Origin of the sequence: Saccharopolyspora spinosa NRRL 18395 (assembly GCF_000194155.1) — a bacterium.
Classification (GTDB): Bacteria; Actinomycetota; Actinomycetes; order Mycobacteriales; family Pseudonocardiaceae; genus Saccharopolyspora; species Saccharopolyspora spinosa.
The window spans coordinates 3,177,985-3,235,655 of the sequence record NZ_GL877878.1 but is presented as its reverse complement, the minus strand read 5'-3'; the positions used below and the strand labels follow the sequence as shown (position 1 = coordinate 3,235,655).

Annotated in this window: 40 protein-coding genes, 2 pseudogenes and 1 riboswitch (1 of these 43 running past the window's edge); of the genes and pseudogenes, 25 read left to right on the top strand and 17 right to left on the bottom strand. The window is 67.8% G+C overall.

All coding sequences use genetic code 11. From position 1 onward, the window contains the following. Both SSPN_RS0116070 and SSPN_RS44055 read right to left on the bottom strand, forming a co-directional pair. Nucleotides 1-823, bottom strand: partial view of a cyclase family protein gene (locus SSPN_RS0116070; RefSeq protein ID WP_010696176.1) — the 5' portion only. It extends 152 nt beyond the left edge of the window; the window shows 823 of its 975 coding nt (coding positions 1-823); it begins with the start codon at nt 821-823; its stop codon lies beyond the left edge, outside the window. A 15-nt stretch (nt 824-838) separates the two neighbouring features. After that, nucleotides 839-1,708: a carbon-nitrogen hydrolase family protein gene (locus SSPN_RS44055; RefSeq protein ID WP_010696174.1), complete on the bottom strand. Its 870-nt coding sequence runs from the start codon at nt 1,706-1,708 to the stop codon at nt 839-841. A 183-nt stretch (nt 1,709-1,891) separates the two neighbouring features. Between SSPN_RS44055 and SSPN_RS0116060 the strand changes: the two genes are divergently transcribed. The 6 genes from SSPN_RS0116060 (at nt 1,892) to SSPN_RS0116030 (ending at nt 11,724) form a co-directional block, all read left to right on the top strand. Then, complete coding sequence (locus tag SSPN_RS0116060) at nt 1,892-2,638, top strand: SDR family NAD(P)-dependent oxidoreductase (protein ID WP_010696172.1); 747 nt, start codon at nt 1,892-1,894, stop codon at nt 2,636-2,638. A 31-nt stretch (nt 2,639-2,669) separates the two neighbouring features. Continuing rightward, on the top strand, nt 2,670-3,692 hold the full coding sequence (locus SSPN_RS0116055; RefSeq protein ID WP_010696170.1) for an ABC transporter permease: 1,023 nt from the start codon (nt 2,670-2,672) through the stop codon (nt 3,690-3,692). Between the two features lie 50 nt (nt 3,693-3,742). Then, complete coding sequence (locus SSPN_RS44050) at nt 3,743-4,894, top strand: substrate-binding domain-containing protein (protein ID WP_010696169.1); 1,152 nt, start codon at nt 3,743-3,745, stop codon at nt 4,892-4,894. Nucleotides 4,895-4,955: 61 nt separating this feature from the next. Then, complete coding sequence (locus SSPN_RS0116045; RefSeq protein ID WP_010696168.1) at nt 4,956-7,457, top strand: ATP-binding cassette domain-containing protein; 2,502 nt, start codon at nt 4,956-4,958, stop codon at nt 7,455-7,457. A 1,336-nt stretch (nt 7,458-8,793) separates the two neighbouring features. After that, a complete protein-coding gene (locus SSPN_RS0116040) occupies nt 8,794-9,402 on the top strand; it encodes a hypothetical protein (protein WP_187764576.1) in 609 nt (202 codons plus the stop codon). 951 nt (nt 9,403-10,353) lie between these two features. Continuing rightward, a complete protein-coding gene (locus SSPN_RS0116030) occupies nt 10,354-11,724 on the top strand; it encodes a wax ester/triacylglycerol synthase family O-acyltransferase (protein WP_083821735.1) in 1,371 nt (456 codons plus the stop codon). A 110-nt stretch (nt 11,725-11,834) separates the two neighbouring features. Here SSPN_RS0116030 and SSPN_RS44045 read toward each other — a convergent pair whose 3' ends face one another. Then, nucleotides 11,835-13,097 (bottom strand): patatin-like phospholipase family protein, encoded by a 1,263-nt coding sequence (locus SSPN_RS44045; RefSeq protein WP_158309571.1) that lies wholly within the window; start codon nt 13,095-13,097, stop codon nt 11,835-11,837. Nucleotides 13,098-13,254: 157 nt separating this feature from the next. Here SSPN_RS44045 and SSPN_RS0116020 point away from each other — a divergent pair, with 157 nt between their 5' ends. Next, nucleotides 13,255-14,235 (top strand): patatin-like phospholipase family protein, encoded by a 981-nt coding sequence (locus SSPN_RS0116020; RefSeq protein WP_101376593.1) that lies wholly within the window; start codon nt 13,255-13,257, stop codon nt 14,233-14,235. A 217-nt stretch (nt 14,236-14,452) separates the two neighbouring features. Here SSPN_RS0116020 and SSPN_RS0116015 read toward each other — a convergent pair whose 3' ends face one another. Both SSPN_RS0116015 and SSPN_RS0116010 read right to left on the bottom strand, forming a co-directional pair. Next, entirely contained in the window at nt 14,453-15,202 is a 750-nt protein-coding gene (locus SSPN_RS0116015; protein WP_010696163.1) for a CbtA family protein, read from the bottom strand. 11 nt (nt 15,203-15,213) lie between these two features. Next, the gene (locus tag SSPN_RS0116010) at nt 15,214-15,408 is read right to left on the bottom strand and encodes a CbtB domain-containing protein (RefSeq protein WP_010696162.1); all 195 of its coding nucleotides are present in this window, start codon (nt 15,406-15,408) and stop codon (nt 15,214-15,216) included. Nucleotides 15,409-15,438: 30 nt separating this feature from the next. Further along, nucleotides 15,439-15,612, bottom strand: a riboswitch (cobalamin riboswitch). 1,379 nt (nt 15,613-16,991) lie between these two features. On the opposite strand from SSPN_RS0116010, the gene SSPN_RS0116000 reads away from it, so the two are divergent. The 5 genes from SSPN_RS0116000 to kdgD all read left to right on the top strand — a co-directional run bounded on the left by SSPN_RS0116000 (nt 16,992) and on the right by kdgD (nt 23,164). Continuing rightward, on the top strand, nt 16,992-17,879 hold the full coding sequence (locus tag SSPN_RS0116000; RefSeq protein WP_010696160.1) for a LysR family transcriptional regulator: 888 nt from the start codon (nt 16,992-16,994) through the stop codon (nt 17,877-17,879). A 141-nt stretch (nt 17,880-18,020) separates the two neighbouring features. Next, on the top strand, nt 18,021-19,664 hold the full coding sequence (locus SSPN_RS0115995; protein WP_010696159.1) for a hypothetical protein: 1,644 nt from the start codon (nt 18,021-18,023) through the stop codon (nt 19,662-19,664). Nucleotides 19,665-19,700: 36 nt separating this feature from the next. After that, the gene (locus SSPN_RS0115990; RefSeq protein WP_010696158.1) at nt 19,701-20,879 is read left to right on the top strand and encodes a pyridoxal-phosphate-dependent aminotransferase family protein; all 1,179 of its coding nucleotides are present in this window, start codon (nt 19,701-19,703) and stop codon (nt 20,877-20,879) included. A gap of 22 nt (nt 20,880-20,901) precedes the next feature. Continuing rightward, the gene (locus SSPN_RS0115985; RefSeq protein ID WP_010696157.1) at nt 20,902-22,224 is read left to right on the top strand and encodes an MFS transporter; all 1,323 of its coding nucleotides are present in this window, start codon (nt 20,902-20,904) and stop codon (nt 22,222-22,224) included. A 25-nt stretch (nt 22,225-22,249) separates the two neighbouring features. Continuing rightward, the gene (gene kdgD / locus SSPN_RS0115980) at nt 22,250-23,164 is read left to right on the top strand and encodes a 5-dehydro-4-deoxyglucarate dehydratase (protein ID WP_029535385.1); all 915 of its coding nucleotides are present in this window, start codon (nt 22,250-22,252) and stop codon (nt 23,162-23,164) included. Between the two features lie 365 nt (nt 23,165-23,529). Here kdgD and SSPN_RS0115975 read toward each other — a convergent pair whose 3' ends face one another. After that, nucleotides 23,530-24,753, bottom strand: coding sequence for a PucR family transcriptional regulator (locus SSPN_RS0115975; protein ID WP_010696155.1), 1,224 nt, complete (start codon nt 24,751-24,753; stop codon nt 23,530-23,532). 223 nt (nt 24,754-24,976) lie between these two features. Here SSPN_RS0115975 and SSPN_RS61620 point away from each other — a divergent pair, with 223 nt between their 5' ends. From SSPN_RS61620 to SSPN_RS0115955, 3 genes are all read left to right on the top strand, one after another. Beyond that, nucleotides 24,977-25,546 (top strand): DPP IV N-terminal domain-containing protein, encoded by a 570-nt coding sequence (locus SSPN_RS61620; RefSeq protein ID WP_010696154.1) that lies wholly within the window; start codon nt 24,977-24,979, stop codon nt 25,544-25,546. A gap of 151 nt (nt 25,547-25,697) precedes the next feature. Beyond that, the gene (locus tag SSPN_RS61615) at nt 25,698-25,880 is read left to right on the top strand and encodes a DPP IV N-terminal domain-containing protein (RefSeq protein WP_010696153.1); all 183 of its coding nucleotides are present in this window, start codon (nt 25,698-25,700) and stop codon (nt 25,878-25,880) included. A 791-nt stretch (nt 25,881-26,671) separates the two neighbouring features. Beyond that, the gene (locus SSPN_RS0115955; RefSeq protein WP_101376597.1) at nt 26,672-27,058 is read left to right on the top strand and encodes a hypothetical protein; all 387 of its coding nucleotides are present in this window, start codon (nt 26,672-26,674) and stop codon (nt 27,056-27,058) included. Between the two features lie 666 nt (nt 27,059-27,724). On the opposite strand, the gene SSPN_RS0115950 is transcribed toward SSPN_RS0115955, so the two are convergent. Genes SSPN_RS0115950 through SSPN_RS44035 form a run of 3 tightly spaced genes read right to left on the bottom strand, consistent with a single transcriptional unit; the run spans nt 27,725 to nt 30,488 of the window. Next, the gene (locus tag SSPN_RS0115950; protein ID WP_337466333.1) at nt 27,725-29,149 is read right to left on the bottom strand and encodes an NAD(P)/FAD-dependent oxidoreductase; all 1,425 of its coding nucleotides are present in this window, start codon (nt 29,147-29,149) and stop codon (nt 27,725-27,727) included. A gap of 30 nt (nt 29,150-29,179) precedes the next feature. Then, the gene (locus tag SSPN_RS48930) at nt 29,180-29,380 is read right to left on the bottom strand and encodes a hypothetical protein (RefSeq protein WP_010696149.1); all 201 of its coding nucleotides are present in this window, start codon (nt 29,378-29,380) and stop codon (nt 29,180-29,182) included. A gap of 4 nt (nt 29,381-29,384) precedes the next feature. Next, nucleotides 29,385-30,488 (bottom strand): MFS transporter, encoded by a 1,104-nt coding sequence (locus tag SSPN_RS44035; protein WP_010696148.1) that lies wholly within the window; start codon nt 30,486-30,488, stop codon nt 29,385-29,387. 829 nt (nt 30,489-31,317) lie between these two features. Between SSPN_RS44035 and SSPN_RS48925 the strand changes: the two genes are divergently transcribed. Beyond that, nucleotides 31,318-32,469 carry a helix-turn-helix transcriptional regulator gene (locus SSPN_RS48925; protein WP_148271974.1) on the top strand — a complete coding sequence of 384 codons (1,152 nt, stop codon included), beginning with the start codon at nt 31,318-31,320 and terminating at the stop codon, nt 32,467-32,469. A gap of 37 nt (nt 32,470-32,506) precedes the next feature. On the opposite strand, the gene SSPN_RS0115930 is transcribed toward SSPN_RS48925, so the two are convergent. From SSPN_RS0115930 to SSPN_RS0115900, 7 genes are all read right to left on the bottom strand, one after another. Continuing rightward, nucleotides 32,507-35,596: an amidohydrolase family protein gene (locus SSPN_RS0115930; protein ID WP_010696145.1), complete on the bottom strand. Its 3,090-nt coding sequence runs from the start codon at nt 35,594-35,596 to the stop codon at nt 32,507-32,509. Nucleotides 35,597-35,603: 7 nt separating this feature from the next. After that, the gene (locus tag SSPN_RS0115925; RefSeq protein ID WP_010696144.1) at nt 35,604-36,470 is read right to left on the bottom strand and encodes a N5-glutamine methyltransferase family protein; all 867 of its coding nucleotides are present in this window, start codon (nt 36,468-36,470) and stop codon (nt 35,604-35,606) included. Further along, on the bottom strand, nt 36,467-37,711 hold the full coding sequence (locus tag SSPN_RS0115920; RefSeq protein ID WP_010696143.1) for an aminotransferase class I/II-fold pyridoxal phosphate-dependent enzyme: 1,245 nt from the start codon (nt 37,709-37,711) through the stop codon (nt 36,467-36,469). The genes SSPN_RS0115925 and SSPN_RS0115920 overlap by 4 nt, the downstream gene beginning before the upstream one ends. 271 nt (nt 37,712-37,982) lie before the next feature. Then, on the bottom strand, nt 37,983-38,864 hold the full coding sequence (locus SSPN_RS0115915) for a prephenate dehydrogenase (RefSeq protein ID WP_010696142.1): 882 nt from the start codon (nt 38,862-38,864) through the stop codon (nt 37,983-37,985). Further along, entirely contained in the window at nt 38,861-40,951 is a 2,091-nt protein-coding gene (gene pabB, locus SSPN_RS0115910; RefSeq protein WP_010696141.1) for an aminodeoxychorismate synthase component I, read from the bottom strand. The genes SSPN_RS0115915 and pabB overlap by 4 nt, the downstream gene beginning before the upstream one ends. Nucleotides 40,952-40,981: 30 nt before the next feature. After that, on the bottom strand, nt 40,982-41,281 hold the full coding sequence (locus tag SSPN_RS0115905; protein WP_010696140.1) for a chorismate mutase family protein: 300 nt from the start codon (nt 41,279-41,281) through the stop codon (nt 40,982-40,984). Further along, the gene (locus SSPN_RS0115900) at nt 41,282-42,652 is read right to left on the bottom strand and encodes a phenylacetate--CoA ligase family protein (RefSeq protein WP_029535384.1); all 1,371 of its coding nucleotides are present in this window, start codon (nt 42,650-42,652) and stop codon (nt 41,282-41,284) included. A gap of 209 nt (nt 42,653-42,861) precedes the next feature. On the opposite strand from SSPN_RS0115900, the gene SSPN_RS0115895 reads away from it, so the two are divergent. Both SSPN_RS0115895 and SSPN_RS0115890 read left to right on the top strand, forming a co-directional pair. Then, entirely contained in the window at nt 42,862-44,550 is a 1,689-nt protein-coding gene (locus tag SSPN_RS0115895) for a class I adenylate-forming enzyme family protein (RefSeq protein ID WP_203218534.1), read from the top strand. A 2-nt stretch (nt 44,551-44,552) separates the two neighbouring features. Continuing rightward, nucleotides 44,553-45,548: an ATP-grasp domain-containing protein gene (locus tag SSPN_RS0115890; RefSeq protein ID WP_010696137.1), complete on the top strand. Its 996-nt coding sequence runs from the start codon at nt 44,553-44,555 to the stop codon at nt 45,546-45,548. A 16-nt stretch (nt 45,549-45,564) separates the two neighbouring features. On the opposite strand, the gene SSPN_RS0115885 is transcribed toward SSPN_RS0115890, so the two are convergent. Next, nucleotides 45,565-46,149 carry a GNAT family N-acetyltransferase gene (locus tag SSPN_RS0115885; RefSeq protein WP_010696136.1) on the bottom strand — a complete coding sequence of 195 codons (585 nt, stop codon included), beginning with the start codon at nt 46,147-46,149 and terminating at the stop codon, nt 45,565-45,567. A 147-nt stretch (nt 46,150-46,296) separates the two neighbouring features. On the opposite strand from SSPN_RS0115885, the gene SSPN_RS44025 reads away from it, so the two are divergent. The 7 genes and pseudogenes from SSPN_RS44025 (at nt 46,297) to aroF (ending at nt 56,415) form a co-directional block, all read left to right on the top strand. Beyond that, nucleotides 46,297-47,532 carry an MFS transporter gene (locus SSPN_RS44025; RefSeq protein WP_044572965.1) on the top strand — a complete coding sequence of 412 codons (1,236 nt, stop codon included), beginning with the start codon at nt 46,297-46,299 and terminating at the stop codon, nt 47,530-47,532. A gap of 205 nt (nt 47,533-47,737) precedes the next feature. Beyond that, nucleotides 47,738-49,627 (top strand): annotated as a pseudogene (locus SSPN_RS59790) (amino acid adenylation domain-containing protein); the annotation flags it as partial. 260 nt (nt 49,628-49,887) lie between these two features. Beyond that, a pseudogene (locus tag SSPN_RS62655) lies at nt 49,888-49,989 on the top strand (acyl carrier protein); the annotation flags it as partial. Nucleotides 49,990-49,992: 3 nt separating this feature from the next. After that, on the top strand, nt 49,993-50,862 hold the full coding sequence (locus SSPN_RS53745; protein ID WP_237710560.1) for a thioesterase II family protein: 870 nt from the start codon (nt 49,993-49,995) through the stop codon (nt 50,860-50,862). Further along, nucleotides 50,859-52,367, top strand: a complete 1,509-nt coding sequence (locus SSPN_RS0115870; protein ID WP_010696133.1) for an argininosuccinate lyase — start codon at nt 50,859-50,861, stop codon at nt 52,365-52,367. Before SSPN_RS53745 ends, SSPN_RS0115870 begins: the two co-directional genes overlap by 4 nt. Beyond that, nucleotides 52,364-53,299, top strand: coding sequence for a GHMP family kinase ATP-binding protein (locus tag SSPN_RS0115865; RefSeq protein WP_010696132.1), 936 nt, complete (start codon nt 52,364-52,366; stop codon nt 53,297-53,299). The genes SSPN_RS0115870 and SSPN_RS0115865 overlap by 4 nt, the downstream gene beginning before the upstream one ends. Then, on the top strand, nt 53,299-56,415 hold the full coding sequence (aroF, locus tag SSPN_RS44015; RefSeq protein WP_010696131.1) for a 3-deoxy-7-phosphoheptulonate synthase: 3,117 nt from the start codon (nt 53,299-53,301) through the stop codon (nt 56,413-56,415). Before SSPN_RS0115865 ends, aroF begins: the two co-directional genes overlap by 1 nt. The last annotated feature ends 1,256 nt before the right edge of the window (nt 56,416-57,671 follow it).

Genomic DNA, 57,671 nt, shown 5'->3' with positions numbered 1-57,671 from the left:
CGAGAAGATAGGTATGGACCACTTGCCAGTTCTCGGGATCGTCGGCCGGCATCTGCTCGAGCGCGGAGTTGTCGCCGCCGATCAACGCAGCCCCGGCCCTGGCCAGGAACCGTGCGCCGTCCAGGTTCAGGCCCGGACTGTTGTCGATATAGCGCACCGGATCCGGCCATTGGGTCATCCGTCCGGTCCTGACCAGTGCGATGTCCCCGGGCAAGAACGTGGTGCCCTGCCGTTTCAGCGCAGCGCGCAGGTCGTCGGCACCGATCCCGTAATTGGCGGGGAGCACATCCACCCCGTGCAGTCCGGCCACGTCGAAGAGCACGCCGCGGCCGATTAGGGGCGGGATCTTGTCAGCGCCGCACTTGGTCCAATGCCGCGAGCTCAGATGCTGCGCCGCGGAGAACCTGTTCCATATTTCGCCGTGGTAGCCGAAATGATTGAGCGTGTCGATATGCGTTCCGGTATGGGTGTACATCGACACCGCGTCGCCGGAATAGGACACCAGCCGGTTTTGCGCATCCCCGGCCCCGGTCAGGTCGTCGAGGATCGTGCCCTCGGGCGTGTGGGTCATCCACTGCTGGAAGGCCGGGTCGCCGGCCTTGACCCACGACGGCATGCCCACGAACATGTCGACGGACAGGTCGATCGCGGCACCGCCATCCGCCCGCCGGATCACCTCACGCGCCGATTCCGGCGACAGCAGATTGAGCATGCCGATCTCGTCATCGGCGCCGAACGGGCTCTTGGTCACCTTCCGGAATTCGGCGGCGTACGCAGCGATCTTGCGGCGCGTCGCCTCGGTGATCAGCTCAGGTCCACACACGACCAATCTCCTTTCCTACCGTGCTTCGCGGGTCGACGACTCGACGGGACGCGTGATCTCCGCGTACTGAGCGGGTTTGCGCTCCGCGAAGATTCCGAGCTCGTATTCGCCGGGAATCATCACGAGCTTCTTCCGGCGCGCCTGGGCGAGGTCCACCTCGGTGCTGAAGACTCCGTGATCATTTCCGGCGTTGATCAACACTTCTCCGGCGGGCGAAACCACCTGGCTCTGGCCTAGGAAAGCCGTGCCGTTCTCGTCGCCGGCTCGGTCGGCGACCGCGAGGTAGACGAGATTCTCCAGCGCGCGGACCCGGGTGACGTGCTCGGCGAGAAACACCGCGTCCTGCGGCCAGGCGGTCGGCATCGCGATGACGTCCGCCCCCTGCAGGGCGAGCACCCGCGCCGATTCGGGAAAGCGAAGGTCGAAGCAGATCATCACGCCGATGCGCCCGATCGGGGTCGTCACGACGCGGGGGGCCTCACCGCGACCGGGCTCGACGAAGCGGTCGGCGCCGAGGTAGGGCAGGTGCTGCTTGCGATAGGTCCCGAGCACGCCGTCGGGGCCAAGCGTCACCGCACAGTTGTAGAGCGCGTCGCCGTCGGTTTCGAGAAACCCGACCACCGCGACGGTCGACGCGCGGCGGCATGCCCGCACGAGGTGCTCGATCCGCTGGTCACCCAGGCCGATGGCGACCTGTTCGGCCTCAGCGCGCGAGGCGAACATGTAACCGCTGAGCGTGCATTCCGGAAACACGACGAGATCGTTGCCCGCCGCCCCCGCCAGTTCGATCGCGTCGATCGTGGCGCCGAGGTTGACGTCGAGCTTCGGTCCCGCCGAAGGTAGTTGGGCAACCGCGATCCGTACCGCTCCGTCTGTCCGATTCAAGCCCAGAACACCACCCTTCTCGCTCCGCTCCGGCCGATATTGGCATGTCGCATGCTGCATATCAATGCTTGACATGCTACATGCAGCGTGTCACTCTCATCGGCATTCTGGACGTCATTGACGCAGGTCAGGGATCTGTCGGCTGGACAAATTCGCCGAACGACGGGATCGAGGGACATACCAATGAGTAACGCGGCCGTGGTCACTGGCGCCGGCAGCGGGATCGGGGCCGCCGTTGCGCGCTCCGTCGCCTCCACCGGTAAACCCGTCCTGCTGGTGGATCGGATCGCGGACGGCATCGAACGACTGGCGGCCGAGCTGCGATCTGAAGGGCGGCAGGCACGCGCCGAACTTGCCGACGTCACCGACGAGGCCGCGGTCGAAGGCGCTGTCGGCGCGGCGCTCGACGAGTGGGGCGGGATCGACGGCCTGGTCAACTGCGCCGCCACGATGATCTCGCGCCCGCTCACCGAGACCACGCTCGCGGACTGGACGCGGGTGCTCAGCGTGAACGCGACGGGAACCTTTCTCACCTGCAAACATGTCGTCCGGACACTAGTCAGGCAGGGATCGGGCGGCTCCATCGTCAACCTTTCGTCGATCTCGGGGAGAGTGGGGCTGCGCAACCAGCCCGCATACTGCGCGTCCAAGGGCGCGGTGCTCCAGTTGAGCCGTCAGATCGCCGCCGACTACGCGCGCCAGAAAGTCCGCTGCAACGTGGTGAGCCCGGGTTCGGTGCGGACCGACCAGCTGCGCACTTACCTTGCCGCGCAACGAGATCCGGCGGCAGCCGAACGGGAGCTCGTCGAATCCCATCCGCTAAGGCGGATCGCGGACGTCGCCGAGATCGCCTCGGTCATCGTGTTCCTGCTGAGGAGCTTCGTCACCGGCGCCGATGTGCCCGTCGATGGCGGCTACACCGCTGTGTGACCGTCTTCCGGCCCAACAGAAAGGATTAGCGATGTCCCTCGGCCTACACGAATCCGTGCAACGGGCCGCGCAGGCCCGGCGGCCACGACTGAGGCTGCCCCGCGGTCCGTTCGTGCCGGTGTGGGCGATGACCGCGGTGCTGTTCGCGATCAGCCCGCTGATCGCGCCTGGCAGCCTTTCCGGGGCCGCGTTGAGCTCGATGCTTCCCTTCGCCGCGATCCTGGTCCTCGCCGCGCTCGGGCAAGCCTTCGTGATCACTCAGCGCGGCATCGATCTCTCCGTGCCGGGCGCGATGGCGCTGGCGGCCCTGTTCGCCACCAAGGTGCCCGAGCTGACCGGACTTCCGCTCGCCGTCTCGGCGGTACTCGGACTGCTCGCCGGGGCGGCCGGCGGACTGGTCATCGGCGTGCTGGTGGTGCGGTTCGGGATCGCCGCGTTCGTGGCAACCCTGGCCATGAACACGATCCTCATCGGTGTCGTGCTAGAGATATCGAAGGGATTTCCGGCGTCCGCGAACCCGGCCGTCAGCGCGTTCGCGACCGGTTCCCTGTGGACGGTGCCCAACCTGCTGATCGTCGCCGTGATCCTGGTCGCCATCACCCAGTGGCTCCGGCGGCGCTCGGTGCTCGGGCGGCGCTTCGTGAGCGTGGGCGCCAACCCGGCCGCCGCACGGTTGCTCGGCATGCGAGCCGAGGGGTACCAGGTCTCCGCCTATGCCGTAGGCGGGCTCTTGTACGCGTTGGCGGGACTTCTGCTGGCGGCGTACCTGCGTACGCCCGACATCCTGCTCGGCAACACCTACCAGCTGTCATCCATCGCCGCGGTCGTCCTCGGGGGAAGCCTGCTGACCGGCGGCATGAGCAGCGCGGTCGCCACCGGCGTGGCGGCACTGTTCCTGACCCAGCTCAACCAGGTCGTGCTCGCCGCCGGTGCCGCGACCTCGATTCAACTGCTCGTGCAAGCGGCCGTGCTCGCCCTGGCCGTTGTCTTGCGCCGCGTGCCGCTGAGCGCGATCCCCCGTCGGTTGAGCGGGAACCGGGCTAAGTCTCGGTAGTAGGCAGGCATTTCCCCACCACATCCAGTAACCCTCACAATGGAGTGACAATGGTCAACAAGCGACGCCCTGTGCTGGCAGGCGGGTCGATCGTCGTCGCGGCACTCATCGCCGTCACCGGATGCGCGAGCCCGAAGGGCGGTTCCACCTCGAACGTCAACGAGGTGTACAGCGACAAAGGCAAGATCGGTGAAGTCTCCCAACTCAAATCGATCAACGAGTTCTGCGGCACCAAACCGCTGAAGGTCGCGCTGGCCGACGGTACGGGGGACAACGCCTGGCGCAAGACGGCACGGGCCGAGTTCGAGGATGAGGCGAGCAAGTGCCCGAACCTCACCGTCATGCCGTATTCCGACGCCCAGAACAATCCGCAAAAGGCGATCAGCGACATCAAGGCGCTCGTCGCGCAGGGCGCAGACGCCATCGTCGTGTTCCCCGACGCGGGCCAAGCGCTCCTGCCAACGCTGCGGGAGGCGTTCCAGAACGGCGTAGCGATCGTGCCGTGGACCGCCAACCCGGGTGGCACCGCCGGTACTGACTACACCACGTTCGTCGGCCACAACACGATCAACGACGGGCACACCTGGGCCAGCTGGACCTGCGAGCACCTGGGAGAAGCCGGTGGAAACGTCCTGTTCCTGGGCGGCACGCCGGGCAACACTCAAAGCACTACGGAGATCAAGGGCGTCCAGGACGAGTTCGCGAGCAACCCGGCATGCAAGAACGCCAAGTTGCTGAACGAACCGGGCAAACCGATCGACACGAACTGGAACCCGGCCCAGACGCAGCGGGTCGTCGCGGGCCTGCTGACCAAGTACGACAAGATCGACGCGATTATCTCGGACTCGGGCGACGGCTCGGTCGGTGGCGTTCGCGCCTTCGAATCGGCCGGCCGCAAGCTTCCGCTGTGGACGGCGAACGACAACAACGGCCTGGCGTGCGAATGGCAGAAGGCCAGGGCACAGCAGCCCGACTTCAACCTCGTGACCGTCTCGAGCCGGACCTGGCTCGTCCGCCTCGCGCTGCGTAAAGCGGTCGCCGCGAAGGAGGGCATCAAGAACGACGAGCCGGACATCATCAACATCCCGATCTACGAAGACAGTTTCGGCGACAAGAAGCCGAAGTGCGAGTCGGCGCTGCCGACCAGCGCCATCCTCTCGGCCGAACTCGCGCCCGAGAAGCTCAAGAGCATCTACAACTGATCGATCTGTGCGCTGGTCCGCGGTCGGCGGCCGCGGACCAGCACCGGAAGGGACTCACACGATGGATGAATCGAGCGCCCGCCTGGTGATGCGCGGTGTGACCAAACGTTTTCCCGGTGTACTCGCCCTGGACGGGGTCGACTTCGAGGCCCAGGCGGGTGAGATCCACGCGCTCGTCGGCGGCAATGGCGCGGGCAAGTCGACCCTCATGGCAGTCGCTTCGGGCGCGGAGAAACCGGACAGTGGGCATATCGCGATCGCGGGCCGACCGCTGGCCGAGATCTCCCCGGTGGCCGCGCGCGAGCAGGGTCTAGCGATCGCCTTTCAGCACCCGACACTGCTCCCGGACCTCACGGTGACGGAGAACCTCATGCTGGCGGTGCCAGCGGCGAAGCGTCCGCGGTTCGGCGAGGCGACGAGGTGGGCGACGGAGAAGTTGCGGGCGATGGGCATGCCGATCGATGCCACCGTCCCGGTTCGCGCGCTCACCCTCGCCGAGAAGCAGGCGGTCGAGATCTGCGGCGCACTCGCGTGCGACCCGAGCGTCGTCATCTTCGACGAGCCGACCGAACCGTTCATGTCCGCCGAGACCGAGCGGCTGTTCGAGCGGATTCGTGACCTCGCCGCCCGCGGTGTCGCCGTCGTGTACATCAGCCATCGGCTGCCCGACGTATTCGCCCTCGCCGACCGCATCACGGTGCTACGCGACGGCCAGATACGCGGCACCTTCAACCGGGCCGAGGTGAGTGAACAGGAGGTCATCACGCGTGTCGCCGGGCGCGAGGTCACCTCGCTGTTCCCCGATCGCGCCGCCGATCCGGGCGAACCGGTCCTGCAGGTGCGGGACCTGACATCCGATCGGCTGGGCGGGGTGAGCGTCTCCCTGGCCCGGCGGGAGGTCCTCGGTCTTGCCGGCGTCGAGGGCAACGGGCAGCGCGAATTCATCAGGGCACTGGGCGGTGCCGCGCCGAGCCGAGGGCGGGTGCTGATCGAAGGCCGACCGGTCGACGTGTCGAGCCCTCGCCGGGCGCGCGAGTCGGGTGTCGTGCTCATGCCCCAGGAACGTCATGTCGAAGGTGTCGCGACCATTCACTCCGTCCGCGAGAACCTGGCCGTCGCGGCGACCGACCGGACGTCGCGCGCCGGAATCATCGCTCTCCAGCGCGAAGATCAGCTCGTCGAAAGGGAAGTAGTCGAGCTCGGCGTCAAGCTCGCGTCCCCGGACGTCGCCGTCGGGACGCTTTCGGGAGGCAACCAGCAAAAGGTGGTGCTGGGTCGTTCGCTGCTGTCCGATCCCAAGGTCCTGCTGTGCGATGAACCCACCCAGGGCATCGACGTCGGCGTCCGCTCGGACATTTACCACCGGCTGCGGGACACGGCGGACAGCGGCGTGCCCGTCGTCGTGCTCAGCTCCGACAACGTGGAACTCGCCGGACTGTGCGACCGCGTCCTGGTCTTCTCGAAGGGCCGGGTGGTCGCCGAACTGGTCGGCGATGCGATCACCGATAACGCGATCACCGAGGCCGCACTGACCGGCTCGCCCGCCGAGCAAGAAGAGCGGGCCGCGTCGCGGGAGAAAGCACCGGGGCGCCGCTGGCGAAAGCTGCTGTCCAGCGAGCAAGGACCGAGCGCGTTCCTGATCGCCGCCATCATCGCGCTGACCATCGTCGGGACCGCACAGAACGACCGGTTTCTGTCCAGCTTCAACATCGCCAGCATGCTGGAGCTCCTTGGTCCACTGCTGTTCCTGTCCGCCGGTCAGCTGATCGTGATGTTGACGGGCGGAATCGATCTCTCGGTGGGGCCGCTGAGCGGAGCACTCGTCGTCGTCGCGTCGTTCTATGTCAGTGACGACTACGACATGGGCTGGTGGGTCCTGGGGTTCGTGATGATGGTGTTGGTAGCCGGTGGAATCGGCTTGGTGAACGGCTCCTTGGTGAAGTTCGCCCGCGTCACGCCCGTGGTGGCCACACTCGTGACCTATATGGCGCTGCAAGGTTTTTCGCTGTTCATGCGCGATGTTCCCGGCGGCTTGATCGCCGAACCGGTAACGTCGCTGCTCAAGGTCAAGATCGGCCCCGTCCCGTGGCCTGTGATCGCCGGGGTGGTAATTCTGGTCGTTCTCGAACTCGCGTCGCGCCGCACGATGGCCGGATTGTGCCTGCGTGGCACTGGTTCCGCCGACCAGGCCGCGTACAAGCGGGGTATCCCCGTCACTCGCGTCTACGTGCTGGCTTACGTGGCGGGCTCGATGTGCACGCTGTTCGGCGCGTTCTTGCTGGCGGCACAGACCGGCATTGGTGACCCGACGGCCGGTATCTCCTACACACTCGCCAGCATCACCGCGGTGGTCCTTGGTGGTGCTTCCATTTTCGGCGGCCGCGGAAGCTTCATCGGGGTTCTCTTCGGGGTCCTGCTGCTTCAGGTGACGCAGAACACCGCCTCGTTCGCCGGGCTCTCTCAGGCTTGGCAGTACTGGCTTCCCGGACTGATGGCACTGGTCGCGACCGGACTGTTCGCCCAAGTACAACACCGCACCAAGCGTTCCGCGCCGTCGAGCTGAGCGCAGTTCGGGAGCACCGCGAGGGTGTTCGCGATTTTGTGGACCCAGCAACGCGGCGGCGGGTCCTGGCTGACGGGTACCGCGCCGAACACCTCGCCAGTAGTGCAGGAGTTCGGCACAGGACTCGGTCGACTCGCGGTACCCGTCAGCCAGGCAGGGCGTGTGCAAGGTTGATCTGAGGGTTGCGGCGGGGTTTTGTCCAGGGGGGACGCGAGACCAGGGGGCGGGTTCAGGTGGGAGATCATCGGGTTGTTCAAGCCGTGACGGTCTGTCCAGGAGCCGCGCTCTTGTGTTCTTGGCTTCCCTGGTTCGGGTTGTGCTTGACCGGCCCACCCTCACAGTCGAGTCCTTGCGGGGTCGTGTGACTCCCGGTGCGAAGACGTTCATCGAGTCCGCCTCGGCGGAGAGAAGCCGCAAGTTCCATTGAAATCGAACCTTCGATTTCAATGGAACTTGCGGACCGTCGGCGTGTCGCATCCCGACACGCCGATGCCTGTGGACAACCTCCGCAATTTCAATGGAAATCGTGGGCGGGTACGGACGTGCCAGGACCCGCAGCCTGGAAGGTCCTTGTTCTGGACGGAAACCTGCGAACCGGATATGGCGCTGGCGCCGACCGAACGGCACCGCCGCCGGTATCGAAACGGTCCACCACCTGGGCAATCCCCCCACCACCTGGCCAACCTGCCACCCACCTTCCCGCCCGCAACTACCTAAACCGGATAGGTCAACCTTGCACACGTCCTGGTCAGCCGGGGCAGCTTCACTCAGCCAATGCGGATTTTGACGTCGCGGTTCGCATAGTCGCCATAGGCCGTCACCTTGGTGGTGACCCCGTTCGGGTAGGTGTGATGGGCAGAACTCGGAGGTCCATACCCGCTGGCCGAATAGTGCCGGAGCTCAAATTCCTCCCCACCGTCGGCCACCGCCTTGAAGCAATGGCCGCGGGCGGGTGATGGGGTAAAGGAATGATGCTGCGGGAAATCAGCGTGTTAATAAGCTGTAGGCCCTTACGAGCGGTTCTGCCGCGCCCTAAGCTCGTCGACGACTTTGTCTGTCACTCGGTTGATCAAATCCCGTGACACGTCGGTCTGATAGATCTCGGCCGGATGCGCCAGGATTTCACCGGTGTGAGTCGCTTAAGGCGTAGGGGCAGTGCGCGTTGCTGCCTGGTCTGCCGAGCCCAGGAGCGCGTGATCCCTCTTGGTCGGAGGTGACGGGCCTGGAGTGAGGTATCGGGCCTGGAGCGAGGTATTGAGGCTTCGCCGTCCGGGAACCCCCTGGTTGTTCGAAGTTCTGCACCGGTCCGTGCGGGATGAGGCTGAGAGGGGGCGTGATGGGTCTGGTTCAGGAAACTCAGCGGTCGCTGTACGCCGCCGTTGGGGCGACGGTGTGGGTGGTGCGGACGCTACGTGATGTCCCCAGCTGGGCGGAGCATGTGTGGCAGGAGCGTGAGCAGGTAATGCACCGGCTGGGGGGCGCCTACGGCCGGCTAGCCGGACGCGGGGAGGTCTTTCTGGGCGAGGCGCAGCAGGGGCTCGGAGGCTGGGGCCATGTGGTTGGCCAGGCCGCGCGCCGTATTCCGGGGATCGCCGCGGTCGAAGGGGCGGTTGTCGGGGCGTTCGTCAGGGAGGAGCAGCTCCCGATTTCTCACTACGACAGGCTCACGGCGGGCGAGATCGTCCAGAAGTTGCCGGGGTTGTCCCAGCGCGAGTTGCGCGAGGTCCGCGGCTACGAGACGCGTAGCCAGGCGCGTGCGAGGGTTGTCGTGCGCATCGATGAGTTGTGCGAGAAGGAGCCCTGGCCCGGCTACGACGAGATGAAGCTGGACGAGATTCTGCCGCGTGCGCGGGCACTGTCCGGCGAGGCGCAGGAGGAGCTGGTCAGCTACGAGAACCGTCACAAGCATCGCCGGACGATCGTTGAGTCGTTTGGCTACGAATGAAGTCTTCTCACGTTCCATCTGCGGGCACCTAACTCGAGCCGTGCCCCGTCGTCGCGATGCTCGTCGGACCGGGTGACGCGCAGCTCGCCGCGCAGCCCCTCACGTGTGCCCGTTGCGGAGTGGATCAAGGTGCCCGTGGCGGACGTGATCTGGGCCAACAAGAGGATCATTTATGTGCTGGCGATGATCTCGCATGCCTCGAATCGGTTGGCCGCCGAACACTTTTGTTTGAGGCCTTCGCTGATTTGGCTCCGACGACGGCTCCGGAATGTCGGTCTATAGCGGCTATGCCGAGGGAGTGCGTAGGGTAATCGAAATTGTCCGGGGGGATTTTTCGTGTGCTGCCTCTTGCATTCGTATGGGTGAACCACGAAGCGTCTCAGGACGCAGCGAAGCGATCACGCCCGATCGTTACGAATGGATCTTTCCCGGGCCAGTTGCGTTCAACACCGGGCGCGTTAAGGTGAGGCCGCTCGAAACTTCGGAGTATCTCTTCGGGCATTCGTGGCGTCGCGTCGCCGTGGTCGATCGTATTCCGGGTTGTTCAGGGTGTGTCGCTGGGGAGTGCGAGCGGCGGCATGCGCAGGGCTGTTGCGAAGGGTGTGGTGATGATTCGTGCGCGCGCAGGGTCTACCGGGGTGGTGACGCCTGTTCGGGTGCAACGCAAAGGAGTGCGCTCCTGCCGATGTCAACCGAACACGTCGATCTCGCCCGAGCCTGCTGTGTCACGGCCCGAAGTTGACGTGCGATGGGCTGACGTCTGCTGCCTGAGTCGTGAATGCGAGCAGCTGTACGAGTTGGGGGACTAGATCGCCGCGCGCATGTGTCCGAGCTTGGTTGTTTGAATTCGCGAGAACTGCTCATGAAAAAGGTTCTCGGTCGTTCCGAAATGGTGGCGCACCGGAATCGGCGATGTCCGGATGTCGAGCTGGACTCCGGTGGTGAGGGAGAATGATGACAACGGGTGAGGTCAGTGCGCTGGACTGGGCTTTTTTGTGCCTGGAGCAGGATACGGCCCCGATGCACCTCGGCGCGGTCGCGGTGTTCGCCCCGCGGCGTCCGGTGCGGCCGGAGAAGGTGGCTGGGGTGCTCGCGGAGCGGGCACAGCAGATCTCGCGGTTGCGGCTACGGGTCCGCAGGTCTTGGATCCCTCCCGGATACGCCAGCTGGGAAGAGCTTCCGGATTTCCGTGCCCAGAACCACGTCTACGCCCACCAGTTACCGTCACCGGGCGGTCGCGGAGAGCTCGCTGTACTCGTCGCAGAGCTTAACGCCGCGCCGCTGGACTTGAATCGGCCGCTATGGGAATTGCACGTGATCACGGGCCTGGACGGCGACCGGTTCGCGGTTCTGATGAAAATGCACCATGCCCTGGCGGATGGCCGCGGAGCGGTCGAAGCGGGACTCGGATTGCTGGACGGATTCACCCCAGACCGGGCGTCGCAACAAACAGCCCTACCCGCGGATCCCTTGCTTGACACTGTTTTGCGCGCGGTAGGAAGGCTCTCGCGGCCGAGGCGATTGCTCGGCGACGCGCTGTCGGCCGCAGGTGGCGTCCCGGCAACCGTGCTGCAGACCGTCGAGATCGCCTCCTCCGTGGTGCGCAACATGCGACTGCCCGTGTTCGACTCTCCACTCCGTGCTGGTGCATCAGCACCACGACATGTTGCGCTGATCCCCATCGAACAACGAGATATCCGCCGGATCCGCGCCCGTCACGGCGGCACGACGAACGACATCGCGCTCACGGTGGTGACCGGCGCGCTCCGGCGGTGGTTGGGCACCCGCGGATATCCCCTTGAAAGCCGCACCGTGCGGGCGCTGATCCCGGTCAACCACCGAAGACGCGGAAAGTCCCGCGCCGACAACAACGAGCTGTCGGGTTACCTGTGCGATCTGCCTGTGGGCGAGCCGGACCCTGCTGTCCGGCTGCAGACTGTCCGGGCCGCGATGGACCGCAACAAGAGCTCGGGCCCGCTGCGTGGACCTGGTGCCTTCCCAGTGCTCGCCGGCCTCATGCCGTCGATCGCGCACCTGTTCGCCGCCCCAGTGGCCAGTCAAGCCGCTGGTCTGCTGTTCGACACCGTGATCACTAGCGTGCCTCTGCCCGACGTTGCGGTGTCGCTGGACAATGCCTCGCTGCGCGAGCTCTATCCTCTCGCGCCGCTAGCGGCTGGTCACGCTCTTTCCATCGGCGTGACACCGTACCGCGACATCGTCCACATCGGCGTGCAGGCCAACCGGCGCGCGGTCGGCGACCTGGAAAAGCTCAGCGAAGCCCTGCCCCACGCGGTCGCCGAACTCGCTGACCTCGACTCCTGAGCGGTGCGGTGGCAAGATCTCGGACCGTTGCCTCGACCTCTACGCGATCTTCAAGCGATGACTCGAGCCCGGTCAGCTCAGCACCATGCTTGCTACTGGTTTCTTGACGGTCAGCGCTCTCGGTTGTCAGGTGCGTTCAGGGTGAGTTCGGGCAGTGGCCCGATCTGCCAGGGATGGCCGGAGTCGGTGGCTTGTTCGAGCCGTCGGCGCGCGTCGTTCCTGCCTTGCGCGATCAGTTCCTCCAGGAACTCGTGGTCGAAGAGGAGGTAGCTGAGCAGTTCGCCGTGGGCGGGGCTGTCCCCGCCGAGGACTTGGTGCAGCACCCGGCGGGCCAGCGAACGGAGGTCCAGGCGACCTTTGACCCGCGTGTGGAAGGTTTGCAATGCGAGCTCGCCCATCGCGCCGCGGTGGTCCGGCGCGACGAAGATGTAAGGCACTTGCCGGTACGGCGGCTTACCGCGTGCGTGGCGATACCGCGCGGCGGCCATCGCGACGGCAGGATCGGAGTAGAAGAGGTTGACGTTGCCGAGCACGACGATGTCTTCGGCGAGCGGGTCCACCAGCGCTCCCTCAAGCAGGTGCAGCGCCCCATCGACGAGATCGGGTTGCTGTCCTTCGTGACGTCCGGGCTCGTGAGAGGTGTTGGTCACCGCGTCGGTGCCGACGACCACAACGCGGTCAGCGCCCAAGTCCAGGGCCGGTTTGATCGGCGTGTTCAGCCGTGTGCCGCCATCGACGTACCAGCCCCGCGCCTCATCGGGGGCATCGACTCGGACCGGTGGGAACAAGACCGGCAGTGCTGCGGAAGCCCGCAGGTGCGCATGCGTGATCTGGGCCGGAATGTAGTCGATGACGTGCGAGCGGTGCAGCGAGGTTTCAGGCAGCCCTTCGACGAAGCCGACGGTGTGCCCCGTGCGAGCGGCCGTCGCGACGATGGCCAAGACCGACACCCTCCCGTCGGTCACATTGCTGTGCATGCTGGACAGGTCGATCCACCGATCCACGTTGCGCTCGAAGGGTTTCGGATCCAAAAGGCTGGCGAACCGCACGCCGGGAGCCGAGAGAATTTCCCCGAGGTAGCGCACGGCCAGCAGCGGTAGCTGCCGGTGCAAAGGAAACAGGACGTCCGTTCGGCCGATCGCCCGCCAGCACTCCAGCAAACCCCCGGTCGCTTCCGCCACGCTGAGGTGCTGGGATGCCGCCAGGTAGGCGGCGTTGAGCGCGCCCACGCTCGTGCCGACGAACATCGACGGGCGCTGCCCCAGTCGTTCCAGCGCTGGCATCAGGATCGACAGCGCACCGGCCTCGTAAGCACCCCGTGCGCCGCCACCCGCCAGGACGAAAGCGATCCGCTCGGCCTTCACCACAGGCATTGTCCGCTCCGCCACCTCGCGCAGCAGAGCGAAAGCGCCATTGGGTGGCACCACCTGTTCGGGGTTTCCGTAGCCGGTCGCGGAGCAGCCGGTGCGGGTTGCCTGCAGGATCGAAAGGTGGGCAGTACCGGAAGCCGGGTGAACAGGAGGGTTGGTCGTGCAGCAGGCGGACCTGGTGCTCGAAGGAGGCGGCGTCAAAGGCCTTGCCACCGCCGCAGCCGTCATCCGACTGCTCGAATGCGGCTACCGCTTCCCCCGCATTGCTGGCACCTCGGTCGGTGCCATGATTGGCGCGCTCGCGGCCGCCGGCGCTGGCGCTGCACGGATGCGCAGCTGCCTGGGCCGCCTGAATCTCTCCCGGATACCCGACCGAGCACAACCCGCCCTGCCGCTGATCAGCGAGGGACTCGGGTTGCTCACCCGAAGCGGCGCCTACGTCGGCGACTACTTCCGGGACTGGTTGGATCACGAACTCCAAGCCCTCGGAGCCTCGACGTTCGGCGACCTGCGCTGTGACAGCGACCAAGGCACCGACCTGCCCACGGAGCAACGCTACAAGCTCGTCGTGCTGGCCACCGATGTCACACATGGCCGTCTGCTCCGCCTGCCCTGGGACTACCACCTCCTGCACCGCGATCCCGACGAGCAATCGATCGCGGACGCGGTGCGGATGTCGATGTCGCTCCCGCTGGTCTTTGAACCCCAGCGGCTCACCGATCCCGTCACCGGAGAGGAATCGCTCATCGTCGACGGCGCAGTCCTGTCCAACTTCGCAGTTGAGATCTTCGACCGCACCGACGGCGAACCGGCCCGCTGGCCCACCTTCGGCATCCGTCTGCTCCCCGACCTGCCCGCCGGGATCGATGATGTCTTCCCCACGCTAGGTCTGCCGCTGCTCCCTCCGCTCGAGCTGCTCAAGAAGATCCTCGTCACCGCGTTCGTCGGCCACGACCAGTCCCATCTCAACCGGCCCGAAGTCCGCAACCGCACGATCACCATCAACACCTCGGAGGCGGGCATCACCGAATTCGACATCCCCGCAGCCAAACGATGCGCACTGATCCGCAATGGCAGAGAAGCAGTCGACAAATTCCTCGCAAACCGGAACGAGACAACACCAGCACCAGTCAGCTGCTGAGGCTGAGCCAGGACGAACCCACGCCCCGCGCAGGGACTTTGGTTGTGTAGAGCGATGTTCTTTTGGTGTGAAGGCAATTCAGTTCCGCCGTCGTGCATCTCCCAATAGCACCGCTCATGAGCAAGGCAGGAACGGCGGCCAGGAGGCGGGACTTCGTCTGCGACCGGGTGGGCGGTAGTGCCACAGGTTCCGGTGGAGGCCGAACGAGGATTTGCCGCTAGGCGGGCGAGATTGTGACTCGGGATTGCGTGCGTGCTTTTCTCGGGGTGTTGAGCAGGCCGAAGGCGAATCCCAGCACGGTCCACAGGCCCGCGAGCTCCGCCAGCGAGGAGAGACGGAATTGCCATAGCAGCGCAGCGGGAATGTCAGTGGGGATGGGGTCCGGGTTGGCCGGCCACACCCACAACACGATTCCAGCCAGCACGACGCCCAGTGCGACTGCCGCAGTGCCAGCCGATGGCGGCTGCCAACCGCGTGCGGCGAGTTGCCGGTGCGCGTAGTGCGCCGCATACATGATCACGATTCCAGCTGCGATCAGCGAGAAGTAGGCGAGGGTGCGGTCGGTGACGGTGTCCGGTTCGCCGACTCCCGGTGGATTCGCCGGGTACTTCAGCGCAGGCAGCAGGGATACGGCGGTGAAACCTGCGGCGGCGAGTTGCACGCTGCGGCCGAAGTCGGTGCTCGCGGACATCCGGTGCCGCATACTCGCGAACACGATCGCGAAGATGGTGCCGATGGCCAGGCCAACCACGACTGCGGCGAGCATGCCGCCGACGACCTGGGTGGGCCGGCTGAAGAGTTCTTCGTGGGCGTGTTCGCCGGCAGCGTGCGAGCGTGCTTCTTCGATGCCGAGTGCCGCGCGAATCGGAATTTCCACCAACAGCAGGGCGATCAGCGCGGCGGCAAGCCCCGCGAGCAGTCCGGCAGCCATGCCCAACCGAAGGATTTTGCTGAACGACGGATGCACCAGGCGCTCCCTCAGTGGCACGGAACGCCGAGGGCGTGCCGACCGTCGTGGGTGAATTCGTGAACGGTGTCCGCGGCTTGCGCGAGCAGCGCGCCATTTTCCTGGAGCACGACGTAGAGCACGACGATAGCGAATGCGGCGAGGGCCCAGGCCCATACCGGGACGTGGACGCGGATAGCGTCCGGAGCAAGACCAGCAGTGGTCATGGTGGAACAACCTTTCCATCTCTCGTGGAACGCGGGTGTGGTGCCACAGCCGGTCTCCTGGCTCCCGGATCAACGCTGCCCTGGCCTTCCCAGGCGGCTGGTTGGCCGCCCAGTGGCGATGTCAGGGTTGCTACTCGGTCACAGTGGCGAGGACCGCACCGGATTTCCACCGGCTTCCCGTGTTCTGTGGCGTCCAGGAGGTTACGTGGTGGGTGTTGGGCGCACAACGGCCGATCAAGCGACGAAGGTCACTGAATCGGTATTCTCCGACCACGTGCCCGGTCCGCATCGGCGGATGCGCTGCAATGAACTCCATGACGTCAGATGACGTGCGGGGCCTGACCCGGTTCACGAGATCGTTGACCCGGCCAGGCGCTGGCGCTTGTGACCATCTCATCGCATGGGAGGATTTCTGCGACCCGGCGGGGCAGTGGCTTCGTCTCAGCGTGCAGGGGTGGCAGCGGCTAGGTGGCTTCACACACCACCGGGCGGGTATCACCCTGGTCTCCTTCCGCGCCTCCTGGCTTGCGTTGTGCGCCACGATCCCCGAGTACCACCGCGGGCTGGATCTCCCGTCCTTCGAAGGTGCACGAGTCACCGTCAACGCCGAGGGACTGCTGGAAGGGCTCGTCCTGCCTGACCGATCAGTGAGCCTGGTGCCTGGTCGGGACCGGGCGGAGTGGTGGTGGCGAATCGTTGAGGCCTTCATCGCACCGCTGACCAGAGCTCTGGAAGCGCTCGGAGGCCCTCCGGCCTCGAGCGACCAGTATTGGGGCAACACGGTGGGGCTGATCGGTGAGGTACTCCGGCGACTCGCCGACGACGGCATAGGCGGGGATGTCTTCGCCGCTGGGCTTGAATTACGCTCGGCGACCGGTAGGACGGATCTGCTCAGTCTGCATGCCGTGCCCGGCAGCGTGTTCTCGAGGCGTCGAACCTGCTGCCAGCTATGGAGATGCGGACTCGGCTACTGCATTGAATGCGTTCTGCACGACGCCCCGGCGCGGAAAGGTCGCTTGAGGTCTAACCGCTGAGGTTCGAGTACCGATCAGCGTTACGGCAGCTCCTGCTGCACCAGACCGGTGGATGCGCTTCCTGTCGTCCCGACGGCCGGAAGGGCTTCGCCGTTCAGGGCCCGTGAAGATCATTCTTTGTGCTCACGAAACGGTCGCGTCAAGCGAGCACGCCGCTGTTCCCGGAAGACCTGACGGGGCTCCAGGAAAAGGTCGTTTCGGTGCTGATCATCAGTCGGTGCAGCCTCACCGGCCTGGACGGTGCCCATCCATTGCCGCTGGAGGTGTTGGCCTGCGATGAAGCGGTGGACCTGTTGGCCACGAACGCGGGCCTTGCCAGCCGAGAACCGGCCAATCGAGAGCCGTTCGGGCCTAGTTCTGGTCATGCTCGACTATCCGCGCCGTGTCGGGCAGGCTCAGGGAACCGCGCCCAGCGCCCCGACCATGCTCCGTATCGGGTCGGCCACCCCGGGCGCGATCGGAAAAGGCCTACCACTGATCGAGTTGACGAGGACGCCGTCGCGACGGGCAGCTCCGGCAGTTCCTCCCCGGCGGACGGCGAAGGAGAACATGTTCTCACTGCTCCAGTTGAACGGCTTCGTAGCCGTGGCCGAGGAACTGCACTTCGGACGGGCCGCCGAACGACTTCGCATGACCCAGCCACCGCTGAGCCGCCAGATCCAGCTGCTGGAGAACGAGCTCGGCGTCGCGCTCGTCGACCGCAGCCACCGCGCCGTCCGGTTGACCAGGGCCGGCCGAGCTTTCCTTCCGGAGGCGCGGCGCCTGCTTCGCCAGGCCGAGCAGGCCGCGCGGATGGCCCGCTCGGCGTCCGCCGGGGAGATCGGCAGCCTGGCACTCGGTTTCACCGCGGCCAGCGCCTACCGCACCCTGGGTGCGGTGCTCGACGTGGTCCGGAAGAACCTGTCCGGGGTCGAGATCATCCTGCGGGAAATGGTCAAGAACGAACAGCTGGAGGCGCTGTCCGACGGCAGCCTCGACCTCGGAATGATGGTCCGCCCTCCCGTCCGGCGGCACGATCTCGACTCGCGAATCTACCTTCGGGAACACCTGGTCGCCGCTATTCCGGTGGAGCATGCGCTCGCGAAATCACCGGAACCGCTCACCGTCGCCGATTTCGACGGAGAAAGCGTCATCATGTATCGACCCGCGGAATCCAGGTATTTCCACGACCTGCTCACCAGTATTTTTCGAAATGCTGGATGCGCCCCGGTCTTCTCGCACTACCTGAGCCAGATCCACTCCGTGCTGGCGCTGGTCAATGCCGGTTTTGGGCTGTCCCTCGTCCCAGCTGGGGCCACCCAGCTCCGCTATCCGGAAGTCATCTTCCGCCCTATTGAGCTGCCCGAGTCGAGCCAAGTGGAACTCAGCCTCGTCTGGAGACGCGACAACGACAACCCCGCACTTGCCGTACTGCTCGATTATTTGCGGCACGGGTGATCTATTCAATCGTTGAATCGGAATTACCAAACGAAGCATTGGACATTCCGAAACCGGCTCGCCTAGCGTTGTGTCCGCATTGGTCGGACGTCAGCAGTTCCACCTGGAACGGCTTCTGCGGCGCAAAGTGAGGAGTGCCCGGTGCGGGTCATCAGCGATTGTGCGCAAATCGCGCGCGAGTTCGGATTCCATCCGATCAAGCAGTTGCTCACCCCCGGTATCCGAATGGATGGGCCGAAGATGGTTGCGCCCGTGATCGCGGACCGGAACGGCGAGCGCTTCCTGCTGGCCCGCGAGCAGGAGACCGGCAATCTCCGCGCCCACGGTGTGCCAGCCGAGCGGACCCGGTTCTTCGAGCGGTACGTCAGCTTCGACAACATGGTGAACGGCTCATCAGCAGCCGAGTCGCTGGCCGATGCGGTCGCGGGACTCGGCGGATCCGACCCGATCATCGTCGGCGGCGACCTGCCCTACGGCCGCTACCTGCAACTGCACGAACGGTTCGGCGACCAACTACACCTCGAAGCATCCGCCCAGCGCGGTCCGGTGGTGCTTTACCGGCTCGCAGTACGCGACGTGCACGACCGGTTCGCGAGGCTGCGCTCGGGAGGCGCCGAGGCGGCGGCGCGAGTGCTCCGAGACCGTCCGCATCTGCGAGGTCTGGTCGACGAGATCGATCGCGCACCGGCGGACACTCGCTTCGAGTTGCTGGCGGGCAAGGTGAACGCGGACGCGGTGCTTTCCGCCGCGCCGCCGAACGTCGGCGAGCTGACCGGTCTGGCCGCGCGTGCCGGGCTTGCTGTCCTGTGGGTGCGCGCGGCCGAGCACGTGTATTGCGTGGCTCCTGCCGACGACTACACGTTGCCCGGCGAGGTCGTCGGCACCTACGCCTCGGTGCCGGCGGCGGTCCGCGCCGTCGTGGACGGTGGCCGACTCGCGATCGAGGAGCAATGGCTCGATACCAGCGTCGCGTTGACGTTGCAGGACGCGGGGTTCGCGGTCGTCCCCGCGTCGCTGGAGCTGTCGCTGTGGCGCGAGGAACGGGACAGCACGGACCTGGCGTTCATGGTCATCGCCGCCCAGGCCAGCCGATACTGCATTGAGGGCGCGCTCCAGCACGCGCAGCGCGCCCTCGACGAGGGCATCGCACTCACCGAACGCGACGTCTACCGGCGCTATCTCGAACTGATCCCGCAGTTCCGCGCCGAATTCGGCATCCCGTTCGCCATCGCCCCGTACTTCGCCAACTGCCACACCGCCGACCGCACGACCTACCCGGCAATCCCGACGGAACACCCACTGACCGAGGCCACCACAACGCTCAAGTTCGACGCCGGTCTGAAGATCGCGGTGGACGGAGTCGTGATGGCCACTTCGGACATCGCGCGCTCCCTGGTTCGCTCCCCCGGAGGGCAGGCGGCGTACCGGATCTTCACCGACGTGATCCGCAACGGCATCATCCCGAACCTGCGTCCCGGCTCGGTGTGCGAGAAGGTGCACCACGATTGCGTGGAACTGGTGCTCGCACACGAGGCGGAACTCGTCGAGTCCGGACTCATGCCCGCGGGCATCGACCTGCACGCGGAGTACGGGCGCCGCAACGTCGGCCACCTGATGGGCAAGCAGGAGTCCTTCCTGACCGAATTGCGTCCGGGCCACACCTACGTCCTGTCCGAAGGATCGTTCGGCGCCTGCGAGATCCAGTGGCCCTACCGCGACCACTCCATCGCCGCCGAGGACCTCTGGTACGTCGGCCGCGACGCAACGTACGCCATCAGCTCCTGATCCACTCACTCGACCTCGAACGCACAGGAATCTCCCATGACCGCAATGGCATTGCAGATGGAGCCAGGCCCGACCCTGGTCGACGACCGGGTCATCCAAGCACTCGCGGCACCGCCGATGTACCACCAGAGCGCCGAGTTCGCCGAGATGATGGACGAGACCTGCGAACTGCTCAAGCAGATCTACGGCACCGCGGGCGAAGTCGTGGTGCTGCCGGCGAGCGGCCGGGGCGCCGTCGAGTCCGCGCTGGCCAGCGCGGACCCCGTCGACCGCCCTCTCGTGGTCCCGGCCAACGGTACGTTCGGCCGCATGATGGCCGCCATCGGCGGGTCGCTGGGCATGCGGGTCGTGGAGCTCAAGCACGATTCCGGCCAGCCGTTGGCGGTGCACGACATCGAGGCCGAACTCGACCGGCACGACAAGCCCGTTCTCGGCGTCGTACACAACGAAACGTCCACCGGCATGGTCAACGACCTGGCCGAGTACGCCGAGCTGGTGCACCGGCGGGACGGGCTGCTGCTAGTCGACGCGGTGTCCTCGCTCGGCGGCACCGCGATCGACTTCGACGACCTCGGTATCGACCTGTGCGCCTCAGCGGCCCAGAAGTCGGTCGGCGCGCCGCCCGGGCTGGCCTTCGTCGCGGTCAGCGAGCGCGCCCGCGACGAGATCGAAGGCCGCAGACGGCCGCCGCTCGGCTACTACCTCGACCTGCTCCGGTGGTGGGACCAGTGGGTTCCCCGAGAGCGGGGCGGCAGGTTGAAGTCCGGATACCGCAGACTGCCGTGGACCATGCCGACCAACCTGGTGGTCGCGCTGCGCCGCGCGCTCGAACTGACCGCCGAAGAAGGCATCGAGGAACGCTGGGAACGGCACCGCCGCACCGGCGCCGGTCTGCGCGCGGCGATGGCCGCACTCGGGATGCATCCGGTGGCGCCGCCAGGTGCGGAGTCGAGCACCGTCGGCGCGTTCCGGTTGCCGGGCATCGACGCCCGGACCCTGCGCCGTCGGCTGGCGCAGCGGCACCGCGTGCACATCGCGGGCGGAATGGACGGCGACGCCGCCACCGTGATCCGGATCGCGCACATGGCGGAGTCGGCCCGGCCGGGGCCGCAACTGCACACCATCGCCGCGGTCGCCTACGAGCTCAGCGCTCTCGGCGTGCGGGCCGCGACCGACCCGACGCGGGACTTCCTCGCGGCGTGGTGCGCCGAATAACCGGACGAACGGAGTCATCAGCATGCGCCAGCCAGTTGCCGACGCCGAGGCCAGATACGTCACCTCGGCAACAACGAACATGTCGTCCCTGCGCCGGGTCATGGCCGGCACGGCCGCCGGGCAGTTCGTCGAATGGTACGACTACGGGATCTACGGATTCCTGACGGTTCCGATCGCGGCCAACTTCTTCTCCGGCGCCAGCACGAGCGGACTGCTCAGCACCTTCGCGGTGTTCGCCGTGACGTTCGTGTTCCGGCCCTTCGGCGGCATCGTCGGCGGGTTCTTCGCCGACCGGTTCGGCCGCCGCAAGGTGTTGATCACCTCCCTGATGGCCATGTCGCTGGCCACGGCGGCTGCCGGTCTGTTGCCCACCGCGGCGACGATCGGTATCGCTGCGCCGCTGCTGCTGGTGCTGCTGCGCGTGGTGCAGGGCCTGTCCGCGGGCGGTGAACTCGGCAGCGTGATGTCGTTCGCCGGCGAGCACGCCCCGGCGAACCGACGTGCCTTCGTGGTGTCCTTCGCGCAGATCGGTTCGTTCTCCTCGCTGCTCACCGGAAGCCTCATGGGCCTGCTGCTCACCGAGGCGCTGACCGAGGAGCAGCTACACGGTTGGGGCTGGCGCCTCCCGTTCTTCGTGGCGCTCCCGCTGGGCATCGTCGGGCTCTACATCCGCAAGAAGGTGGCGGAGTCCCCGGCGTACCAGGAGATCTCCGAAGCCGGTGAGGTCGCCAGCCAGCCGGTGCGCGAGGCGTTGACCTCGCGGGTGGGTCGCCGGGCGATCCTGGTCTGCGCGACGCTGTCGCTGCTCAACAGCTCCGGGTACTACGTGCTCACCAGCTACATGCCTGCATACCTGCAGAAGTCGCTGCACTTCGATCCCACGGCGTCCTTCGGCACCACGGCCGTCGGCATCCTCGCGCTGCTGTGCACCGTGCCGCTGACGTCCCGCTGGTCGGACCGGATCGGACGCAAGCCGGTACTGCTGACCTCGTCGATCGCGACGTGCATCGTGGTCTATCCCGGCTTCCTGCTGGTCGACCACCGAGGAGCGCTCAGCATCGTCGGGATGGCGATCATGTTCGTCTGCTTCGCGATGTACACCTCGGTCATCCAGTGCGTCCTGGTGGAGCTGTTCCCGACTCGGATCCGGGTGACCGCTTACTCCATCGGTTACAACATCTCGACCGCGATCTTCGGCGGTGCCGCGCCGCTGTTCCTCACCTACTTCATCGACGTAACCGGCGACAGCCACGTCCCGGCCTACTACATCATCGCCACCGCGGTGGGAACCCTGCTCACGACGCTGGCGATCCCCGAAACCGCCAAGAAGAAGCTCAAACGCTGACATCCCCAGGAAGGAACGCGATCCCATGATGACGAGGTCTCCCGAGGACGTCATGCGACGGCTGGGCAGCGGTCTGCTGTCCTTCCCGGTCACGACGTTTCACGACGACTTCTCGTTCGACGAGAAGTCCTATCGGGACAACATCGGCTGGCTGTGCCAGCACGGCGCGGCGGGCCTGTTCGCGGCTGGCGGTACCGGGGAGTTCTTCTCGCTCACCCCGAACGAGGTCGAGCACGTGATCGCCACCGCAGCCGCGGAAGCCCCCGACGACATCCCGGTGATCGGAGCCGCGGGCTACGGCACCGCGACCGCGGTGGAGATGGCCAAGGCATGCAGTCGCGCGGGCGCGGCCGGGATCCTGCTGCTGCCGCCCTACCTCACCGGCAGCCCGCAAGACGGTCTCGCCGCGCACGTCCGCGCAGTTTGCGAAGCCACCGACCTCGGCGTGATCGTCTACAACCGGGCCAACGCCGTCCTCCGCGACGACACGCTGGCCGAACTCGCCGAAACCTGCCCGAACCTCGTCGGTTTCAAGGACGGCGTCGGCGATCTCGAGTTGATGACCCGGATCCACGCCCGGCTCGGCGACCGCTTCACCTACATCGGAGGGCTGCCCACCGCCGAAACATTCGCCCTGCCCTACACGGAGCTGGGCGTCACGACCTACTCCTCGGCGATCTACAACTTCGTCCCGAAGTTCGCGGTGGAGTTCTACAACGCGGTGCGCGCCGGAGATCGCGAACACATCCAGCACGGCCTCAACGAATTCGTGATCCCCTACTGCAAGATCCGCGATCGCGCTGCCGGATACGCGGTCAGCATCGTCAAGGCGGGTGTCCGAGCGATCGGCCGACCGGCCGGCCCCGTGCGCACCCCGCTGCGGGACCTGACCCCGGACGAATTCACCGAGCTGACCGGATTGATCGCCAACCTCAGCTGACCCCGACGAGACCTCCCTCCGGGAGCATCGGCATGCCGGTCCGCAGACCGCGTAGGACTGCCAGGGCTGCTTGGCGATCGGCACGAGCTGTAACCGGCTGGACGCGATTCGTGCAGTTACCACCAGACCTCGACCGCAACATGCTGCTCATCTTCACCCGTCACGGGTGGCCCGTTCCAAAAGGCCAGAAGTACTTTCTTTCGCGCAGCAGCCGATGTTTATCGTCTGAGCTGCGGTGATATCGATCATCGAGCGGCCATTTGCGAGACGGGTTCGATGTTTCGTTGAGGGACGTCACGCGTTGCTCGCCAACGCGAAGGTCGAGGTGGTCGGGCACCGACGGTGCCCGAGCCATGCGGCGACGTTCACTCGCCTCCGTCGAGATGCGCGCGGAACGCAGTGGCAAGCGCGCGCACCTTCAGTCCGAGGTGGAGAGTGAGCCAGTCATCACCGTCTTCGAGGTTCCGGCCGGTTATCCGCTCGATCCGCTTGAGGCGCTGGTACAAGGTCGCCCGGTGAACCTTCAGTGCGTCGGCCGTGCGGCGGATATTGCCCCCGTGATCGAAGAAGGCGTGCAATGTGTCGATCAGGACGTGGTGGGTGTCTTCCCGCTCCAGCGCGTCGAGCGCGGGGACTCTGGAGGCGTCCACGAGATCGTTCGTGGAGAGCTTAAGAAGCAGTCCGTAGGGTCCGAGTTCTCCCCACCGGGCGACATCCCCGAGGCTCGGCACAAGGATCGCGGCGCGCGCCGCGAGAGTGGCCTGGTGGTAGGAGTCCCTGACGGCGTCAAGCCGGTTCACAGTGGTGCCGATCCCGAACACAAGGCTCGTATCGGTGTGGGCGAGCCTGTTGAACCGGGAGGTAATCCGGTCTGTCAATGTGGTGTTCAGCAGTTCGGGCGGGGGCTGACGTTGCGCGAGCAGAATCCACGCCCGCGCTCGGTTCACGACCATCAGGGCGACGTCGTTATGCACTGCGCGGATCCCGTCCTCGACGGCGGCCTCCAGTGCGACCTCCTGGGAGGACGGCGTCGCGGCCTCGGTACGGCAATGTACCGCGAACGCGGTGAAATGCATCGCGGTTTCAGGGAACAGTTGCTCGGCCCGCAGGTCCTCCACCGCCTGTGCGCGGACCAGGGCGTCGGGGGAGACCAGGTCCCGGAGGATCACTTCGTGCCGAACTTGGGATCGCTGGTGTAGTAGCAGCCTGCGGTAAAGCACGATGGCCGCACGTTCCGCGGACTCGGCCGCTCCAGTGAACTCGTGCTCCCGGAAAGTTCCCTTTTCGTCGACGAGCCAGAGGTACCCGAGGAGCAGACCGTTGAAGCGTACTGGAGCGCACAGCCTGGGCAGCGCTCCGGCAATACCGCTCACGTCGATCAGTCCCGGAGCGGTCCAACTCGCGACGCCTTGGGCAAGGATCGTTTCGGAGGTCTCGGCGGGAACGGACCGGTTCAGCACAACGGCATCTTCGTCACCGAAGTGCCGACTGGCCGCGAGCAGCCGGATCGCCGGATCGTCGATCGCGACCGACCGCTCGAGCCGTTCTGCGAGCTCATCCACAATGGACTGCAAATCGTCCTCGGCCACGGCCTTTTCTCCTCTGCTGTCTCGCTTCCCGCAATGTCAACTTCGAGGCCGCGGTCGTGCGAACGGCTCACGTATGTCGTCAGGTTCATCGATCGGCGCGCCGGAGCGTGGCCCGACATGGCGCGCGCGACGACTGTCACTCCCCGGCCCCTACCCGCCCGACATTTGTCGATTGTTGGGTTTGTTGTCGATTGTAATCTCAGCGACACGTAACGGTTAGGGAGTGTCGTATGGCTACCGGGAACACCAGATTCGATCTGTTCTTGGACGGCCTCGACGGCCCCGTACGCCGCGGCAGTTTCTGCGTACCGGGCCGCTGATCGATCCGCAGAAGGCGCACGAACTTGCCTCGCCGGACGGTGACCTGCTTGCCTCCACGGCCGACGGCAACATCGTGCTGCGCTCGGCTGTCGACGGCCGACCGGTCCCGCTAACCACCGACGGCACCCCGGAGCACGAGTACCGCTTCGACCTCGTCGATCCCGCATTGGCCAATCTGGGCATGGCGTTTCTGGCGTGCAACTGGTTGCCTGACAGTTCGCGGCTCGCGGTCTACAAGGTCGACAACCGCGGGGTGCACGCTGCGCCCCAGGTCCACTACCTCAAGCGCGAGGACGAAGTGGTACACCGGTACCACGCCCAGGCGGGCGGGCGGCTCGAGCGCACCACCCTGCACGTGCTCGACGTATACGGCCGTCCGGCGGTTGAGCTCGATCTCGGGGACACCACCGACACTTACCCGGTGCACGCGTCCTGGCTACCCGGCGGCTCGCACCTGGTCGCCGCGTGCTGAGCCGCGACTACCGTCGCGCCGACGTGCTACTTGCCGACGCGACGACCGGAGCAACCCGACCGGTGTTCAGCGAGGAGAGCGAGAGCCGATCCATCACGATGTCTACTTCGGCAGGAAGCTCGGACTCTTCCTGGCCCCCGACGGTACCCAGTTGCTGTGGCTGTCCGAGCGCTCGGGTTGGAAGCACCTGTACCTGTACGACATCGAAGGCAACCTGATCCGGCAACTGACCGAAGGCGAATGGCCTGTCGACTACGTGCACCGCGTCGACGACGATTACGCGTACGTCACCGCACACCATGAAGATGAGCGAGATGCTGATCCGGGCCGGTAAGGCGCACGAGTTCGTCGTCCAGCCGGAGCAGTACCACGGCTACGACAGCAGGGCGTGTGCGAGGTTGATCTGAGGGTTGCGGCGGGGGTTTGTCCAGGTGGGACGCGAGGCGAGGGCGCGGTTTCCGGTGGGAGATCATCGGGTTGTCCAAGCCGTGACGGTCTGTCCAGGAGCCGCGCTCTTGTGTTCTTGGCTTCCCTGGTTCGGGTTGTGCTTGACCGGCCCACCCCCACAGTCGAGTCCTTGCGGGGTCGTGTGGACGGTCTCTGGCGGGCGCTGGAGGCGGTGGGCCCACCCTCACAGTCGAGTCCTTGCGGGGTCGTGTGACTCCCGGTGCGAAGACGTTCATCGAGTCCGCCTCGGCGGAGAGAAGCCGCAAGTTCCATTGAAATCGAACCTTCGATTTCAATGGAACTTGCGGACCGTCGGCGTGTCGCATCCCGACACGCCGATGCCTGTGGACAACCTCCGCAATTTCAATGGAAATCGTGGGCGGGTACGGACGTGCCAGGACCCGCAGCCTGGAAGGTCTTTGTTCTGGACGGAAACTTGCGAACCGGATATGGCGCTGGCGCCGACCGAACGGCACAGCCGCCGGTATCGAAACGGTCCACCACCTGGCCAACCTGTCCACCACCTGGGCAACCTGCCACCCGCCTTCCCGCCCGAAACTACCTAAACCGGATAGGTCAACCTTGCACACGCCCTGGCTACGACAGCGTGCACGACGCCTACTTCTGGCGAAAGGTCGCCACCTTCTTCCGCACACACTTGCAGGAAGGGTGAGCGGCGTGGAGTTCATGTCGGTCGAGCATGTCGCGGCGATGAACAAGCTCCTGCAGGATGCGCCTGACGTTCGGTCGGCCTGCACGCAGCTCAGTCGAGCACGGGTGGTTTCTTACCTTCTCACGGGCGGTCCCAACGGCGAGGAGGTGCACTGGACGATCACCTTCGGGGACACGGTCCAATTCTCCCTGGAGGAGGCGTCCTCGCCCGACGCGCGTTTCGTGGGTGACTGGACCCAGATGATCCGCGCCGTCAGCGCTGGCCGCGGTGGAGCGCAGGTCGACGCAGGCGTCTCGATAGACGGCGATGGGTCAGTGCTCGCCGGAATCAACACCACGTTGGAAACCGCCCGTGCCGTCGCGACCGTGCCAGTGGAATTCCCCTCCGTATGAGTGCCTCAGTTATGGCGCGCTCTATACGACGCCAGTCGGCCACACTGTCCGCAATGGACATCGCGGTGTCGGCTCGCGGAACATTCGCGACGAACGCGAAGGGTAAATCGATGTGCGCGATACCGATCCGCCGCCCTGCCATGTGATCGGTGACAAGATGCGCGCGACAAGTGCGTGCTGGCGACCCGACGTGACGAATCCGGCCGCTGGCGAGTCAGCGAGCAAAATCGCCGCGTCTCAGGGGTTCGCGACGGCACCGGTGCTGGGCTCTGGCCACGTTGAGGCACGGAGGCGCGACTAGCCATCCGCCCGGCAGACAGGTGCCTCGACCGAGCTGGTCCCGGTGCCGAGGTACAGGTGGTAGGCGTCTGCTGTGCCCTGGTCGGACAGGCATGCCAGCGTGCTGTCGTCCGGTGAGAACCTGGCTAAATCGGGCCGACCCCGCGGCCGTCGCCACAGTCTTCAGTTCGCCGTTCTCGACCGTGTGGACAGCTGTGCGTGGTAACCCGTTCAGCTGCTCGTGGATGCCCTGGTCACGACGACTCGGGTCTCGCCGGGGGTGACATGTGGTTCTCGTAAGAGACGCGGTGAACCGAACGCGGGGCGGTGCACTCGCTGCAGGGACTGCTCGATGTCACGGTACTCCCGGGGTGTCCCGCAGGTCATTCAACCCATCACCGTTCCCGAACTGCTGGTGTTGCGGGGACGCTTGCGGGAGAACGTTCCCAGGTCGATCTGCAGGCCGGTGTTCTTGGCCAGGAACTGCACGGGGTGGGCGTCGTGGTCGGCGCCGGACTCGACCTGCTCGACCAGCGCAGCCATGAACTGCCCGACGACCGGGGCGTTCTTGAACTGGTTGCCGCTGGTGCCGATCGCCACGTAGAAGCCGTCGAGTTCGGTCCGGTCGTAGATCGGCGTCCAGTCTTCCGTCACGTCGTAGACTCCGACGACACCACGAGCCCGGTTGGGCACGGTCAGTTCCGGCAGTCGCCGGGCCGCCCGGGTGACGTGGGCCTCGAACACGGCCATCGTGGGGTTCAAGTCGGCGTCGTCGGGATCGTCGAGCCATTCGAACGGGTCGCATTCCGGTTCCGTGCCGCCGACCAGCAGTCCGCCGCCGATCTCGCCCCGGAAGTACGTGCCGAGGTCCATGTCCGCCACGGAAGGGCCGATGCCGCCATCGGGGTGATAGCCCGCCGGCGCGAGCACATGCGCAACTTCTTGGCGCATCGACCGTACCGTCACGGTGAAGTCCGAGCCGACGCCGGCCATCTCGTTCAGCTTTCCCGACCACGGGCCGGCGGCGTTTATGAGCACGTCGCACGCAATCCTGGTACCGTCCGCCAACACGACCGCACGGACACGCCCGTCGCCCAACTCCACCGCGGTCACGAGGCTGCGGAACCGGAATTCCGCGCCCTCCGCCGCCGCCGCGCCGGCAAGGTTATGGGCCGCCAGCTGCGGGTCGGTGATGTAGCCCGCGTCGGGGGTGTAAACACCGCCGAGTCTGGTGCGCGCGTCCGCCCAGAACTCGTCGGTATTGATCCGCTTCGGTGGCCAGTAGCGGCCGGTGTCGATGCCCGGCACGCGCGCGGCCAGTGTCTCTGCGTCCCATTCCTCGTACGGGACACCGATCTCGTCGAACAACGGGAGCCATCCCGCGCGTGGTGCCGCGTCCACGTCTAGCATCACCAGACCGCTCTGCTCGAACCGAATCAGGTCACCGACCTCGTGGCCGAGGTGTGCTGCCCAGTCGAGCCAGCAGTAATGTGACTCCCAGGCGGTCGCCACACCCGCGGAGGTCGAGAAGTTGTAGCGGACGACCGCGCTCGACGCGCTGGTCGAGCCCTGGCCGGCGGCACCGGCCTTGTCCACGACGATCACCCGGCGGCCCACGCGAGCGAGTTCCAGCGCGATCGCCGCACCGATCACCCCGGCGCCCACCACGACGACATCCGTGCTGAGATCTGGCCTCATTCTCTCGGTCCTTTCTACGAATTCCGCGCTGTCACGCGTTCGATCCAGTCTCTCCGGCCGCTTACTCCCGGACAGCAGCCAAGTGTCAGCGCCTGTCCAACCGGACAACGACATCTGTCGCCTCGAGCGACCACTATGGACAATTCACTTGATCGCGCCTGTCCGCAGGTCACTGTGCCGTGTTTCGGGGATGGCAGTCAGCAGCAGCGGCAGTGCCAGCAACGCGAGGACGCTCGCGTAGATCGCCGGGGAGATCATGCTGCCGGTTGCGGACACCAACAGTTCGCTCGCGAGTGGGGCGGTGCCGGCGAATACCGCGTAAGCGAGGTTGTACGGCAGTGCCATACCGCTAAACCGCACGTTGGCCGGATACATCTCCAGCACTGCCAGAGCGCCCGTCGAGAGCAAGCCGACGGTCAGCAGCCAGCACAATAGCGAATACGTTAGCCGTGCCGATTAGCAGATATGCGGGAACGACCACGATCACTGCTGAGCTAGCCCCGATCCGGATCAGTGGGCGCCTGCCATACCTGTCCGCCAAGACTGCAAGCCCCAGGCCGACGGGGATGGACACGATGTTGAGCGCGGTCGTGAGCGTCAGTACCGTGGTCGCGGACATGCCGGTGGCCTTCTGAAGATAGGTCGGCATGTACCCCAGGAACATGTGGGTGAGCACACCCAGGACTGCGAAGTATGCGAACAGCAGCAACAGCGTCCGCCAGTAGCCACGCACCAGTTCACGGAAAGGACGTTTGGTCTTCTCTGTCGTCGCCTGCACGTCGGTGAAGACCGGTGTCTCGCCGACACGTAGGCGCAGGAAAAGTCCGACCACGGCGATCAGGCCTCCGATGATAAAGGGCCACCGCCATGCACCGGACGCGAACGCCGGTCCGGACGCGGTCTGGAAGATCACCACGGTCATGGTCGCGCCCACGGCACCGAGCCAGGTCGATGCCCCGACAAGGCCCAGGTACCAGGCGCGGCGGTTGTCAGGTGCGTGCTCGAGGCTGAAGGTCAACGCACCTGTGTACTCACCTCCCGCCGAAAATCCCTGCGCGAGGCGGCATAACAGTAGCAATGCCGGCGCGAGTGGACCGATCTGTGACCAGCCGGGCAGTATTCCGATGGCGGCGGTCGCGGCACCCATGATGATGATCGACAGTCCGAGCGAGGTGCGGCGGCCACGCCTGTCCCCGATGTGCCCGAACACGTATGCGCCGACCGGCCGGGCGACGAACGCCACTCCGTAGACGGCGAATGCCCCGAGCAGGGAAGCGACTTCGTTGCCCGGCGGGAAGAACACCTTGGCAAGGACTGCCGCGGTGAAGCCGAACAACGTGAAGTCGAACCATTCGACGAAGTTGCCGACCGACGAGGCGAACAGGACTCCACGCCGGGAGACCATCACGGCTTCTTCGGCGGTCGGCGCGTCTGTTGAAGCGTGCTGACTCATCGCATGTCCTTTGATTCGATGGAACTCCGCTCAGCAGGTCCTGTGCAGAAGGTCAGCCTGCTGTACCCGCGTGCCGGCCTAACCTAACCGCGGAGGTTGGCATGCAGAATGGACAACAGTCGCCTCTCGGCGTGTGTTTACGAGACGATCGTCGCGCCCGTCGACATGGTCCTCATCCGGGGGAGTACGGCCGTTGAGCGCGTTTCGAGGGCAGCCGCGGTGCTGTCTGGCAGCGCGGGCTGACCGCAGCCGAACATCTCCCCGAGCCCGTAGCTCGTCCCCTCGCCCCATCGATCCCTCAACCGGCAGCAAGGTCGCGAGACTGAACGGCACGAGCTGGATATACCGAGAGGCTTACGCCGGATCTGTGGGGGACGGCGGGTGAGATCCCCGCCGTCAACCCGGCATTGTTGTTCCTCCGAATGGACTATCAGAACGCGAACCAGCCGAGGCGGGTTCTTGCTTGCCGCTGCTGCGCCAGTTGAGTGAATATGCCTCCACCGCGGGTTCGATCTTGACCAGGTCGAGGGAACCTTCTAGTGTTCGTGGCATGTGCGAACTGGGATGAACAAAGATACTAAGTGTGCAAATTCTTCTCTCGAACGCTTTCCGGGGGAGCGTTTTCGAGGGAATTTTTCACGCTATTCCTATGGCCGCATTTGTGCGGGAAGTAAGGGAAATATCGGGCGGCGGGGGGCGGTCGGGTTCCCTGCTGTGACGAGGTTTCCCGTGCTCGCTCTGCTGCCCGGCCAAATCGGTGAAAATTCTTTCGATCGCGCTGGGGCGGCCGGGAGCCGGTCCAGGGTGGCTTCTGGGGGAGGCACAGTCAGTGAGTTCGGCACAGGATGCGGCCCCCTGGTCGTTGCGGAGGCTGCCGGAGGAAAGCGCGCTGGAGCGCTACCGCACCCTGCGGGGTGAACCGGACGTCGAACTAGAGCTGCCGGAGGGGCGAAATTCGGTGGCGGCCGCGTCCCTGATCGGCGCGGACGCCATTGCCCGCGGGCGCAGCGTGGTTTATGTGACCAGTGACGAGCTGGTGGACCAGACTGTGAAGCAGATCGCGGCGCTGCCGGAGCCGGCGGCGGTGAACCTGCACCGAGGCATGAATCAGCTGCGAGACCTGGTGGCCCACCACAATGCGCAGGCTCTCGGTGTGCTCGGCTTCTCCACCTACTTCAGCGCGAACCCGCGGATCGACCCGGCTGACGTGGTGCTGCTCGACACCGACCGCATCGGTGACGGGGTGATCGGCAGCCTGTTCATGGTCCGGGTGGACCGGCGGTTGCAGCCCCACGCCTATGAGCAGCTGCGCGAGCTCATCGGAGCATCGGCGACCCCGCGGGTGCTCGAAGCGGACGGCTGGACACCAGTTGCCGCCCGGGTCGGGGAGCTGCTGACCGGGCTGTTCTGCGGGGAGAGCACGCAGTTCGTCTGGTTGCGATTGCAGCCGTTCCTCGGGGATTGCCAGGTTGTTGTCGGGCCGGACGACATCGAGATCCGGCCGCCTCACGAGCTCCTGCACTCTCTGCCGGGTTACCGGCACGCCGGGCAGCGCGTCCACCTGAGCACCGCGCCCGCCGAGGCGGCCGCAGCAGACGTTGATGCGGCGGAGCTGGACCTGGCCGGGCTCTCGCCCAGCGTCCGGTACGCGATGGACTATCTGCGCACCTGCTTCACCGATCCGGATCTCACCTTGAACCGGGTGGCGAGCGCGGTGTACATGAGCCGTTACCACTTCTCCCGCAGCTTCCGCGAGCAAACCGGGTGGCGGTTCATCGACCTCGTCACCATGTTGCGCATGAATGAGGCGCGATTCCTGCTGCGCGAAACGTCGACCTCGATCACCGATGTCGCGCGTGCCGTCGGATACCGGGAGCTGAGCCACTTCCAGCGGATGTTCAAGAAGCGGTTCGGCATGTCCGCCTCCAGTTACCGGGCCGGTGCGGGATCCGCGCGGGAGCGGGACCTCCAGGTCGTCTGAGTGCGCCTCCGCTGCGGGGCGCACTCAGACGACCTGCTCAGTGGCAGCAGCTCTCCCGCGTCCACTCCGGACGGTGCCAGTAGTGCTCGGCGCGGGCCGTCGCCGAGGGCAGCGGCGGGGCCGTGGCCACCGTCGCCACCGCAGCTGAAGCTCTGCCTGTGGACCGGAACGGCGCCAGCAGATCCGGCACGGTGTGCCGCACCCCGCCGACGAACACCGCTCGCACGGCGGCCGCGGCGCGGATGTCGGTCAGCGGATCGCCCTCGACGGCGACCAGGTCGGCAAACCGGCCCGGAACCACCGCACCCAGCGTGTCGCCGTAACCGATTGCCTTCGCCGCGTTACCGGTGGCGGTCAGCAGCGCCTCCTTCGGGGTGAACCCGTACTTGACCAGCGCACGGAGGTTCTGGTGGGCGCTGATGCCGATGTCGTCGAGCGGGGCGTCGGTGCCGGAGACCACCAGTCCGCCCGCCCGGTGCACCCGCAGCAACGCGTCGACCATTCCGGCGGTGATCCGGCGGTACGGCTCGGCGTGCGGGCCGTTCGCTCCGTCGGCCTTGGCCTGGAGCCGCTCGTACTCCCAGCCGGGGAACAGGGTCCGGGTTCGTTCGTCGTCCACCAGCGAGCGGTCCTCGGCGAACAGTTCGCTGGCGAAGATCGTCGTGGAGGAGACCCACATCCCGCTGGCCGCCAGCACGTCGACGGCGTCGGCCGACATCCGGTACAGGTTGTAGCTGAGGGTGCGGGAGTAGCCGAGACGGTGACCGCCGCCGGGATGCTCCATGCCGTCCAGTCCGCTGTGCGCCGCCGGGTACAGGTAGTGCGAGGTGACCGGAATGCCCTTGGCGTGTGCCCGTTCCACGGCCCGGCGCTCCAGCGGTACGGGCAGGCGCATGTACAGCTTGACGAGGTCGTAGTCCAGCCCGATGGCCCGGTCCAGTTCCCGTTCCAGCTGCCGGGCCGACATCGTGGTGCGCATGCAGTTGTACGAGGCGCGGGAGCCGTCGAGCGCCTCGCCGGAGCCGAGATATCGAGGGCCGACCCGGGTGCCTGCCTCCAGCGCCTCCCGGTTCTCCACCATCTGGTAGGCCGGATCACCCGGGGAACGGCTGGTGGTGACGCCGTAGGACAGCCATAGCCGGCCCTGCCGGTCGCCCCACTGCCGCCCGCGCATGTGCCAGTGGTTGTGGGTGTCGATCAAGCCGGGAAGCACTGTCAGCCCGGACAGGTCGATCACCTGGGCGCTGCCGGGGCTGTGACCCGCGCTGGGCACGAGCGCCGCCACCCGGTCGTCCTTGAGCACGATGTCGACGCCCCGCTGCAGCTTGTCCGAGGTGCCGTCCCACACTGCCCCCGCTCGCAGCACCACCCGGCCGGTGGCGCGGGCCGGCCGGTACCGGAGGTCGGCGGCCACGGTGCGAGCGGCCCCGCCGTCGGTCAGCCGCAGCGTCCCGTTGCACAGGTAGAGCACCGTGCGGCCGTCCCCGCTCACCGAGAGCGAGTCGGTGACCTCGTTGGTCAGCTGTACGGGCGGGGCGGTGATGGTGCCCGACGCGTCCGCCGGAACGCGCCAGGCGAGGCTCTCGGCGCCGAATACGAAGCCATCTTTAGTCCACAGTGGACCATCGTCGCCCCTGGTGGAGAGGGAACGCTCCGTGGCCACGGCCTGGTAGCGGAACTCGCCGCTTTCGAGGTCCACAACGAGGATCTGGTTGTGCCCGGTCTCCGTGCGCCGCGAGTAGGGCCGCATGGCGGCCAGCGCCAGCTTGCCGCCGTCTGGTGACCAGCTCGGCCGCCCTGGCTGGTACAGGGCGGGCAGCACCTGCCGGGCGGTCCGGGCGGCGATGTCGAGCACCCAGGTGCCGCCCGACTCGTCCTGGTAGGCGATCTTCGTCCCGTCCGGGGAATACCGGGGCGTCAGCTGGGCGTCGGTCGCGTCGGTCAGCCGTTCGGACCGGCCGGTGCCCAGGTCCAGCCGCCACAGGTTCGCCGTTCCGGCGCGGTCGCTGACGTAGACCAGCGAGCGGCCGTCAGGTGCGAAGTCGGGATCGGAGGAGAAGTAACCGTCGTCGACGACCTTGCGGGCAGTGCCTCCGATCGGCAGCACCCACAGGGCGTTCAGCGCGCGAAAGGCCACCTGCTTGCCGTCACGAGAGAGCACCGGGCTGGCGATGCCCTTGGCCTGCCGGACGGCGGTGGAGCCCAGGTCCCGTGGCGCGCGGTGGTAGCGGCGGGTGGCCAGCGGCAGGACAGCGGTGAACGGGACGTCGGTGGCCGGGCCGGTCAGTCCACGGCGCCGAACGCGGCCACCTGCGGTGTAGAGGAACTCGCTGGCGGACAGCCACGCCATTGGGAGCGGCGAAAGGTCCTCACCGGTGACCAAGGCTTGATCGCCCACCACCAGATCGGTCTTGGGACCGACGATGCGCACATAGGTCAGGTTCCGGCCGTCCGGGGTGAAGCCGGGCGCGGCCAGCCCCGCGTCGCCGGTGACCGGGCGCTCGCGGTTGCCGGAAGCAAGGTCCAGCACCTCGATGACGGTGTCGCCCACCAGGTATGCCAGTTTGCTGCCGTCCGGAGACCACGCCGGGCTCGTGTGTACCTCGTCGGCGCTGGTGACCGCGGTAAGTGCCCCGGAACCCAGCTCCAGCACCCAAATACGGCTGAGGTGGTCGCGATCGGAGGAGAAGGCAAGTCGCTTGCCGTCGGGGGAGAGACGGGGCTCGGTGTTGTAGCCGGGTCCGGTGGTCAGCTGGGTCAGCGCAGTGCCGTCCGGGGCGGCGGTCCAGGCGTCGTACACCCCGTCACGGAAGGACTGGAACAGGATCCGCCGTCCATCGGGGGAGAACTGCGGGCGGCAGGCGTCGTGGTCGAGCGGGGTGATCAGCCGCGCCGCGCCGCCGGCGACGGGCAGCACCCAAATGCCGCCCGCGACGTCGATGGCCAGCGTGCGGCCGTCCGGGGACACCGTGACACCCAGGTTCGCGCTTTCCCGGACGGTCACCGAGGGGGCCTCCGGCGTGTCTTCCTGGGCCAGTGCCGGGACCGGACACGATGCCAGCCAAACCGCACCGGTTCCCGCGGCGATGCCACCCAGTCGCAGTGCGCCCCGTCGTGAGATCTCCATCTTCGTCCTAGATCCTTCGTGCCGTGGTGTACCGGGGCAGGTCGTTGTGATCGGTGTGGTCGGCGATGTCCTCGAACGCCTGAAGCCCGCCCAGCAACGACATCACCGCCTCGGCCTGCTCGTCGTCGTGTTCGATGGCGACTCCGCCGCCGGGCCGCAGCAGCCGCGCCGCCGCGCTGGTGACCGCGCGGATGACAACCAGGCCGTCGTGGCCGGAGAACAGCGCCGGGTGCGGCTGGTGCTCCTCCCACTCGGGTGGCAGCACCCGGCCCTCTACCACGAACGGCGGGTTCGCCAGCAGCAGGTCGACACCGCCGCGGAGCCCCGAGAACAGGTCGGGTGCGGTGACGTCGCCCTCGTGCAGCGAGATCGGCGTGTCCCCGGCGGCGGCCCGCGCGGCGACGTTGCGGCGGGCCCAGCTCAGCGCGTCCGGCGCCAGCTCGACCGCGTGCACCGTGGCGTCCGGGCGGGCGTGGGCCACGGCCAGCGCGATCGCCGCGGAACCGGTGCACAGGTCGACCACCACCGGGTTCTCGACGTTTTCGAGCACTTTCAGGCCCCAGGCCAGCAGCGGCTCGGTGTGCTTGCGCGGCACAAAGACCCCGGGCCCCACCTGGATGTCGATGCCACCGAGGCGAGCACGCCCGGTCAGGTATTCGACCGGCACCCGCCGGGCCCGGTCGGCCAGCAGCTCCTGGAGCCGGCCGGCCGCGGCAGCCCCGAGCGGCTCGTCCACCGGGAGCTCCTGGGCCGGTCGGCCAAGCACGTGCGCGGCCAGGGTCTCGGCGTCTTGACGGGATGCCCAGGCGCCGGCATCGGCCAGCGTCTTCTCGGCGTCGTCCAGCACCTCGCCCAGCGTTCGGGGACCGCTCATCCGAATCGGGTTCCTTCCAGTATCTTCGCCGCGGTCTCCAGATCGCCGCGTTCGTGAAGGGATGACAGCGCGAAGCGGACCAGGCCGGTGCCCTTCGCGACGGTGGGGAAGAACGCGGGGAGGACCAGCACCCCGGCGTTTTTCAGTGCGGTCGTGGTCTGGAACGCATCTTCCTCGGTGGCGAAGTGCGCGCCGCGCACCGGGGACCACAGGCCGGAGTTGACCAGTCGGCCGCCGGTCAGATCGTCGAAGTCGATGACGTTGCGCCACAACTTCTCCTGGAGCGCGGCCACCTCCCCGTTCACGTGCAGCTCGGCGGCGGCCACGTTCGCGGCCAGCAGCGGCAGCATGATCGAGTGCCCGAACACCAGTGGGTTGGCGAACTTCCGCAGCACCCGGACGTCGCTCTCGCCCGGCACGAGCGCGAACCCGCCGGAACCGCCGAACGCCTTGGACAGCGAACCGGCGATCACCACGTTCTCCGGCAACTGGTCGCCGAGGCTCTCGAAGGCGTACCCGGCGCCCATCGCGCCCGCGATGGAGATGCCGTGGGCGTCGTCGATGTAGAGGTGGCCGCCGTAGGGCCGCAACGCCTCCAGGACGCCGGCCACGTCGATCAGTCCGCCCATCGAGCCCACCCCGTCGACCAGCGCGATCGGAGTGCGCCCGGTCTCGCCGATCTCGCGCAGCGCGGTCTCCAGCGAATCGGCGGAGTCCAGGTCGAAGCGGTACGTGGGACCGATCTGCCCCAGCAGGCCACGCAGGATCTGCATCGACGAATGCGCGGTCTTCTCCACCAGGAAGGCAGCTCCGGCGGGCGCGATCCGGTAGCTGGGCAGCGCACCGCTACCCAGCAGCGGCAGCAGCCCCAGATGCACGGTGCCCACCGAGGTGAACGCAACCGCTCGGTTGCCCCGGTAGACCGTGGCCAGCAGCTCCTCCAGCTCAGGTAGGTAGTGCGGCCGCATCCGGTTGCGGGAGGAGGAAAAGTGCACCCCGAACCGGCGCAGCGCCGTCTCGGCGGCGTTGATCAGCGCCGGATGTTCTTCGAGGCCGAGATACGAGCACGAGACGAACTCCAGCGCCGCACTCCCGTCGGCCAGCCGCACCCGCTTGCCCTCGCGGGCGGTGATGGTGTGTCCGGTCAGCCCTTGCTCGAAGGCGCGGTCGAGGGAGTCGGAGGTCCGGCTGATCCGGGACTTGACCCAGTTGACCGGCTGGGTTCTTTGCGGCTGGATCATGCTTCCTCGCTTGGGGCGCAACTGTTTCGGTTTGTGTGGGCATGCGTGCAAGGTCGAATGTGGTGTTCTCGTGGTTCCCGGATGCGGCGACGGGGTGCGGTAGTTGCCGGGTTGCGATCTGGGACGCCGGGAACGGTGTCGGCGCTGGCACGCCCCGAACGGTCTTGGACACGCTGGTCCCCGGCATTCGCACCCCGGACGGCGACACGCACCACGTGAGTGATCCGCTCCGGGAGGGCCGGTTCCCTGGCGATCTGAACAATGTGCGGACTCACTCCCGCTCACCGGACAAGGGCGGTAAGCCGTCGAACAGCTGGGCGCACACGCTCGCGTGCTGGGGCAGCTCGTCGCCGAAGAACGCCCGCAGCCTGCCCAGAACTGCTTCGAAACCGGCTTCGTCGCCAGCGTCGACCATGTCGGCGATCTGCCGGATACCGGCTACCAGGGCGGCGCGGGCGCCGGGTGCTTCCGGATTGGCCGCCTGGACGTCCCAGTAGACCTCCGGCGTTCCCGAGGTGATGCGGGCGAGCAGCGCGAGCAGGGTGCGATGGGGCGGCGGGGCCAGGGGCGCCACCTCGCCGACGCCGTCGGCGAGCACGGTCAGCGCCAGGCCGAAACCCAGCATGGTGGCGTGGGTGAGCACCTGGGTGGCGGCGGCGAGGCGATCGTGGTCGCCCGCCTCGCACAGCACCGCGTGGCCGCCCCAGTCCCGCAGCAGTGCCAGCAGCTCCGCCACCTTCGGTCCATTGTGGACGACCACGGTGGCGACCGGCTTCCCGGCGAAGCCCAACGAGGGGGCGAACATCGGATTGAGGCTCACCGCCTCGATCCCGCTCATCTCCCGCAGGACTGTCGCGACGGCGCCCTTCACCGACAGGGTGTCGGCGACCAGCGTGCCCGGACGCAGATGCGTTGCCAGCACTGGGAGTGCGGCGAGTGCGGTGCGCTCGGGCACCGCCAGCAGTACCAAGTCGGCGCCGGCCAACTCGGCGCGGAGCGCGGCGTCCGGGGCGGTGGCGTCCCCGTTACCGGCGGCAGGGTCAGCGATTACCACCTCGGCGCCGGAATCCCGGAGAGCACGCGCGAACAGTTCACCTACCGCGCCCGCACCGCCGAGCACCAGGCAGCGGCGCAGCGACCGCACGCCGGTCACAGCGCGCCACCCATCGCGGGGCGCATCGCCGTCTGCGCGACCGCGGTTAGCACGGCACGGGACTTGACCACGGTCTCCTCGAACTCCTCCACCGGATCCGACAGCGCCACGATCGCGCCGCCGACGCCGAAGCTCAGCCGTTCCCCGTCGGCGACCAGGGTGCGGATCACGATGCTCAGATCCGCCGCGCCGGACAGGGAGAACCAGCCGATGGCCCCCGAGTAGACCCCGCGCGGACCCTCCTCCAAGCGGTCGATGATCTCCATTGTGCGCACCTTCGGCGCGCCGGTCATGGAGCCGCCGGGGAACGCCGCCCGCACACAGCTCACCGCCGACTCCCCGGCGCGCAGCGTGCCGCGGATGGTGGAGACGAGCTGGTGCACCGGCGCGTAGGTCTCGACGTCGAACAGCGTCGGCACGTGCACCGAGCCGATCTCGCACACCCTGTTCAGATCGTTTCGCACCAGGTCGACGATCATCAGGTTCTCCGCGCGGTCCTTCTCCCGGGCGGACAGGTCGAGCTTGAGCCTCTCGTCCTCCTCCGGGGTAGCACCGCGCGGGCGGGTGCCCTTGATCGGTTTGGACTCCACCACGCCGTCCGCGCCGATGGACAGGAATCGCTCCGGGGAGGCGCTGAGCACCGCCAGCCCGTCGAAGTCCAGAAACGCGCCGTAGGGCACCGGGCTGATCCGCCGCAGGGCCTGGTAGGTGTGCCGCGGGTCGATCCGCTCGTCCACGGTGACCGTGTTGGTCAGGCATATCTCGTAGGACTCGCCATGCTTGATCTCTTCCAGGCAGGTGGCGACCCGGGCGAGATAGGCGGCCCGGTCGTGCCGCGGCCGCGCGGTGTCCAGCCGGTCCAGGTCGGTGGCCGTGCCGGTGTCCAGCACCCGTGTTTGTCCGTCCACATCAGACGATGGCAGGGCGAGTAGCCGCAGCGCGGTCTCGTCCAGCCAGGCGATGGCGGCGGCCTCGGTCTGCTCGGTGCTCAGCGCGAGCAGGTACGACCGGTGCTGGAGGTGATCGATCGCGAGCATCCGATCGATGAAGATCATCGCCGCGTCCGGGAACTCGGACCGGTGCACGGCCGAGCCCGAGGTCTCCGCCTTCAGCTCGTAACCGAGATAGCCGACGTAACCGAGATCGAACTCGAACGGCAAGCCCGGCGGTGCCGGCACGGCGCGTCGCCTGAGCTGCTCGTCGAGATAACCGAAGAAGTCCTGCCGGATCTGCTGCTCGGTACCGTCGCCGCGGTGGACCCGCACGGTCCGCTCCGCGACCCGGTAGGTGAGGTGCTCGGCCAGCGGGCCCCGATCGTCGCCCAGGAAGGAGAACCGGGACTGGCCCGGCCGGACTTCGCTGGTGTCCAGCCAGAAGCTGTGTGGTGCGCCGGCGAACAGCTCGCGGTGTGCGATGGCGGTGTCCGGTTCGCACTCGATCTCCCGGACGTGCACCTGCAGGGCCTGGGTGTCCGATGTGGACGGTATGGCGGCCGGTGGCGGCGCCACGGCGCCCGCCCCCAGCGCCAGGTCACGGAAGTTCGCCAGCAGCTGCCTGCCGTACTCGCTGCTGATCGACTCGGGGTGGAACTGCACACCCCACAGCGGCGCGGTGCGGTGCCGCAGCCCCATCAGCACGCCGTCCTCGGTCCATGCCACGGCCTCCAGCTCCTCCGGCAGCCGGGTGACGGTCAGGGAGTGGTAACGCACCACCGAGAACGGCGACGGCAGACCGGCGAAAACCCCGCTGCCGGTGTGGTAGACGGGCGAGCTGCGGCCGTGCATCGGCTCCGGCGCTAGGTCCACCGTGCCGCCGAGGAGGTGTGCGATGCCCTGGTGCCCCAGGCAGACCCCGAGCACCGGCAGCCCCGAGTCCCGGATGGCCTGCGCGCTGGTGCCGACGTCGCGGCTGCGGTCGGGCCGCCCGGGCCCGGGGGAGACCACCACGGCGTCGAACTCGGCGGCCAGTCGGGCCGGCAGCTCCTGGTCGTTGCGCACGACCACCGGGGCCCGCCCCGTCACCTCACCGAGCAGCTGGTGCAGGTTGTAGGTGAACGAGTCGTAGTTGTCGATCAAAAGGGTCCGCATGGGCCCGTCCTCCAGATGGTCCTCGCCCGTCTACGGTGTCGCCGGCGTGCCGATGACCAGATCCTCGACCCGGCAGGTCTCGCCTATGACCAGTTCGTAGAGCGCATGCAGGAACGTCTGGTCGATGCCGTGCTCGGCACCGTAGTCGGCGGCGCGCTGCTGCACTACGCCGATGCGGTGCGGCTGCATCATCGGCACGCCGTGCTCGCGCTTGTGCTCGGCGATGCGCACGCATAGCTCGATGCGTTCCCGCAGCACGTCGAGCAGGCGCAGGTCGACGCTGTCGAGCTCGGCCCGCAGGGCTTCCAGCTTCGTCTCCGGCGAGGTCATTCAGTGCTCCTTCGGCGTCATTCGGCTGTCGGGCGCGTAAAGAACGGGGACCTTGCCGCGATCGGTGCGCGCGAACAGCTCGGGCGCGACGCGCTCCACGCTGAAGCCGAGGCACTGCGCGCTGTTCAGCACCGCGCGCAGTTGCTGGGCGCGGCTGAGGCAGTCGACCACCGCTTGGGTGGTGATCCATTCGGGCGTCCGGCTGGACAGCAGCAGCCGCAGCCGGTGGCCGTGCTGCTCGGGCAGCACCTGGAGCTGGCAGTCAGCGGGTTCGGTGACGCCGAGCTGGCCGAGCTGGCCCAGCAGCAGGTCCGAGGACACCACCTCGGTGTCTATGTTGAGCGAGGTCGCGGTGCGACCGTGCAGGGTGAGCAGGCGTGCGGGGCTGCCACACGGGCAGGGGGCGGTGCCGAAGGAGCCGACATCGCCGATGCGGTAGCGCAACAGCGCCATCCCGGTGTCGCTCAGCGCGGTGACGATCACCTCACCGGTGTCCCCGTCCGGAACTGGCACCCCGGTCTGCTCGTCGACGATCTCCACCACCACTGCGTCCTCGTGCACGTGGTGGGTGGCACCGGAGAGCTGCTCGCACTGGTAGCCGATCGGCCCGGTCTCCGAGGTCGAGTAGGCCAGCGAGCGCACGGTGACCTGGGGCGCGGCCTCCGCGATCGCCTGAGTGCGGGCCTTGCCAAGCAGTTCGCCGATGTAGAAGAAGTACCGCAGTGCGGCGATCTGCCCCGGCGGGGACGCGGTCAGCAGCTCGACGCCGTAACCGGGGTTGGCCGCCAGTGCGTCCACGCGGTGCTCGGCGATGACCGCCGCGCTCTCGGCCGGGCTGGTCTGGCTGGCCAGCGGGTAGGAGCGGGCGTCGGCGAGCCGGATCACCTCCTGCGTGAACAGGAAAGCGCCGCCGCTGAGCTCGGCCGGGTAAAAGCAGTTGGCCACGCGCCGGGCCGGTGCCGAGCGGGTGGCCGCGAGCAACCCGCGGGCACCCAGCCGCCCGACCTGGAGGTTGAAGTCCCAGGAGTGGTACATCATCTTGGGCTTGCTGGCCGTGCCGCTGGAGCGCAGCACCATTCCGGGGCCGTCGCCGCCGAGCTGGAATTCCGGCGAGTGCGGCGGGCTGCCGTTGGCCAGTTCGCGGCTGCTGAGCAGGGGGAGGCGGGCGAGGTCGGCGGTGGTCATGCCTGGCGCCAAGTCCGGCCAGCGGCGGCGGACCGCGGGGGTCGCCAGCGCGGCGTCGACCATCGCGGCGAAGTTCCGCTCCCGCAACCGCTCCAGCTCCGCGCGGTCCAGCCGGTCCGGGTCCACCGCGAGGCGGATCTTCGACGCCACTGGGCGATCCGGGTCGCCGACCGCGTTCAAGGGCATGCTCCGCTCCAGTGCTCTGATGGCTGGTGATCAGGGGTTTTCCCAGATATACCGCGTTGTTGTCGCGCCGGACCCCGGTTCGGCGGTTACCGGCAACAAACGCGGTGTGGCGCGCCAAGGAAGGTCCACAACCGCAACAAATCCGTCGCGGCGGACCGGGGCGGCTGAGCACGATCAGTGCTGAGTACCCGGATCCGAAAGGCGCGACGATGGCTGCGATGGCTCTGTCTGGCCGAACCTTGCTGTCCCCGGAGGGCCGCGCGAAGCTGGCGGCCGATCCCGAACTGGGCGGCGGGAACGTGCTGCGGTCGGCGCTGGCCGTCGCCGCGTATCCCGATCTGCCGTTCATCAGCTCGGGGCGGCCGCTGGCCACCCCCGGTGGCGAGTGGCGCACCGATTTCAGCCTGTTGGAGCTTGACGAGCTGGCGCAGAGCTGGTCGGTGCACTACCTGGGTCTCGGTGTGCGCCCGCGCGACCGGGTGCTGGTCTACCTGGAGGACTCGTTCGCCTATTCGGTGCACTTCCACGCGCTCGCCCAGATCGGTGCCATCGGGGTGCTGGTCAACAGCAGAGCGCCCCGGGCCACCTCGCTGGAGCTGTGCCGCCGCACCGCGCCGGTCGGCATCTGCACCACGCGCTCCCGGCTGGCCGCGCTCGGTGCGGAATTGCCCGAAGTGGACAGTGTGAGCTGGTTGATCATCGCGGAGGAGCTGCCCGCCCCGCCAGCCGCCGAGCTGCCCGAGTCGGCCCGGTTCCGGCATGCGCCGGAGGACCCGGTGTCGATCCTGCACTCCTCGGGCACCACGGGCTTTCCCAAGCCGGTGGTGCAGACCCACCATTCGAGCATCGCCGGGCCTCGGTTCCGGCTCACCGACTTCATCGACGGGCCCGACGCGACGATGATGGCCGCACAGCCGCAGTCCCACCTCGGCTCGGTGATGTACGCCAACTACGCCATCCTGGCCGGCACCCCGCTGGTGCCGCTGTACGACCCGACCGGTGCCGAGCTGGCCGACGCGATCGCGAAGCACCGGCCCACCACGGTGATGGCCTTCGCGCATGCATACGCCGAGCTGGCCGAGGTGGAGGTCGCCGACGGCGCGCTGGACTCGGTGGACGGCTGGGTGACGATGGGTGACGCGATCCACGAGGCGCACCTGAAATCCATCCTGGCCAAACGGAACCCGGAACTGCCCTCGGCGGTGTTCTACGACCGGTTCGGCGCGACCGAACTGGGATGGGGAATCATGGTGCAGCCCCGGTCCCTGACCTCGCAGCGCAACGATCGCTGCGTCGGCCGCCCCGACGCCGTCGCCGAGGTGGTGGTGCTGCGCAGGGACGGCACCCGCGCCGAACCCGGCGAGATCGGCCTGTTCGCGGCAAAGGGCCCGACCATCACCGCCGGGTACTGGAACGACTCGGACGCCACTTACCGCAGCCGCCTGGCCGGGTTCTGGCTCTCCGGTGACCTCGCCTACCAGGACGCCAACGGCGACTTCTACCAGGTGGACCGGGAAGTGGATGCCATCGAGACGGAGACCGGCACCGGGCACTCGGTGCAGCTGGAGGAGCTTCTGCTCAACGAGCTGCCGGTGATCGCCGACTGTGCTGTGGTCGCCGGATGCCACCGCGGCCGGACCGTGCCGGTGGCCGTGGTCACCACGGTCGATCAGCGCATGACGCCGGACGCGCTGCTGGCCACGGCGAACCAGGCGCTGCGCTCGGCCGGACTGCTGGAGCTGGCCGTGCTGGAGCTGGCCCGGACCGAGGCCGACTTCCCCCAGGGGGTCACCGGCAAGGTGCTCAAACGGCAGCTGCGCGAGAAGTACGCCGCGCTGGAAGACTTCCTGGCTGCAGGCGAGCGTTCGAAGACCGCCACCACCCTTGAGGAGGTCTGACCGTGTACTCAGCGGTTCGCGAGGTCGTCACGCCCTCGGCCAAGCCGGCCGAACGGATGGTCAACTGGATCTACAACCCGGACGATTTCAACCCCAGCCATCTCGACAAGATCATCGCCGATATCACCGACCGGTGGACCGCGCAGGGTGCCCGGCACGGCTTCGGCTTCCAGTTCATCCCGGCCAGCGAGCTCACCCCGACCTGCGTGGACCAGCCGCGGCTGTGGCGTGGCGGGGTGGACCTGCTGGAGACCCGGCAGTGCTACATCGTCGACGACATCGGCAACGACCAGCAAGCCGTGTCCTACCTGCACGGCATCTCCCGGATCATCGACGCCAGCGACTCGTTCGTGCTCAACCACGCGATGGCTGCGCCGGAATGGCTGGAGCGCGACAAGCTGGCGATGATCGGCCGGGCGGCGCAGCTCGGTCTGAAGGTACCCAAGACCGTCGCGCTACCGTTCCGCCGCCACGCGCGGGAGGGCCTGGAGGTGGTGCGTCGCGAGATCGGCGGCGGCCCTTACATCCTCAAGGCGCGCGAGTCCGGCACGGGGTTCGGCGTGCTCAAAGTGGACACCTTCGAACAGCTGCGTTCCGCGGTGGACATCGCCGCCCAGACCGGCAAGGGCTACCTGGTGCAGGAGTTCCTGCCCAACTCCGGCGACCTCCGGGTCGCGCTGGTGGAAGGCGAGGTGGTCACCAGCATGCTGCGCGAGCAAGTGATCGGCCGCTACCTGTCCAACATCGCCCAGGGCGGGAACGCGAGTCCAAGCGCCGACTTCTCGGTGGTGCTCGACGACTGCCTGCGCGTGGTCCGCACGCTCGGCGCCGACTATCTGTGCGTGGACTTCCTGATCACCGAGCAGGGCCCGGTGTTCGGCGAGTGGTGCACGGTGATGGCCAACTTCTCGCAGTTCCCCGAGCCGGCCCGGTCCGAGTTGGCCGACGCGTTTTTCCACTGGGCCGGGCGGCTGCTGGAGCAGCGGGGCCGGGGCTGAGGAGGTAGTGCCCGTTTCAGCCGCGCGCGGTCCGCTCCCCGGAGCGAGCCGCCCCGGCGCTCAGCTCCCAGTCGGTGGCCAGCATCGCGTAGACGGCGAGGTCGGCGCGCTCGCCCTTGAGCATCTCGCCCTGGACGAAGAAGGCTTCGCGTCGCATGCCGAGGCGCTCCATCAGGCGCTGCGAGCTGTGGTTTTTCCCGTTGCACAGGCCGACCACGCGGTGGAAACCGTAGATCTCGAATGCGATGCGCAGCACCTCGGCTCCGGCCTCGGTGGCATAGCCGTGGCCGGAGTGGTCGGGATTCATCACGAACCCGATCTCGGCGCGGCCAAGCTCGGCGCTGAGCCACTCCAGGTTGAAGTCCGCGATCAGGCGGCCGGTCTCGCGCAGTTCCACGGCTATCGCCAGGTTCTCGCCCTCGGCGACCAACTCGGTCTGGGTGATGCGCACCGCCAGCGCCTCCCTGGTTTCCTCCAGGGTGCGGGCGTTCCAGAGCAGATAACGTGCGACGTCGGGGCGGCGCTGGATGTCGTACAGGTCGTCCAGATCGGATTCGGTGAACGAGCGGAGCAGGAGGCGTTCGGTGACAACGGGTCGCATGAGTGAGGGCCGCTCCGGGTGGGGTTCTCGGATCGAGGAATTCCGTCGCGCGGATTTTTCGGTCGGACGGCGCGGCAACAATAGCAGCCCGGGATACGACTGTCCCGCATTTCCTCCGAAATCCACCCCGTTCCTGGTGGTCGGCCGGTGACGCGCACGACGCCATTGGTCGCGCTGGTAGCGGCGGGCGGCATCGCCACGCTGGGATCGACGATGACGCTGATCGCCATTCCGTGGTTCGTGTTGCAGACCACCGGCAGCGGGGTGAGCACCGGGCTGGTGGCCGCCGCCGAGACGCTCGGACTGGTGCTGTCGGTGGTGCTCACCGGCACCCTGGTCGACCGGTACGGTGCCCGGCGCGCGAGCTTGGTCGCGGACCTGTTCACCTGTGGTGCGGTGGTGCTGATTCCGTTGGCGCACAACACGGTGGGCGTGTCGCTGCCGTTGCTTGTGGTGCTGGCGCTGGGGATCGGCGCTGGCCGGGCCCCGTCCCGCAGCGCCAAGCAGGTGCTGCTGCCCGCGGTGCTGGCTGTCACTCGGACCCGGGTTTCCCGTGGCACCAGTGCGGAGGAGGCTTCGCAACGGGCGGGTGACCTGATCGGGGCCCTGCTCGGCGGCCTGCTGATCGCTTTGTTCAGCCCGGCCACCGTGCTGCTGGCCGACGGCGCTGCGCTGCTGCTGGCGGCGGTGTTCGTCGGCGTGTTCGTGCGGGTGCGTCCCGTGTCCGGTGGCCACAGCGCCGCCGGTTACCTGCAGGAGTTGCGGGAGGCACTGGGTTACCTGCGGCGGGATCGGCTGCTGGTAGTGCTGGGCGCGAGCAACGCCAGCAGCAACGCGCTGACCACCGGGCTGCTTTCCGTGCTGCTCCCGGCGTTCGGCGTGCTGGTCTGGCACAACAGCACGCTGGTAGGGGTGCTCATCGGGGCTGCCAGCGGCGGCAGCATGCTCGGCACCGCGCTCTACGCGCTCCGTGGCACGGGACGGCACCGCTGGCGCACCTTCGCCGTCTGCGGGCTGATCTCCGGTCCTCCGGTGTACCTCGTGGTGGCGCTCGGCCCCCCGCCGGTGCTGTTGGTGGGGCTGGTTTCGCTGAGCATGGTGGCCAACGGCGCGCTGAACCCGGTGATCGCCGCGGTCAAGTACGACCGGGTGCCGGAACCGTTGCGCGGCAGGGTGTTCAGCGCCCTGCACGCGGTGGGCAGCGCGGCGATGCCACTCGGCTCGATGATCGCCGGGGTGCTGCTCGACGGGATCGGTCCGCACGGCGCGGCGTACGCGCTCTGCGGCCTGTGCGTGATCGCCGTCGGGTGCCCGTTCGTCTTCAAGGTGTGGCGGCAGATGGACGCCGCTTCGCGGCAGCTCGGTTCAACTACCACGAGCTGACCGCCTCGCATGGGAAATGCCGCGCAACAAATGTCACCTGTCGCAATAATTGCCGTGTTCGTGAGCAACAAAGCCGGTCTGGTGCGTGCCGCGAGTTGCCTAATGTTGACCGGGAAAGCCAGGAAGGTGCGGGTTTTCTCGGCCATTTCGATTTCGTTCGCCATTTCGAGTTCAGGCCGTGTGGTGGCCCGGGAGTTGCGTGTAGATGAGTTCGCCCGATCCGACCGTCGCGCGCGTGGTGAGCACCGGCCCGTCAAGGCGTGCCGCCACGGTGGTCCCGCGCTGGCCGGCACCGGGCGCGGCCACGCCGGTCAGATGCCGCTTGGAGATACCGGCGGCGTTGCTGGACCGGCTCCACGCGACCGCGAACGCGCGGCACGGGGCTGTCGATTCTTTCCTGCTCGCGGCGCACCTGGCCGTGCTCTCCGCCGTCACCGGTGAACCCGCGCCGGTTGCCGGGTTGATTACCGAATCGGCTGTCCGACCGGTGCGTGCGGAGGTCGGCGGCCGGAGCTGGCGAGAACTGGCGGCGGGCGTAGTCGAGGTGCATGCGGGCTCAGAAGTCGAATCCGTTCTCGATCTTTCTCCCGGCGGCGTTGTGCACGAGGGGGTGCTCGGTGTCCGGTTCGCCGACGGCGGGCTGTCGGTGACTTCACGATCCGACTCGCTCGATGCCGAGGCGGTGACCCGCATGGCCGGGTATCACCTGAGCGCGTTGCGCCTGCTTGCCGACGACCTCGACGCGGTGCACCGCGTCGAGGATCTCTTGAGCGAGCAGGAGATTCGTCATCAGCTTCGGGATCTCGCTGGGCCGCGCGCGCCGCTGGGCGAGCGGATGTTCGCCGAGCTTTTCACGGAGCAGGCCCGCCGACGTCCCGACGACATCGCGGTTTCACATCGCGACCGCAGCTGGACCTACCGCGAACTGGACGAGCGTTCCACCGAGGTGGCTGCCGACCTGCTGGACCGGGGTCTCGCCACTGGTCAGATCGTCGCCGTGGTCACGGCGCGGGATCTCGGTTGGGCCGCGGCGGTGCTCGGTGTGCTCCGGGCCGGTGGCGCTTATCTCCCGGTGGACCCGGGCGCGGCCGCGAGCCGGATCGCCGGGGTGCTGGACCAGGCCGACTGCTCGATGGTGCTGGCCGGAGCGGGCATCGACGGCGCAACGGTGGGTGCCGGGCGTTGTGTGCTCACCATTGACGAATTGCTCGGCACCGGCGCGTCCGCCACGACGGTCGCCGTGGGGGCGGACGCGCTTGCGTACGTCTACTTCACCTCGGGCTCCACCGGGACGCCGAAGGGCGTGATGTGCGAGCACGCGGGCCTGCTCAATCATTTGCTGGCCAAGATCGCCGACATGCAGCTGACGCCGGGTGAGGTGGTGGCGCAGACGGCCTCCCAGTGCTTCGACATCTCGCTGTGGCAGCTACTCGCGCCGCTGCTGTGCGGTGGCAGCTCGCGGATCGTGGATTCCGAGGTGTTGCTGGACGTGGACGCCTTCCGCGACGAGCTGGCCACTTCCGGAGTGCGGGTCGCGCAGCTCGTGCCGTCCTACTTCGAGGTGCTGGTCGCCCGGCTGGAGAGCCGGCCGGGAGGGCTGGGGCCGCTGCGGGCGATGTCGGTGACCGGTGAGGTGCTGCGCCCGGATCTGGTGCGCCGGTGGTTCGCCTGCTGTCCGGGCATCACGCTGGTCAACGCCTACGGCGCCACCGAGTTGTCCGACGACACCACGCACGCGGTGCTGCGGCATCCCGACGAGCCGGTGACGCTCGGGCGCGCGGTGCGCAACGTGGACGTCTCGTTGATCGGTGACGACCTCTCGCTGCTGCCGCTCGGCGCGCCGGGGGAGATCGCCTTCTCCGGGGTCTGCGTGGGACGCGGGTATCTCGGTGACGAGGAGCAGACCGCGCGGGCCTTCCGCCCCGACCCGCACCGGCCGGGACAGCGGCTCTACCGAACCGGGGACCTCGGCCGCTGGCTGCCTGGCGGGCGGCTGGAGTTCCTCGGGCGCCGTGACGAGCAGATCCGCATCCGGGGCGCGCGGGTGGAGATCGGCGAGGTCGAGCATGGGCTGGCCGATATCGACGGAGTCGACTCGGCGGCGGTCGTGGTGGACAGCGGCGAGGGCCGGGAAGCCATCCTGGTGGCGTTTTTCACCGGCTCCGGGAAGCTCGACGGGGGAGAGGTGCGTGCGCGGCTCGCCGCGCAACTGCCCGGCCAGCTGGTGCCCACCTACGTGCACCGGCTGGACCGCCTGCCCTGGCCTCGCTGGCGGCCACGCTTGGGCACGCCGACGGGCCGTACGCCGCTCCGGCCACGCCCACCGAACGGGCGCTGGCCACCGCCTGGGCCGAAGTGCTGCACGTGCCGTTGGAACGGATCGGGCACGCGGACGACTTCTTCCGCCTCGGCGGCACTTCCCTGTCGGTGGTGCGGCTGCTGGTCAAACTGGACGGGCTGGTGTCACTGCGGCAGGTGCTGGCGCACCCGGTGCTCTCCGAGCTCGCCGCGGTGATCGACGAACGCCGTCCGCTCCCGGCCCGGCGCCTGCTCCATTCTCTGTCCGAAGTGGACTCCGATCCCGTTGCGACGCTGGTCTGCTTCCCACACGCGGGCGGGAACTCGGTCAACTTCCAGCAGTTGGCCCGGGAGCTGCGGGCACATGGCGTCCAGGTGCTCGGCGTCGAGCCGCCGGGTCATGATCTAGGTGCCGAACCGGCCGAACTGACCACAGTGGACGCGTTTGCGGAGGCGGTGTGCGCGGAACTGCGCGATCACCGGGGCGCGCCCCTGCTGGTGTGGGGACACAGCACCGGCGCCGCTCCCGCATTGGCACTGGCCCGGCTGCTGGAGGACGAGGGCGCACCGGCGCACCACGTGTTCCTCGGCGCGATCCGGCCCGCCACCGAGGACCAGCTGCGGGCCGAGGACATCCGGGTGACTGTGCTGGGTGATCGCGAACTCGTGACGGCGATGCTGGAGGACAGCGGCTACATCGAGGTCGACGGCCTCAAGCCGGAGCGGGCCCGCGTCGTCGGGGCTGCCTACCGCCACGACGTGCGCAGCGCCGGTGAGTTCTTCCGCGGCGCACTGCGCTCGCCGCTCGCGCACCGGGTCGACACCCCGGTGGAATTGGTCGTCGCCGCCGACGATCCGCACACCAGTGAGGCCGGGCGTCACCTGTCCGCCTGGGCCGGGCTGACCCGCCGACTGAGCCTGCGCGAGCTAGCCGAGGGCGGCCACTACTTTCCGAGCAGCAGAGCCACCGAAGTCGCCGGCGTGGTGCTCGGCGCCTGCCCACACCTGTCCCGAACGAGGAGCCCGGTTTGAGCATCGACCACACGAACCTGACCGGCCGGATCTCGGCCGGGCCGGACGGCCTCCTGCGCACGGAGATCCTGGAACCGCAGCTCCGGTTCGAGCTGACCTGCCTGCTGCCGCACTACGTGCGATTGGAGAAGGTCCTGCTCGCCGAGTACGCCAGGATGGGCCTGCTGACCGGCGAGCAGGTGGGGCTGATCTCCGGGCTGCTCGATCGCGCCACCCCGGACGCGGTGGAGCGGTCCGCGCGCGGGGCGATGAGCGACCTGGTGTTCTCGCTGGAACGCTTCATCAGCCAGCGGTTGCCGGAGGTGCCGCCTGCCTGGCACGTCGACCGCAGCCGCAACGACCTCCAGGCCTCCGCGCAGGTGCTGTACGGCCGGGCCCGACTGCTGGACACGGCCGAGCTGCTGATCGAGTTGGGCCGCGCCGCCGGGCGGCTGGCCGCCCGAACCGGCGGGCTGATGATGCCCGGCTACACGCACATGCAGGCCGCCCAGCTGGTCAGCCCGGCGTTCTACTTCTCCGCGCTGGCCGAGCAACTGCTCCACACGCTCTCGCGGCTGGAGCCGGTCTATCTGACCGCCAGCGCCTGCCCGATGGGCGCGGGCGCGATGGCCGGTCAGGAGCTGGGCTGGGATCGCGACCGCATGGCCCGGCTGCTGGGCTGCGAGAGTGTTCAGCGGCACGCGTTGCGCGCGGTGTCGCAGCGGGACTGGGCGCTGGAGGCCTGCGCCGAGTTCTCGATGCTGGGCGTGGCGCTGAGCCGGTTTGTCACCGACCTGATGACCTGGGGCGGCAGCGGCTACGGCTTCCTCGACCTGCCCGACGACTGGTCGGGCATCTCGTCGGCGATGCCGCAGAAGAAGAACTTTCCTGTGCTGGAGAGGATTCGTGGCCGCACCGCGCATCTGCACGCGGCCTATCACGGCATCGCGACCGCGCAGCGCGCCACCTCCTACAGCAACTCCGTCGAGGTGTCCAAAGAGGCCAGTGCCCAGGTGCCCGCCGCGTTCGACACGCTCGCCTCGATCGCGCGCCTGCTCACGGGCGTGCTGGACCGCTTGGAGTTCGACGAGGAACGCCTCGCCCGTGCCTGCGAGGCGGAGTATTTCGGCGGGTTCACCCTCGCCAACCAGCTGACGCTGCGAGCGGGGGTGCCCTGGCGGACGGCGCAGGTGGTCACCGGCCGCTACATCGTCGCCGCGGTGGCGAAGGGCCTGCCTCCCGCCGAGCCCGAGCCGGCCCTGTTGGAAAAAGTGTTGGCGGAGCACGGATATGCGACCCCGCTCGCGGAAACTCTGCTGCGCGAAGCCTTGGACGTCACGGCCGCACTGGCTGCCAAGCGCACCGCCGGGTCGACCGGACCCGAGTCCATGCGCGAGCTGCTCGCCACGCAGGAGGCCGAGTTCGACCAGCTGGCTTCGGCCTGTGCCGCGCGGCGCACCCGGCTCGCGGACGCCGATGCCGAGCTGACCGCCGTGCTGGCCGATGCCGCGGGAGCGAGAGCGTGAGCGGAGCCACCGGAAGCCTCGCCGGGCCCCGTCCGTTCTATCGGGGGGTGACCGGCGTCGGCACCGCCTTCGGAGTGTTCGGTGAACTGCTGCAAGGCGTGCTGCCGGAGCCGGAGGGCGACTTCCTGGTCACCTTGCCGATCGCGCGCTGGTCCGTGGCGACCTTCCGGGGCAGCGCGGACACCGGCGAACTGACGATGTGGCCGCGCCACAAGACCAAGGCGCTCCGGCTGGCCCGGATCATCCTGGCCGACGCCGGGCGGCCGATCGGCGGGGAGATCACCATCGACAGCGGTCTGCCCGAGGGGAAGGGCATGGCCAGTTCCTCGGCGGACCTGGTGGCTACCGCCCGGGCCGTCGCCAACGCGCTCGGCATCACCTTGCCGCCCCGGCGGATCGAGAACTTCCTGGCCCGCATCGAACCCACCGACGGCGTGCTCTACCCGGCGGTGGTCGCCTTCTACCACCGCCGGGTAGAGCTGCACTCGGTGCTCGGCTCGCTGCCGCCGATGACCGTGGTCGGCGTGGACGAGGGCGGCGAGATCGACACCGTGGAGTTCAACCTCATCCCCAAGCCGTTCACCACGGCCGACCGGCGCGAGTACGCCGGGCTGCTGGCGCGGATGGCGGAAGCGGTGGGGCGGCGGGACCTCGCCGAGGTGGGCCGGGTGGCCACCCGCAGCGCGCTGATGAACCAAGTCCTGCGGCCCAAGGCCACGCTGGAGCGGGTGCTCGGAGTCTGCGAGGACGTCGGCGGGCTCGGGGTGGTCGCCGCGCATAGCGGGACCAGCCTCGGCGTGCTGCTGGACCCGGGCGTGCCCGGCTACCCGGACCAGGTCGCCGCGGCGGCCAGCGCATGTTCGTCCATCGCGGGAAACGTCGCGGTGTACCGGTGTTTGAGCTTCGACGGAATGGGAATGGGACGGCGCTGATGCTGAGTCACAGCCTGATCGACGTCATCGGCGGCACTCCGCTGGTGCGGTTGCGGGCCGGAGCGGACCGCGGCGTGGAGATCCATGCCAAGCTGGAGTTGCAGAACCTGTTCGCGATGAAGGACAGGGTGGCCAAGCAGATCATCACGCGGGCCCGCGAGTCCGGCGAACTCGCCGAGGGCGCGCCGATCGTTGAAAGCTCATCCGGCACGATGGCGCTTGGGGTGGCGCTGGTCGGCACCCTGCTGGGGCACGCGGTGCACATCGTCACCGATCCTCGTATCGACCGGATCACCCTGGCCAAGCTGACCGGCCTCGGCTGCCAGGTGCATGTCGTGTCCGAAATGGACGAACACGGATGGCAGGGCGCCCGGCTGACCAAGCTGAACGAGCTGATGAACACGCTGCCCGGGGCCTTCTGGCCGCGGCAGTACGCCAACCCGGAGAATCCCGCCGCCTACCGCGCGCTGGCTGATGAGCTGGTCACCGACCTGGGGGGCATCGACGTGCTGGTCGGCTCGGTGGGCAGCGGCGGGTCGCTGTGCGGCACGTCGCGCGCGCTGCGGGAGCGGCTGCCCGACGTGCGGGTGATCGGGGTGGACTGCGTCGGCAGTGTCCTGTTCGGACAGCCGGACTGGCCGCAGCGGCTGCAGAGCGGGCTGGGCAACAGCCTGCACCCGCCGAACCTGGACCACTCGCTGATCGACGAGGTGCACTGGCTCAACGACCGGGAGGCATTCGATGCCACCCGGGCGCTGGCTCGCGAGGAGAAGCTGTTCACCGGGAACACCTCGGGGTCGGTGTACCGGGTGCTCACCTGGCTCGCCGCCACCGCCCCGCCGGGCACGCGGATCGTCGGCATCTTCCCCGACCGCGGTGACCGGTACGCCGAGACCGTGCATGACGAGGGGTACTGGGCCGAACGCGGCCTCGCCGAGCTGCCGCTCGCGGAAATTCCACAGCAGGTTCGCGCCGGCACCACGGTGTCCAGCTGGTCCTACCGGGTCGCCGACAGCGACCGCCCACCGCTGTTCGTCTTCGTCGAGTCGAACACCACCGGCACTGGCATGCGGGCGCTCGGCGTGGCCAGGGAGCTCGGTTACCGGGCCGTGCTGATGACGAACTGGCCCGCCCGGTACCTGGGCCTGGCCGATACCGGGGCCACGGTGGTCACCTGCGACACCAACGACTTCGACGCGCTGAACCTGGCGGTCGGCAGGGTGGCCGGTCGAGCCCCGATCGCCGCGGTGACCACGACTAGCGAGTTCTACCTGGCCACGGCCGCCCGCCTGGCCGCCGGGCTGGGCCTGCCCGCGGCCGACGCCGAGGCCGTCGGACGCTGCCGTGACAAGGGCGCGCTCCGGGCCGCGCTGGCCGAGGCCGGTGTGCGGCAGCCGGTGTACACCGTCGTCACCGACGCCGCGTCCGCTTGGGAAGCGGTTGCCGGGGTCGGCCTGCCCTGTGTGGTGAAGCCGGTGGATGACTCGGGTTCGACCAACGTACTGCTGTGCGCCACCGCCGGGGAGGCGGTCGCCCAGGTGAGCCGAGTCTTGGCCGTCACCGAGAACGGCCGAGGCCAGGCGACCCGCCGCGCCGCGCTGGTCGAGCAGTTCCTCGACCAGCCCGAGTACAGCGTGGAGATGTTCGGCACCGGCACGGAGCAGCGGCTGCTCGGCATCGTCGAGAAAACCGTGACGCCAGGCCCGAACTTCGTGGAGAGCAGGCACATCGTGCCCGCGGAGCTGCCCGCCACGGTCGCCAGGGAGCTGGCCGCGGCGGTCCGTGCGGCGCTTTCCGCGGTGTCGCTGGAGTTCGGCCCCAGTCACACCGAGGTCAAGCTCGGCCCGGACGGCACCGCGGTAGTCGAGATCAACCCGCGCCTGGCCGGGGGCATGATTCCTGAGCTGTTCCGGCTGGGCACCGGGGTCGACCTGCTGGAGGCCCAGGTTCGCTTCGCCGCGGGCGCGGAGATCGACCTGCCGGAGTCGTTCGAGGGCTATGCCGGCATCCAGTTCCTGCTGCCGCCGGAGGAAGGCACGCTCGAAGAGGTGACCGGCGTGGAGCAGACCAGGGCGCTGCCCGGAGTGCGGGCCGTGACGGTCACCGCGAAACCTGGGCAGCGCGTCGCGCCGCCGGTCGACGCGTACGGCCGCGTCGGGTATGTGATCGCCACGGCGGCCTCCCGCGGGGAGCTGGTCGAGATCCTGGACCAGGCTCACGCCCTGATCGGCTTTCGGTTGCGGCCGGGGTCTGCCCGCGTGGCGTCGGCGTATCCGCTGGTGAGCAGGGAGGCGCGCGAGAGTCGTTCGGTGGTGGAGGTCGGTGGCGTCGCCATCGGCCCGGACACGTTCACCCTGATCGCCGGACCCTGCGCGGTCGAGACGCCGGAGCAGACTTCTGCCGCTGCCCGGCTCGCCAAGGCCGCGGGTGCTTCACTGTTGCGGGCCGGCGCGTTCAAACCGCGCAGCTCGCCGTACGGTTTCCGGGGCCTGCGCACGGAGGCGTTGCGCATCTTGGCCGAGGTCCGCGCCGAGACAGGGATGCCGGTGGTCACCGAGGTGGTCGATAGCCGAGACGTGGAGTTGGTCGCCGGCTGGGCGGACATGCTCCAGGTTGGCACGCGGAACATGCAGAACTTCGGCCTGCTGGAAGCGGTTGGGGACAGCGGGAAGCCCGTGCTGCTGAAGCGAGGCATGAGCGCGACGGTCGAGGAGTGGCTGCTGGCCGCGGAGTACATCGCGCTGCGCGGCAACACCGGCATCGTGCTGTGCGAGCGCGGCATCCGCACCTTCGAACCCGCCACCCGCAACACGCTGGACCTTTCGGCGGTGCTGGTCGCGCAGGCCCGGTCCCACCTGCCGGTGGTGGTCGATCCGTCCCACGCGGCCGGGCGGCGAGAGCTGGTGCTGCCACTGGCCCGCGCGGCCGTGGCGGCCGGGGCCGACGGGGTGATGATCGACATCCACCCGGACCCGGCCGCGGCGCTGTGCGACGGCCCGCAGGCGCTCGGCGAGCCGGAGGTGTCCGGCCTGGCCGGGGCGATGCGGGACTGGGCCACGCTGGCCGGACGCCTGCCCCAGGAGTTGCTCGGCTCCGAGTCAGCCGCGCTGCGCTGACCCGGCTGAGCACGGTGCGGGCCGGGCGCGGGGTGTGTCCGCGGTGGAACGCCGATGCGCGACACTGTCCGCTAAGGACGGATGATGAAAGTATTCGGGTGATCTTGGTTGTAGGTGGAGGCCGGTATTGGTCGGGGAAGGCGAAGCATCGCTGGTAGCGATCAGCGTGGCCTGGCTGCGGTCAGGACGGTAGGCCAGGGCGGCGGACATCGGCATGCGAGCCCGGCCGAACCGGTGCCGCAGCTGATGCGGGCGTGGTCGCCGTGTCCGGCGACTGCCCGCACTTCGGCTAGGGCGATGCTGACCGGTCGAAGGGCGGAGCGGGGGAGCATGGCGATGCGGCGCATCAGCAGGCCGCCCAAGTAGGCGCGCACGGCGTACAAGTCGACGCTCGACGACTACGCGCGCACCAAGCGCATCATGCACAACCACCGGCATTGACCGCCACCATTTGGTGGTGACGGGCGTGTGAGGTGTCGAGTGGTGTGTCTGTCGTCGCAGACTTTCGGGCAGTGGTTTTCGGTTTTCGGGGCAGTCGTGGCTGTTGTTCATGTTCGTGCCTCTTGTTGTGCCGTCAAGCTGGAATTGTGGCCTCGTCGGACGGCGGGATGGGCGGATGATCATCTTGGGGCGGACAATGACCGGGTCATCTCGAGGCTGCTCGTCGGACGTCCTGGCGAGTGTGGCGTCGCATCAAAACTTTGCGTGAGGCAAGCATCGGTCAGCGATTGTCCTCGGTGATCTGGCGTATCGCGGCGGAGTCGTCGTGTTTCACGGCCACGGCCACGGCTATCGCACGGAGTTGTTCCCCGCTGGCTGGGAGTTGTGGGGTGATGGGTGAGGCGCCCGGTGCTGGTCTCTTTTCGTCATCGCGCTGGGTGCCTGTCGGTGTGGGACGCCGCCGATTGAAGCCTCACCCTTGGTGCAGGATCGTTAGACCCTGGAGATCTCGTCTGGCGGCACTGGTTCTGTTCTCGCGGGCCTGTGTGCTCGCCGGCTGTGAGGGCGGGGACTTCGGTACCCGGCAATCGTCGGGTCCGCGGCACACACCATGCGTGAGGGTTCGCGCTGTCATCGGGGGAGGATTGTTTGTGGGTGGTGTGTTGTGGTGCGGGTGCCGGGTGGTTGTCCTCGCCCGGTCGCTGGGTTGTGGTGTGTTACCGCCCTGGTGGGTCGCGGTGCGGGCATCTAGTGGGGCGGACGGCCTGATTTCGGTTGCTGTTGGTGGTGTTCTGGGTTCTGGCGGTGCTGGGATC

Excerpts from the sequence above, each read along its gene's own strand:
- SSPN_RS0116060 (WP_010696172.1), top strand. The coding sequence starts at position 1,892 with ATGAGTAACGCGGCCGTGGTCACTGGCGCCGGCAGCGGGATCGGGGCC.
- SSPN_RS0116055 (WP_010696170.1), top strand. The coding sequence starts at position 2,670 with ATGTCCCTCGGCCTACACGAATCCGTGCAACGGGCCGCGCAGGCCCGG.
- SSPN_RS44050 (WP_010696169.1), top strand. The coding sequence starts at position 3,743 with ATGGTCAACAAGCGACGCCCTGTGCTGGCAGGCGGGTCGATCGTCGTC.
- SSPN_RS0116045 (WP_010696168.1), top strand. The coding sequence starts at position 4,956 with ATGGATGAATCGAGCGCCCGCCTGGTGATGCGCGGTGTGACCAAACGT.
- SSPN_RS0116040 (WP_187764576.1), top strand. The coding sequence starts at position 8,794 with ATGGGTCTGGTTCAGGAAACTCAGCGGTCGCTGTACGCCGCCGTTGGG.
- SSPN_RS0116030 (WP_083821735.1), top strand. The coding sequence starts at position 10,354 with ATGATGACAACGGGTGAGGTCAGTGCGCTGGACTGGGCTTTTTTGTGC.
- SSPN_RS44045 (WP_158309571.1), bottom strand. The coding sequence starts at position 13,097 with ATGCCTGTGGTGAAGGCCGAGCGGATCGCTTTCGTCCTGGCGGGTGGC.
- SSPN_RS0116010 (WP_010696162.1), bottom strand. The coding sequence starts at position 15,408 with ATGACCACTGCTGGTCTTGCTCCGGACGCTATCCGCGTCCACGTCCCG.
- SSPN_RS0116000 (WP_010696160.1), top strand. The coding sequence starts at position 16,992 with ATGTTCTCACTGCTCCAGTTGAACGGCTTCGTAGCCGTGGCCGAGGAA.
- SSPN_RS0115990 (WP_010696158.1), top strand. The coding sequence starts at position 19,701 with ATGACCGCAATGGCATTGCAGATGGAGCCAGGCCCGACCCTGGTCGAC.
- SSPN_RS0115985 (WP_010696157.1), top strand. The coding sequence starts at position 20,902 with ATGCGCCAGCCAGTTGCCGACGCCGAGGCCAGATACGTCACCTCGGCA.
- kdgD (WP_029535385.1), top strand. The coding sequence starts at position 22,250 with ATGATGACGAGGTCTCCCGAGGACGTCATGCGACGGCTGGGCAGCGGT.
- SSPN_RS0115950 (WP_337466333.1), bottom strand. The coding sequence starts at position 29,149 with ATGTCGTTGTCCGGTTGGACAGGCGCTGACACTTGGCTGCTGTCCGGG.
- SSPN_RS48930 (WP_010696149.1), bottom strand. The coding sequence starts at position 29,380 with ATGGCACTGCCGTACAACCTCGCTTACGCGGTATTCGCCGGCACCGCC.
- SSPN_RS44035 (WP_010696148.1), bottom strand. The coding sequence starts at position 30,488 with ATGAGTCAGCACGCTTCAACAGACGCGCCGACCGCCGAAGAAGCCGTG.
- SSPN_RS0115930 (WP_010696145.1), bottom strand. The coding sequence starts at position 35,596 with ATGGAGATCTCACGACGGGGCGCACTGCGACTGGGTGGCATCGCCGCG.
- SSPN_RS0115925 (WP_010696144.1), bottom strand. The coding sequence starts at position 36,470 with ATGAGCGGTCCCCGAACGCTGGGCGAGGTGCTGGACGACGCCGAGAAG.
- SSPN_RS0115920 (WP_010696143.1), bottom strand. The coding sequence starts at position 37,711 with ATGATCCAGCCGCAAAGAACCCAGCCGGTCAACTGGGTCAAGTCCCGG.
- pabB (WP_010696141.1), bottom strand. The coding sequence starts at position 40,951 with ATGCGGACCCTTTTGATCGACAACTACGACTCGTTCACCTACAACCTG.
- SSPN_RS0115905 (WP_010696140.1), bottom strand. The coding sequence starts at position 41,281 with ATGACCTCGCCGGAGACGAAGCTGGAAGCCCTGCGGGCCGAGCTCGAC.
- SSPN_RS0115900 (WP_029535384.1), bottom strand. The coding sequence starts at position 42,652 with ATGCCCTTGAACGCGGTCGGCGACCCGGATCGCCCAGTGGCGTCGAAG.
- SSPN_RS0115895 (WP_203218534.1), top strand. The coding sequence starts at position 42,862 with ATGGCTGCGATGGCTCTGTCTGGCCGAACCTTGCTGTCCCCGGAGGGC.
- SSPN_RS0115885 (WP_010696136.1), bottom strand. The coding sequence starts at position 46,149 with ATGCGACCCGTTGTCACCGAACGCCTCCTGCTCCGCTCGTTCACCGAA.
- aroF (WP_010696131.1), top strand. The coding sequence starts at position 53,299 with ATGCTGAGTCACAGCCTGATCGACGTCATCGGCGGCACTCCGCTGGTG.